The organism is Mesorhizobium sp. Cs1321R2N1, from assembly GCF_037179725.1.
In the GTDB taxonomy this organism is placed as follows: domain Bacteria; phylum Pseudomonadota; class Alphaproteobacteria; order Rhizobiales; family Rhizobiaceae; genus Mesorhizobium; species Mesorhizobium salmacidum.
In genome coordinates this window covers 1-56,296 of record NZ_JAPYKP010000015.1, presented here as the reverse complement: position 1 = coordinate 56,296, position 56,296 = coordinate 1, and the positions used below count along the sequence as shown (strand labels likewise).

The window sequence follows — 56,296 nt, the reverse complement described above, 5'->3', positions numbered from 1 at the left end:
GGCAATCTGCATCTCGGCAACTATCTCGGCGCCATCAAGAAATTCGTCGCCCTGCAGGATACGTCCGACTGCATCTACTGCGTCGTTGACCTGCATTCGCTGACCGCCCAGCTCGTCTATGACGATCTTGCCGACCAGACGCGGTCGATCACCGCGGCGTTCCTCGCCTCCGGCATCGATCCGAAGAAGCACATCGTCTTCAACCAGTCGCGGGTGATGCAGCATGCGGAACTTGCCTGGATCCTCAATTGCGTCGCGCGCATCGGCTGGATGAACAAGATGACGCAGTTCAAGGACAAGGCCGGCAAGGACCGCGAGAATGCCTCGCTGGGTCTGCTCGCCTATCCCTCGCTGATGGCGGCCGACATCCTGCTCTACCGCGCCACCCACGTGCCGGTGGGCGAGGACCAGAAACAGCACCTGGAACTGACCCGCGACATCGCCCAGAAATTCAACAACGATTTCTCCGACCGCATTGCTGGTCTTGGCGTCGGCGTCGAGATGCAGGTCGGCGAGGAGACGGTGAACGGCTTCTTCCCGATCACCGAACCGGTCATCGGCGGGCCGGCGGCGCGCATCATGAGCCTGCGCGACGGGTCGAAGAAAATGTCGAAGTCGGACCCATCGGACCTGTCGCGCATCAACCTGACCGACGACGCCGACACCATCTCGAAAAAAATCCGCAAGGCCAAGACCGACCCGGAGGCCTTGCCGAGCGAGATCGACGGGCTGGAAAGCCGGCCCGAGGCGGAGAACCTGGTCGGCATCTATGCGGGCCTCGCCGAGATGTCGAAGGCCGACGTGCTGAAAGAGTTCGGCGGCCAGCAGTTTTCCGTGTTCAAGCCGGCGCTGGCCGATCTCGCGGTGGAGAAGCTGGCGCCGATCGCCGGCGAGATGCGCCGCATCCAGGGCGACCGCGCCTATGTCGACGCCGTGCTCCGGGACGGCGGCGAACGCGCCGGGGTGCTTGCCGAGACGACAATGAAGACGGTGCGCGACATTGTCGGGCTGCTGCAGGGCTGAGCCCGATCGTCAACGCGCCGCCTCATATCGGCCAAGACATACTGGCCTGTGGCCGGCGGCTTGCCGCCGGCCTGCCGCGGTGGCAGATTGCGGCCCAAAGATACCGAGTAGGTAGACATGGTCTCCAAACGTCTCAGCCGCGAAGCCGGTCATCGCAGGAAATTCCTGACCATCATCGATGACACGCCGGAATGCGAACGCGCCGTCGCCTACGCCTCGAAGCGGGCGCAGAGCACCAGCGGCACGCTGGTGCTGCTCTATGTCATCGTACCGGACGATTTCCAGCACTGGCTAGGCGTCGAGAAGATCATGCGCGAGGAGGCGAACGCCACGGCGCGCGCGGCGCTCGACGGCTACGCCAACAAGGTGCGCCAGAAGCTCGGCATCGAACCGGAGATGGTCGTGCGCGAAGGCAAGCCTACCGAAGAGATCCATAAACTGATCGAGGAAGACCAGGATATCGCAATCCTGGTGCTGGCGGCCGGCGCCGGCAAGGAAGGTCCCGGACCGCTGGTCGGTGCCGTGGCCGGCAAGGGCGCGGCCTTTCCGATCCCGGTGACCGTGGTGCCGCAGAACCTGTCGGATGAGGAGATCGACAGCCTCGCCTGAGGCCCGCCCGGGATCCAGTTCCCCAGCCAGCAAAAACATTCCGCCAGCCAGCCGTTCCGGCGACGCGTTTCGCTTGAATGTCCAGCCGATAGAGCCTATTTAGAACTATTCCAAACTAGTTGCCCAAAACGGGCATGGAGACGGCCATGTTCATCCAGACCGAGTCGACGCCCAATCCGGCGACGCTGAAATTCCTGCCCGGCAAGGAAGTGCTGCTCGAAGGCACCGCCGATTTCCGCGATGCCGACAGTGCGGCGACGGCCTCGCCGCTGGCTGGCCGGCTGTTCGAAATCCCCGGCGTCACCGGCGTGTTCTTCGGCTATGATTTCATCACCGTGTCCAAGGACGGCCCGGACTGGCAGCACCTGAAGCCGGCAATCCTCGGCGCCATCATGGAGCACTTCATGTCCGGCGCGCCTGTCATGGCCAAGGCCGGCCCCGCCGCCGAGACCAGCCAGACGGGCGAATTCTACGACAAGGCCGACGAGGAGCTCGTCATCACCATCAAGGAGTTGCTCGACACGCGCGTGCGCCCGGCAGTGGCCCAGGACGGCGGCGACATCACCTTCCGCGGCTTCGAGAACGGCACCGTGTTCCTGCACATGAAAGGCGCCTGCGCCGGTTGCCCGTCGTCGACGGCGACGCTGAAGCACGGCATCCAGAACCTGCTTCGCCATTTCGTGCCGGAAGTGCAGCAGGTCGAACAGGTCTCCTAACCGCCAGTTCCCTGCCGACAGACAACAAAAAACCGGGCCGAATTGCCCGGTTTTCTGTTTGGGACGTCCGTTGTTGCCTAGACGGTCCGCGTATGAAAGGCGACTTCCAGTTTAACCACGATGTGCCGAAAAAGCGGGGCTTTCCGGTATTATGGCCTAAAGAACGATGACCTTGGCGCCGACCTCGGCGCGATCGTAGAGGTCGATGACATCCTGGTTCATCAGCCGGATGCAGCCCGACGACATGGCCTTGCCGATCGAGTTCCATTCGGGGCTGCCGTGCAGGCGGTAGCCCATGTCACCGCCCTTGTTGAACAGGTACATGGCGCGCGCGCCGAGCGGGTTCTTCAGGCCCGGATCCATGCCGCCGGCGAACTTGGCGAGTTCGGGCTGGCGCTTGATCATCTGCGAGGGCGGTGTCCAGGTCGGCCATTCGCGCTTGATGGCGATATGGGCGGTGCCGTGCCATTCAAAGCCTTCGCGGCCGACGCCGATACCGTAGCGGATGGCCCGGCCGCCGCCCTCGACGAAGTACAGGAACTTGTTCTGCGTATCGACGATGATGGTGCCCGGCTTTTCCTTGGTGTCGTAGTTGACTTCCTGGCGATGGTACTTCGAAGGCACTTTCTCGATCGGGATCCGCGGCAGCTGGTAACCTGCATCGGTCACCGCGCCATAGTCGTTGGAGAAGATCTGCCCGCCGATGGTGCTGCAACCGGCAATAGCGGTGGACAGCGCCAGTGCGGCGATTATTGCAAGCGACTTCATGCGCATGTGGTGATCCGGTGCCCCGCCTAAACCAGAGCGGCACGAGTCGGCCGCTTTCTCATCATCATTCATGCTGGCATTTGCTTTGCTTGCCAAGCACACGATGCCTATATGCGGGGACTTACATGCTGGTATGCGTGTCACTATGGCATTTCGGCAACATACCTCGCCGGATTGTCAAGGAAATTCAATGGGCCTGAATCGCAGGCCCGCAAAATCGAGGACTCGCCATGAATGTCGGCGACGCCGCCAACCGCTCAGGCCTGCCGGCCAAGACCATCCGCTACTACGAGGAAATCGGCCTGATCGCGCCCGCTCGCGCCGCCAATGGCTACCGCGACTATTCGGGCGACGACATCCACCGGCTGGCCTTCCTGCGCCGCGCGCGCAACCTAGGCTTTTCCATAGACGATTGCCGCCAGCTGATGGCGCTCTACAGGGATCGTGGCCGCGCCAGCCAGGACGTGCGCGCGATCGCCGCCGCCCATGTCATGGCCATCGAGGAGAAGGTGCGCGAGCTGCAATCGATGCGCTCGACGCTGCAGAAGCTGGTTCACGCCTGCCATGGCGACGAGCGGCCGGACTGCCCGATCCTGAATGATATGGCGGGGGCGGCGTGAGCCAGCGACAATGAACCTGTCCGCGCGTTGTGCTCGGCTCTGGACAGAAGAAGGTCGAGGTTCACGGCCCCTTTCCCGAAATCGCGGACGAGTTGGTCTCGGTGCACCGTGGCTTCTGGCAGCGGTAGTGGTTCTTCGCGGCGCCAATCCCCGCTTTCCCCACGGCCCGCCTTGTGGAGGGGCGGGCCGGCCTGGCTAGGAGTTACAACCTTAGCCCGCTTGAATATGTCGCTGGTTGCGCGATTGTCGTTCGCCCCCGTTGACATAGGTGAACGATGGACCGCAGGGAAAAGTCCCCGCCTTTCGTGCCGACCGAAATCCACGTCTGCACAGTCAACGACGACCAAGGCGCCCTCGGCATCCTGTCGATACAGACGACCGAGGGTACCTTGGATATCGCGCTGGATAGAGAATCCGCCGAGGCCATCGTAAGCGCCATCGGATCCATACGGTCTAGGCTGGAAACCGTAGAGACCTAAAAAGAAAGCCCGGGTTGAGACCGGGCTGAATGATGGAGCCGGATGGGATATTCGGCATCACTAATGTAACGCCTCATCATGGCATTTGGATGAACCCTGGTTCCGCTGTGGATCTGTCAAATATACAATCACCGTCTGAAAGGCGATTATCTGGTTAACAAACAAACCCAAAGTGAAATAGGAATATGGTCCTCGACAGGCCGGCGCTCACGAACGATTAAGACCTTCCACGTATCTCAAGACGCCTAAAGAGGGGCGCGCGTGGCCGAAAAGAGTAAAATTGCAGAAGCGGTCATCAAGTATCTTTTGATCGCACAGATGCTTGGTGCGGGCGCTTTCATTGGCTTTTGGCTATGGAACGGGAAGGCCACCATCCCAAAGCACGGCGGCGGCTGGCATGTCCTTGATCAGGTTCAAGACCCGTACCTCTATTGGTTTCTACTGATCGCAATTTCATGGGCCGGCGTCGTGCTCCCGCTCTGGTATGTCTACCAAGGCCCGCCGAAGCGCTAGGCGCTACCCAGCCGTAGGGGAATGGCTCCGCTGTGGAAGCTCTGATACAAATCAGCCATGGTCGCGCCCTTTAGTAGTTTTGTTGGAAGCATGATCCTTATTGTGATCGGCATTCTCGCGTACCGGTGGTTTGGCCTCATCGCGGTCGTCATTGTCGGCGGCATTGGTTATCCCGCGTTGCTGGCCTTGACCTTATACTGGGGCGATTTGAAAGCCCGGAAGGTCTTTAATCCGACTGATAAGGACCTCTAGCCGTTCGACAGGCCGGCAACCTATTTGGTGGTTCGACGCAACGACTGGATAAAGAGTACAAGGGCGCCAAGAGCAAAACCACCCTGGGGAATAACCGTCCTTTGCAAGAATTCCGTCTCCAGCGGGTCTGTTGGACCAAGCGGGCCGCCCTCAATATGTGCCCCCTCAGGCCGACGTTGCCGCGCAGCCTTAAGCTCGGCAACTCGCGCACCCAATTGGCCTAGCTGCGCTCGCAACTCATTTTCAGTCAAATCTGTTCGCATCGAAGAGATTATCGCACCAGCTAGGATCGCGCGCTAGGCGCTATCCACCCGTGGGCCCGCAAGGAAAAGCCCCGGCGCTTGGGTCTGCACCGGGGCTTTCGACACGTACGAGCTACATCAGCATGTCCGCTTATGAGCATGTGCTGATATGGTGAAGGAATGGTGAATAGCCGTCTAATCTTCGGCTTGACCCCGCTTCCGACGCACCAGTTCCTTTATCTGTTCCTGAATCAGCTTCGGAGCGCCTAAAGGGCGATTATCCGGTTGACAAACCCAACCTGATTACGTCGGAAGGCTTTTCACCCTTCCTTCACCATATCAGCACATGCATAAGCGACATGCTGATGTAGCTCGTAGGTGTCGAAAGCCCCGGCGCAGGCCCAAGCGCCGGGGCTTTTTCAGATAGCTCCCGATGGCTCCGGGAAAAGCGTCCTTCAGAAGATTCCCATGACAACTAGGATGATCCCAATCGCCGCAAGGGCCATGACGAGGATCATGGCCATCTCGAAGGCGTGACCGAAATTGTCAGTCATCAGGCACCGCGCACAAAGGACAACAGCCCGGCCTGCTCATCGTGTGACACAGGATCCCGCAGGCCGGGCCGTACGCCGGCTTTTGAGGGCACGAGCCGGTGAGGGTTGAGCATGTTCCTAAGCGGACCTGTTCGCAATGGCATGTCCGAATGCGTACAAAATTCCGGTCTTATCTAGCAACGGACCAAACAGCCTTCTGCTACTTTTTCGCCAGCAAGAGAGCTTCGCGCACCAGCGATGGCAAACTGCCAACGCCAAGCAAATCGATAAGCTCGCGTGCTTGGCTGAGGGTGATACCGGTTTTGTCCACAAGCCAGTTGGCGTGCTTTTCCTTGGCGGTTTGGATCAGCATTTTCGTTTCATCGAGTTCGTGCATGGCAAATGCTCCATGGCGAACCCGAAACGTATCCCTAGTGAAAGTAGCTCGCAAGCCGCGTAGGTGAAATCGTACAAATCAGACAAATCGGCCTTGCGGCCCCGCGCGCTTAAACAAGGATGGGTTTGTCAACCAGATAATCGTCACCTAAAAACAGGTTCAAACCGTGAACAAAATCTGGCATGGTGGCTGCCATGCCAATCATCTCCCCGATTCCCCTGAACCCTCTGATCGATGGCCGCCAGTCCGAGCGCGCCATGCTGGTGCGGCGGGGCGTGCAGCGGCTGCTGATGCAAATGGGCGCGCATGTGCTGCCTGAACTGTCGCTGGCCACCGGCCGCCGCGCCGATCTCGTGGCGCTGACACGGCAGGGCGATATCTGGATCATCGAGATCAAATCCTCGATCGAGGATTTTCGCGTTGACCGCAAGTGGCCGGACTATCGCCTGCATTCCGACCGTTTTTTCTTTGCCACTCATCCCGGTGTGCCGGCGGAGATTTTTCCGGAAGAGTGTGGCTTCATCCTCTCCGACGGCTATGGCGCCGAAATCCTGCGCGATGCGCCGGAGCACCGCATGGTGGCGGCAACGCGCAAGGCGCTGATGCTGAGGATCGCAAGGGCGGGTGCAGCACGGCTGCTCGCGGCGGAGCTCGCGGGGGTGGCGGTACCGGCGCTGGAGGGGGAGAGCGAGTAATCGCGGCCCTGAAATTGACGCCGGGATGGCGTCCGCAATCTTCCGATGTTGGTGGCGCGGCGTTGCTAGCAGATGCTCCAACCCCGGAACTGCTACTCCTCAGTCCCTTCCACTCCACTCGCAGCCGGCGCCATCAGCAGCACCGCGGCACCAAGCAGCGCGGCGATGAAGGAACCCGCGAGAATGCCGACCTTGACCGCGTCCTGCAGCGCCACGTCGCTGGCGAAGGCGAGCAGGCCGATGAACAGGCTCATGGTGAAGCCGATGCCGCACAGCAGCGAAATGCCGATCATGTGCGACCAGCCGGCATGGGCCGGCAGGTCGGCGAGGCCGAAGCGGATGGCGAGCGCGGAGGAGCCGAACACGCCGACCAGCTTGCCGACGACGAGACCGGCCGCGACGCCCAGCGTCAGCGGCTCGATCAAGGCGCCGAAACTCAGGCCGGCAAGCGAAACGCCGGCATTGCCGAAGCCGAAGATCGGGACGACGATGAACGCCACCAGTTTGTGCAGGCCGTGCTCGAGCCGGTGCAGCGGCGAATGGTCGAGATCGTGGCCGATCCCGGCGGAGCGTTTGAGCGGAATGGTGAGCGCAAGTGCTACGCCGGCCAGCGTGGCATGGACGCCGGACTTCAGCACCAGCACCCACAGGATGGCGCCAAGCACGAGGTAAGGCACCAGGGTCATCACCCGCATGCGGTTGAGCACGATGAGCACGGCAATGACGGCGAAGGCCGCGCCGAGATAGGCCAGCGACAGACCGCTGGTGTAGAAGATGGCGATGATGATGACGGCGCCGAGATCGTCGATGATGGCAAGCGCGGTCAGGAAGACCTTCAGCGAGGCCGGCACGCGGCTTCCGAGCAGCGACAGCACGCCAAGCGCGAAGGCGATGTCGGTGGCGGTCGGAATCGCCCAGCCGGACAGTGCGGCCGGATTGCTGCTGTTGATGGCGACATAGACCAGGGCCGGCACCACCATGCCGCCGGCCGCGGCGATGCCGGGCAGCACCCTGCGCGGCCAGGTCGAGAGCTGGCCATCCAGCATCTCGCGCTTGATCTCCAGCCCGACGAGCAGGAAGAACACCGCCATCAGCCCGTCATTGACCCAGTGCGAGACACTGAGCGGGCCGAGATAGGCGTGGAGAATGGCAAAATAGGTTTCGGCAAGCGGCGAATTGGCGACGACCAGGGCAAGGGCCGCCGCCACCATCAGGATAATGCCGCCAGCCGCCTCGCTGTCCAGGAACTCGCGGAAGACGGAAAACGGCCGTTGCTTCAAATCCTGCATTTTGCCTCCGTCATGTCGCCTGCTCCGCGGGCTTCATTGTCCAAGCGCCGGCGCCGCCCCTCACCTGCCTGCCGGCATCCTCTCCCCGTATAGTGACGGGGAGAGGGGCGCTGTCGCAACCGGTTTCGCCAATCGTCGACGTGGCAAGAAGAGCGTCGCCATTGCCGCCAGCCCCTTCTCCCCGTCACTATACGGGGAGAACTGCCCGGCAGGGCGATGAGGGGCAGCGCTGACTTCGGCGATTGGGTCGTCTCCACCGCAGGCTGTAACATTTCATCGATCCCAGCCGGCGGCCAGCGATCCTAACGCGGCGCGCGCTTGGCGAGGATCCGCTGCAGCGTGCGGCGATGCATGTTGAGCCGGCGCGCGGTCTCGGAGACATTGCGCTCGCACATCTCGTAGACGCGCTGGATATGCTCCCAGCGCACGCGGTCGGCCGACATCGGGTTTTCCGGCGGGGCGGCGCGCTCGCCGGTGGTGCGGGTCAGTGCCGCGAAGACATCGTCGGCATCGGCTGGCTTCGACAGATAGTCGACGGCGCCGAGCTTTACGGCGGTCACCGCGGTGGCGATGTTGCCGTAGCCGGTCAGGATGATGGTGCGGGAATCCTCGCGCTTCTCGCGGATGGCGGCGACCACGTCGAGGCCATTGCCGTCGCCCAACCGCATGTCGACCACGGCATAAGCGGGCGGATTGGCGCGGGCCTTGCCCACGGCCTCCTCGACGCTCTCCGCCGTCTCGACCACGAAACCCCTGGTTTCCATGGCACGGGCCAGACGGGTCAGGAACGGCTTGTCGTCGTCGACGATCAGAAGCGAGGTGTCCTCGCCTTCAACCATAGGCCCACTGTTTTCATCGCCTGTCATCGTCTCGAAAATTCCTGCTGCCTTATTTTTACGCAGATATAGTTTTGCGGAGCTATTGTCCAACTACGCAGTGTCAAACATCGTCGCCGGGGCCGTTTCCGGGGTTCAGGAAGACGCTTCTCGGCCAGGAAATCCGCACCACGGCCCCTTCGCCGAGGCCGCTCGAATTGCGAAAATCAAGCGTGGCGCCAGACCGTTCGAGCAATGTCTTGGCGATGAACAGGCCGAGCCCGAGGCCGCCTCCGGCTTCATTGCCCTGGCGTGTCGACATATAGGGCTCGCCAATGCGGTCAATGATCTCAGGCGGAAAACCCGGGCCGTCATCGGTGATCGAGAAGGAGACCATCGCCTCGTCCCAGCTCCAGCGTATGGTGACGCTCTTGCGGGCGAAATCGACGGCGTTCTCGACCAGGTTGCCGAGGCCGTAGATGACACCCGGATTGCGCCGCCCGACCGGCTCCGGTCCGCTTCGCTCGCCCGGACGAAGCTTGATCGAGATGCCGAAGTCGCGATGTGGCGCGGTGACCTCCTCGACCAGCGAGGTCAGCGGCAGGCGGGACAGATGCGCCTCGCCCTCTGACGACAGGCTGGTCAGGCGCTTCAGGATTTCGCGGCAGCGCTCGCTCTGCGAGCGCAGCAGCTTCACGTCTTCCCCGTATTTCGGATCGGTGCCGAGCGCCTTCTCCATTTCCTTGACGACCAGCGTGATGGTGGCGAGGGGCGTGCCGAGTTCGTGCGCGGCGGCGGCGGCCAGGCCATCGAGCGCGGAAAGGTGCTGCTCGCGCTGCAGCACCAGTTCGGTGGCGGCGAGCGCGTTGGCCAGAAGCCGGGCTTCGGCGGCCACCCGGAAAGCGTACATGGCGGTGAAGGCGATGGACGACAGCACCGCCATCCACATGCCGGCGACATACACGAAGGGCATCGCCAGCGGCGCGTCCTCAGGCCAGGGCAGCGGCAGATGGCGGAAGACCAGCAAGGTCGCCGCTATCATCACCAGCCCGCCAAGGATGGCGGTGAGGCGAAGGGGCAGCGACGTTGCCGAAATGACGACGGGCACGGTCATCAGCAGCGAGAACGGATTGGTCAGGCCGCCGGTCATATAGAGCAGCCCGGCTAGCTGCAGGCTGTCGAAGATCAGGATGCCGAAGGCTGCGAACGGAGTGAGCCGGTGCGCGGCCGGAAACCGGAAGGCCAGAAACAGGTTCATCCAGGCCGAACAGGCGATCAGGGCAAAACACAGGCTGACCGGCAGCGGGAACTTCAGGCCGTAAGCGACGACGAGCACCGTCACGCTCTGTCCGACAATGGCCAGCCAGCGCAGCCGGATCAGCGTGTTGAGGCGCAGTCGCTGGCTCTGCTGAAAATCGGGCGTGTTCAGGATGTTGATCATGGCAATGGATTACAGCCGCAAAGCGCCCAAGGCTAGGTCCGCTCCAATCCGACGGGATCGGGTTTGATCTCTACTTCCTGTTTGAGCATGACCTGTTCCAAAAACCGGTTCCCACTTTTTGGGGTCATGATCGCGGTTTGGCGCGGGCGGTGGCGGCGGCGAGCAGCGGGTTTTCCGGCCAGACATGTTTGGGATAGCGGCCGCGCATGTCGGCACGCACATCGGCCCAGGAGCCGCGCCAGAAGCCGGGCAGGTCGCGCGTCGTCTGGATGGGCCGATGCGCCGGCGACAACAATTCGAGCGTCAAGGGCACGGTGCCGTTGGCGATCGAAGGCTGGCGGTCGAGGCCGAACAGTTCCTGGACGCGGACCGCCAGCACCGGCCATTCGCCATCATAGCGGATCGGCACATGGCTGCCCGACGGGGCATCGAAATGGGTCGGCGCCAGCGCATCGACCTTGCGCTGGAGGTCGTGCGGCACGAGCGATGCCAGCCCAGCCGGGACAGTGCCGGGGTCGATAGCGGCCAGGGATGCCGCACCGGACAGAAACGGCAGCAGCCAGTCGTCGAGGCGTCCGATGAGTGCTTCATCCGACATGTCCGGCCAGGGCGCGCCTAAGCCTTTGTGCAGCCAGGACAGCCGCTGGCGCAGCGTCCGAGCCTCCTTGCTCCAGGTCAAAAGGGAAAGCCCATGCTCGCGCAAGGCCTCGATGATGGCGCGGTCGGCATCGGCGCCGGCCGGCGCCGGCAGCATGCGTTCGGCGAGCGTGATGGCGCCGAGGCGCACGGTTTCGCGCACCCGCACGGCGCGGCGCTCGCGGTCGAAACTCGTCTGCCTGCGCGTTTCGATCTTGCCACCAAGCGCTGACCGGATGTCCTCCTCGCTGATCGCCGCCGCTGCCGTGATGCGGGCATTCTGCGCCTTGCCCTGCAGGTCGGCGACGACCAGAAAGGGTTCACTCGCCAGCGGATCGGCGGCGTCGAGCATGGCGCCCGAGCCATTGGCCAGCACGAAACGGCCGCGCTCGCCGCGCGCCTTGGCGACGCGGTCCGGCCAGGCATGGATGAGTAGGGTTCCGGCTGGAACAGCTCCGCTGGTCGTCGCGCCGCCTGCCTGCCTGGCCAGGCGCTCGGCAAGCTGGCGCGCCGACGTCGCACGCGGCGATTTCTCGCCGCGAAAGCGCATCAGCCGCCGTTCGAGGTCGGCACCGTCGCCGCCGAGGCCACGCTCGGTGAGCAGCACGGCAAGCATGGCTGCTTCCTGCGCCTGTCCGGCCTTCGCCGCCTCGGCGAGCATATGCGCCAGCCGTACCGGCAGAGCGAGCTTGCGCATCGAAGCGCCCGCGTCCGTCAACCGGCCTGCCTCGTCGATGGCATCGAGTGCGCGCAACAGCGCCCTTGCTTCATTGAGCGCGGGAGCCGGCGGCGGATCGAGGAAAGCAAGCGTCCCGGGATCGGCGACACCGAAGGCGGCGCAGTCGAGCAGGAGGCCGGATAGGTCCGCCTCGAGGATTTCCGGCGACGTGAAGGCGGGAAGTGCCGCCGTCTGCTCAGCCCGCCACAGCCGGATGGCGACGCCGGCCTGCGTACGGCCGGCGCGGCCGGCGCGCTGCTCGGCGGAACCCTTGCTGACGCGCACTGTCTCCAGCCGTGTCAGGCCGCTGGCCGGCTCATAGCGCGGCAGCCGCGACAGACCGGAGTCGATGACGACGCGCACGCCGTCGATGGTGATGGAGGTTTCGGCGATCGAGGTCGCCAGCACCACCTTGCGGCGGCCCGCCGGCGCCGGCTTGATCGCCGCGTCCTGCGCCTTGCCGTCGAGCTGGCCATAGAGCGGGACGATATCGGTGTCGGCTCCGACCTTGCCGGCCAACCGCTCGGCGGTGCGCTCGATCTCGCGCTGGCCAGGCAGGAAGGCAAGCACGCTGCCGCTCTCGTCGGCAAGCGCGGAGCGGATTGCCTTGGCCATGGCGTCCTCGATCGGCATCCCGGCCGGCCGTTCGTCATACCTGACATCGACAGGGAAGGCGCGGCCCTCGCTTTCGATCACCCGCGCGCCCGACAGGAGTTTTGCGACCCGTGCGCCGTCGAGCGTTGCCGACATCACCAGCAAACGCAGATCCGGCCGCAGCGCGCCTTGAACATCGATGGCGAGAGCGAGACCGAAATCGCCGTCGAGCGAGCGCTCGTGGAATTCGTCGAAAATGACGGCCGAAACGCCGGGGAGTTCAGGGTCGTCAAGGACCATGCGCGCAAGCACGCCCTCGGTGACGACCAGGATTTTCGTCCGCGCCGAGGTGCGGTTTTCCATACGCATGGCATAGCCCACCGTGGCGCCGGGCTCTTCCCCCAGCAGTTCGGCCATGCGGCGCGCCGCGGCGCGGGCGGCCAGCCGGCGTGGTTCGAGCAACACGATCTTGCCCGTGCCCAGCCAGGGCGCATCGAGCAGCGCCAGCGGCACCAGCGTGGTCTTGCCGGCACCGGGCGGTGCCACCAGCACGGCGCTGTTGCCGGAGCCGAGCGTCTCGCTCAGCGCCGGCAGCACGGCGGATACCGGAAGCTCCGGCAAGGGTCTGGTCGTCATTGCGATCGCATATCAGCGGTCGCGGGCGCCGTGCAACTCGTGAAAGTCGCGCCGGTTCAAAGCCGGGTGCGCGAAAACGGATTCCAGCGCACCTTACCCACCTCGCGCACCAAGCAGCCGGCGAACAGGGTCGAGAAGAGACCGATCTCGAACATCGTGAATTGGCCGCCCAGGCTCTTGATAACGGCATCGCTGCCCGAATAGCTTGCATAGGCGATCAGGGCGAGCAGGATTCCGTCCGGCACGTTTTTTCATTTTCGGGGAGAGAAAGTTGAAAATACTGGCGCTCGGTGCGCATGCGGACGACATCGAGATCTTCATGTTCGGTACAATGGCCGCCTATGCCGCGCAAGGCGCGGAACTCAGTTTTGCCGTGGCCACCGATGGCGCCAGGGGCGGCAAGAGCGATCCCGCTGTTCTTGCTCGTGTCCGCCGTGAGGAAGCGATGGCCGCGGCCGCGCTGCTCGGGGCGGCGGCGCGCTTCCTCGATTTTCCCGACGGCGGGCTGGTGGCCGACGCCGCACTGATCGATGCGCTGAAAACACTGATCGGCGACATCGGGCCGGATCTTGTGATCACGCACGCGCCCAACGACTATCACGCCGACCATCGCGCGCTGTCGGACGGCGTGCGCATCGCTGCGTCGTTCGGCGTCCCCGTGCTGCATGCCGACACGATGGGCGGCACCGGGTTCTCGCCGACCCACTATGTCGATATTTCCGCCCATGCCGATATCAAGGCCCGGGCGATCCGCATGCATCAGTCGCAGGACCCGGATCGCTTCGTCGATATCGCGCTGACGCAGAACCTTTTTCGCTCGGGCCAATGCAATGGCGCGCAAGGCTCGCTGGCCGAAGCCTTCCGCTTCGAGCCGACGTTTCCATTCGGCGACATCCGCGCGCTGCTGCCGCCACCGCCGCCGATCCGGACGGTGATGGTGAGCACCAAGCGGGTCGACTGAACCTCCGCGTCCACAATCCGCGCTCGTCCGACCGGGGCCTTCGGCGCTTTTCCCAACGTTTTCAGAGACCGGCTTCAGCATGTTGCGGCGCAGCAACGAATTCGCTTGCCTTGTTTAGTAAAAATTGCATCACTAAACAAATTACTAAACATCCGCGGCGCAACGATGCCGCCATGTTTGGGCCTCTGAGGAGAGAGGTTGAGGTTCTTGAGACCGCCATCCGGGCGTGTTTCACAAATGGGAGGAAGCCATGAAATCGAGCTTGAAACTGGCGTTGGGACTGACCTCGGCGATCGCAGCGTCGACAGCCGTCTCGAACGCCGCGCACGCTGAAGACCTGACGCTGTGCTGGGCCGCCTGGGACCCCGCCAACGCGCTTGTCGAACTGTCCAAGGATTTCACCAAGGAAACCGGCATCGGCATGAAATTCGAATTCGTGCCGTGGACCAACTATGCCGACCGTTTCCTCAATGAGCTGAACTCCCACGGCAAGCTCTGCGACCTGATCATCGGCGACAGCCAGTGGATCGGCGGCGCGGCCGAGAACGGCCACTACGTCAAGCTGAACGACTTCTTCGACAAGGAGAAGATCAGCATGGACGACTTCGTGCCGGCGACTGTCGTCGGCTATTCGGAATGGCCGAAGAACACGCCGAACTACTGGGCGCTGCCGGCCATGGGCGACGTCGTCGGCTGGACCTACCGCAAGGACTGGTTCTCCAAGCCCGAGCTGCAGAAGGAATTCAAGGAGAAGTATGGCTGGGACCTCGGCCCGCCTACCACCTTCGACCAGTTGAAGCAGATCGCCGAATTCTTCCAGAAGCGGCAGGTCGACGGCAAGACGGTCTACGGCGCCTCGATCTACACCGAGCGCGGTTCCGAAGGCATCACCATGGGCGCCATGGACGTGCTCTACAGCTATGGCTTCCAGTACGAAAACCCGAAGAAGCCCTACGAGATGGAAGGTTTCGTCAATTCCGAGAAATCGGTGAAGGGGCTGGAATTCTACAAGGCGCTCTACGACTGCTGCACCCCTCCGGGCGCCTCGAACAGCTACATGGGTGAAGGCGTCGATGCCTTCAAATCCGGCCAGGTGGCGATGCACATGAACTTCGCTTTCACATGGCCGGGCCTGCAGAAGGACGAGAATGTCGGCGGCGACAAGATCGGCTATTTCGTCAATCCCAAGGGGCCGGACGGCGACCAGTTCGCCCAGCTCGGCGGCCAGGGCATTTCGGTGGTGTCCTATTCCGACAAGCAGGAACCGGCGCTGAAATACATCAAGTGGTTCGCCAACAAGGACGTGCAGTCCAAGTGGTGGTCGCTCGGCGGCTATTCCTGCCTGAACGCGGTGGTCAAGGATCCGAAATTCCCGGCCAGCCAGCCCTATGCTCAAACCTTCCTCGACTCGATGGCCATTGTGAAGGACTTCTGGGCCGAGCCGAGCTACGCACCGCTGCTGCAGGCGTCGCAGAAGCGCTTCCACGACTATGTCGTCGCCGGCCAGGGTTCGGCCAAGGATGCGCTCGACGGGCTGGTCAAGGATTGGACGCAGGTCTTCCAGGACGATGGCAAGATGTAGCCGCGAGGCAATATCCAGGCTCCTCCCGAGCTGTGACCGCCGCGTCCCGTGCCGACCTTGGCACGGGACGCGGTTCAGATAAATTCCATCACAGAGACGCCCAAGTGACCGAAGCAGGACTTACCATGCTCAATCGGACCGCGGAGAACGTTGCCCGGGCAACCCCGGAACCGTTGGCGCGCAAGGTCCGGGGCATCAGCGACAAGGGCCTCGCCTGGCTGTTCATCTCGCCGACGATCCTGTTGCTGCTCGCCATCAATATCTTCCCGCTGTTCTGGGCGATCTATCTGTCGTTCACCAATTTCCGCGCCAACCGCCCCAACGAAGTGGTAAAGAACCTCGGTTTCGCCAACTACCAGCGCATCCTCGGCGACCAGGACATCTGGATCGCCATGCAGACGACGGCGCATTTCGTGTTCTGGACCATCCTCTTGCAGACGCTGATCGGCTTCACACTGGCTTGGCTGATCGACAGGAAGTTCCGCGGCCACGCCTTCTGGACGACGCTGATCCTGGTGCCGATGATGCTGTCGCCGGCGGTGGTCGGCAATTTCTGGCGCTTCCTCTACGAGCCTCAGATCGGGCTGTTCTCTTATGTGATCTCGTTCGTGTCGGGCATTCCGCCGACAAGCATCCAGATGCTCTCCAACGTCTCGTTGGCACCGTGGTCGATCATCATCGTCGACACCTGGATGTGGACGCCATACGTGATGCTGATCTGCCTCGCGGGCCTGCGTTCCATCCCTGAATACATCTATGAGGCGGCCGAGGTCGACCGTGCCTCCAACTGGCGACAGTTCTGGTCGATCACCCTGCCGATGGCGCTGCCCTTCATCATGCTGGCGGTGCTGTTTCGCGGCATCGAGAACTTCAAGATGTTCGACATGGTCAATCTGCTGACCGGCGGCGGACCGGGCTCCACCACCGAGGTAGCCTCGATCACGCTGAAGCGGCAGGCCTTCGAAAGCTGGCGCACCGGCTATTCGTCAGCCTTCGCCATCATCCTGTTCGTCGCGGTGTTCGGTCTCGCCAACATTTACGTCAAGGCGCTCAACAAGGTGAAGCAGAGATGAGCCTGACCACTGCCCATTCGGTCGTCGCCCCCTCGGCAGGTTCGAAGCGCATCGCCGGCGCCATCATCATCGCCTACGCGCTGATCTCGATCGTGCCGCTGTTGTGGATCTTCGCCACCAGCTTCAAGACGCCGCCGGACTCGATCGCCTATCCGCCGAAGATCGTGTTCCAGCCCAGCATCGAGGGCTACTGCAATTTGTTCACGACGCGGACCAGGCAGACGCCGGAATACATCAACTCGCTCGGACCGGCGACCGGCTTCTGCGACGAGACGGTGCGCAAGCGCAACATGGTGATCGCCGGCCCATCCAACTTCCTGCCGCGCTTCATCAATTCGCTGGTCATCGCCTTCGGCTCGACCTTCTGCGCCGTCTTCCTCGGCACGCTGTCGGCCTATGGCTTCTCGCGCTTCAAGGTGCCGCTCGCGGACGACCTTCTGTTCTTCATCCTGTCGACACGCTTCATGCCGCCGATCGCGGTCGCCATCCCCATCTACCTGATGTACCGCGAACTCGGCCTGTCGGACACCGCGCTCGGCATGATCCTGCTCTACACGGCGGTCAACGTATCGCTGGCGGTCTGGCTGCTCAAAGGCTTCATCGACGAGATTCCGCGCGAATACGAGGAAGCCGCCATGATCGACGGCTACACGCGGCTGCAGGCCTTCTGGCGCACCGTGCTACCGCAGGCGACCACCGGCATTGCCGCGACCGCCATCTTCTGTTTGATCTTTGCCTGGAACGAATACGCCTTCGCCGCTCTTCTGACCTCGGGCACGGCGCAGACGGCGCCGCCCTTCATCCCGACCATCATCGGCGAAGGCGGGCAGGACTGGCCGGCGGTGGCGGCCGGCACGACGATCTTCCTGGTTCCGATCCTTGTCTTCACCATCCTGCTCCGCAAACAATTGCTGCGCGGCATCACCTTCGGCGCGGTGCGCAAATGAGCATCACCACTCCTCAAAAACGCAAATCGCGCTGGCCGCGCTGGGCAAGGCGCGGGCTGATGGAAAACATCGCGACCGCACTGATCGCTATCGGTTTCCTGATGCTGTTCCAGCCCTTCGCGCTATCGCTCTACACCTATTCCTTCATCACCATGCTTGCCGGCACGGTGATGTTCATCATCGTCTCGAAATTCCCGGAATAATCATGGCCGAGATCCGCGTCCAACATCTGAGAAAAGCCTTCGGCGATTTCGTCGCGGTGCAGGACTCCAACTTTGTCGTCGAGGACGGCGAGTTCTTCGTCATGCTCGGACCGTCTGGCTGCGGCAAGACCACCACCTTGCGTATGATCGCCGGGCTCGAGCTGCCGACGGGCGGCCAAATCCTGCTCGGCGGCGACGACGTCACCATGCTCCGGGCCCGCGAGCGCGACATCGCCTTTGTCTTCCAGCTGTTCGCGCTCTATCCGCACATGAATGTGCGCAAGAACATCGGTTTCCCGCTTTTGGCGCAAGGCATGCCGTCGGCCGAGATCCGCACCCGCGTCGAGGAGACCGCGAAGCTTCTGCGCATCGACCATCTGCTCAACAAATCGGTCTCGGGACTGGCGGGCGGTGACCGCCAGCGCGTCGCGCTCGGTCGCGCCATCGTGCGGCGGCCGAAATGCTTCCTGATGGACGAACCGCTGGGGACCCTCGACACCGAATTCCGCGATTTGATGGTCCATGAGTTGCGCGAGCTGCACAACCGTATCCATGCGACGACTGTGTACGTCACACATGACCAAATGGAAGCGATGTCGATGGCCGACAAGATCGCCGTCATGAACCGCGGCGTTATCGAGCAGTTCGGCACACCGCGCGAGATCTACGACCGCCCCGCTACCATGTTTGTCGCCGACTTCATCGGCTCGCCGCCGATGAATTTTCTGGGCTTCGGCGGCGGGCTCGCCAAGGGTGTAAAGGAGATCGTCGTCCAGGGTGCCAGGGTCGCGGTGCCGGAGGTGCGCGAGGACATCGCGCCGGCCGACATGGCGCTCGGCATCCGGCCCGAGCACATCCGCTTCGACGATGCCTCCAAGCTGCGCGGCGCAATCTACGGCACCGAATATCTCGGCACCACGCAGATCGTGGCGGTGGAGACGGCGGACGGCATCATCAAGGCGCGCGTGCCGGCCGAAATTCGGCTCAACACCGGCGACCATGTCGGCCTGACGCTGAACAGCGCGCGGCTGTCGCTGTTCGACAAGGGCTCCGGGCGCGCGGTGAGGACGGCGATCCACGATACTGCCTCGGAGCGGAGAGTGCAGCATGGCTGATGTGCGCATCAAGGGCGTGACCAAGAATTTTGGCGAGCAGACCGCCGTCAACGGTCTCGACCTGCATATATCGGACGGCGAATTCGTCGTGCTGCTCGGACCGACCGGCGCCGGGAAGACGACGACGCTGCGGCTGATCGCCGGGCTGGAGCGGCCGGATGCCGGAACGATCGAGATCGGCGGCCACAATGCCACGAACCTGTCGCCGGCCGAGCGCGACACCGCTTTCGTCTTCCAGCAATATTCGCTCTATCCGCATTTGTCGGTGTTCGACAACCTCGCCTTCCCCCTGCGCTCGCCGGCGCGGAAAATACCGGAAGACCAGATCCGGCGCCGGGTCGAGGAGGTGGCGAAGATGGTGCGCATTCATCACAAGCTTGCCAACCGGTCGACGAAATTGTCGGGCGGCGAAATGCAGCGCGTCGCCATCGGCCGCGCGCTGGTGCGCAAGCCGTCCATCTACCTGATGGACGAGCCGCTGTCGTCTCTAGACGCCAAGCTACGCGCGGATCTCAGGCTCGAATTGAAACGCATCCAGTCCGAACTCGGCGCCACCATGCTCTACGTCACGCACGACCAGATCGAGGCCATGACCATGGCCGACCGGATCGGCATCCTCGCCGATGGCGTGCTGGTGCAGATCGGCTCACCGCGGACGATCTATTCGGAGCCGGCAAACCTGCATGTCGCGGCACGGCTTGGCCAGCCCGCGATCAATCTCCTGCCGACGGGGTTGCTGCCTGACAGCGGCGCGCCGGCCGGCACCAGGACGATCGGCGCACGCACCGAGCATCTGGCGATCGAGAAAGCCATGAATGGCCATGCCGACGGCGTCGTCGACTGGGTCGAACATCTCGGCGACCAGAACCATCTGCATGTGACGGTGGGGCCGAAGAAACTGGTGACGCTGACCGATCCCGACACGGATCTGGCGCAGGGCGATAAAGTGATGGTCCGCTACCGGTCGCCGCTCTATTTCGGCGCCGACGGACAACGACTGATGTGAATGGCTTTCGGCATCCCCGCCAAAGGTGATGCCGGCTTCTGATTGACGATTGCGAAATACGGGACGAATTCGATGAAGCACTTTTTCAACCGCAGGGAAACGATCGTCGCCGAGGCGCTGGACGGATTGTTGCGCACCATTGGCTCAGGCGGCCTCGCGCGCCTCGACGGCTATCCCGAGATCAAGGTCGTGCTGCGCGCCGATTGGGACAAGTCCAAGGTTGCCGTCGTCTCCGGCGGCGGCGCCGGGCACGAGCCGTCGCATGCCGGCTTCGTCGGCAAGGGCATGCTGACGGCTGCCGTCTCGGGCGAGATCTTTGCCTCGCCAAGCGTCGAAGCGGTGCTGGCGGCCATCCGCGCGGTCACCGGACCGGCGGGTTGCCTGCTGATCGTCAAGAACTACACCGGCGACCGGCTCAATTTCGGCCTGGCGGCCGAGAAGGCGCGCGCCGAAGGCTTTCGTATCGAAATGGTGATCGTCGCCGACGACATCGCGCTGCCCGATATCGCCCAGCCGCGCGGTGTTGCCGGCACATTGTTCGTGCACAAGATATCGGGCCATCTGTCGGAAGCCGGCCACGATCTGGCCGAGATCGTGTCAGCTGCACGTGCGGCTGCGAAGGATACCGTCTCGCTCGGCATGTCGCTGTCGTCCTGTTCAATCCCGGGCCAGCCGCATGAAGACAGGTTCGGCGACGACGACGGCGAGCTCGGCCTCGGCATTCACGGCGAGCCCGGCGTTGAGCGCATCGCGGTGCAAAGCGCCGACCGGCTGGTGGCCGTTATGGCGGAGCGGCTCGTGGTGCGGCTCGACCCGACGGCCACCTATGCCTTGCTGATCAACAATCTGGGCTCGGTGCCTCCGCTCGAAATGTCGCTGGTTGCCAATGCGGTGCTTGCCTCGCCGCTCGCCAAGACCGTCAAGCTGACGATAGGCCCCGGGCCGCTGATGACGGCGCTCAACATGAACGGTTTCTCGCTGTCGCTGATCAAGCTCGATGCGGCGCGCGAGGCTGCCTTGCTAGCACCGGTTGGCCCGCATGCCTGGATGCCGGCAAAGCCGGTCGTTGCGCCTGCTGTCGTACCTATGACCAAGGCAGCCGGACGAGACGCGGCGCGCAAGGCCAGCCAGGATGCAGGCACCAGGCGCTTGATCGCCACTGTCTGCGAAAGGCTGATTTCGCTCGAAGCGACATTGAACGGGCTGGACGCCAGGGCGGGCGACGGCGACACCGGCTCGACCGTGGCGACCGGCGCGCGCAGCATCCTCGAACGGCTCGATACGCTGCCGCTTGCCGGGCCGGCCGCGACCCTTGGCGCGATGGGCGATATCCTGAGCGCCTCGATGGGTGGCTCCAGCGGCGTGCTGCTGTCGATCTTCTTCACGGCGGCGGCGCAGGCAATGGACAGCGGTGCGAAGCTATCCAAGGGGCTGCTCGCCGGCCTTGAACGAATGACCTTCTACGGCGGAGCCAAACCGGGCGATCGCACCATGGTCGACGCGCTGGAGCCGGCCTTGAAGGCGCTCGACGGCAAGGGTCTGGAGGAAGCCGCGATAGCGGCCCGGCGAGGCGCCGAGGCAACCGCCGCGATGGAGAAGGCCAAGGCCGGCCGGTCCGCCTATATCGGCGCCAAATTACACGGCGTGGTCGACCCCGGCGCCCATGCCGTGGCCGAAGTGTTCGCGGCCGCCGCCACGCTGCTTGTCACGGCCTGACGCATGCACCAGTTGTCGAACGACCGTTCTTTCGCTACTGCGGGCAAGGTGGAAACCGGGAATTCGGGCGACATGACGGCGCTGGACCTTTCGAGGCTGATCACGGCGGCCGCGGACACGATTGCCGCTCACGCCGAGGAATTGACGGCGCTCGACCAGGCGATCGGCGACGGCGACCATGGGCTGAACATGAAGCGCGGCTTCGAAGCCGTGCGCGCCGAGGCCGATGCGTTCGCGGCAAAGCAGCTGCCCGACGCCCTGAAGGCGATCGGCACCAAGCTGGTGATGACGGTGGGCGGTGCCTCCGGCCCACTCTTCGGCACGCTGTTCATGGCGCTCGGCAAGGAGATTTCGGCGGAGCCCGACCATGCCAATTTGACGGCTGCCTTCGGCAAGGCGATCGAAGCGGTGGCCGCGCGCGGCAAGTCGCAGGTCGGCCAGAAAACCATGCTCGATGTGCTGCAGCCCGTGCGTGACGCGTTGGCCGGGGGAAAGACGGCGGCTGAAATAGCCGACATCGCGGAGGCCGCCGCCGAAGCGACCGTGCCGATGAAGGCGCTGCGCGGCCGAGCCTCGTTCCTCGGCGACCGCTCCATCGGCCATATGGATGCCGGCGCGCGCGCGACCGCGCTGCTGGTGCGCACGGTGGCGCAAATCATCGGGGACAAAGCATGAGCAATGTCGGGATCGTGATCGTGTCGCATTCGCCGCTGGTCGCGGAGGGCACGGCCGACATGGTACGCCAGATGGTGGGCGACGAAGTGCCGCTTGCGTGGTGCGGTGGAAACGGCCATGGCGGGCTCGGCACCAATGTCGAGGCGATCATGGGGGCCATCGACAGGGCCTGGTCGGAAGCTGGCGTTGCCGTCCTTGTCGATCTCGGCGGCGCCGAGACCAACAGTGAAATGGCGGTCGAGATGATCGGCGAGCCGCGTGCGCACAAAATCATCGTCTGCAACGCGCCGATCGTCGAGGGCGCGGTGATGGCGGCGACCGAGGCATCCGGCGGCGCCTCGCTGCGGGAAGTGGTCGCGACGGCGCACGAATTGTCGCCGTCGTGAGTGAACGGGATTTTTGAAGACATGTCGGAAACCGCTGAAGCGACCGTCCTGATCACCCATGATGTGGGCCTGCATGCGCGTCCTTCGGTGAAGTTCACCAAGCTGGCCAAGAGCTTTGCCGCCGACGTGGAAATTGCACTTGCCGCCAACGGCCCATGGTTCGATGCCAAGAGCATCGTCAAGGTGATGGCGGCCAAGGCGCCGAAGGGCACGGTGCTGCACATCAGGGCCAATGGCGATGGTGCCGATGATGCTGTCCGCGCGCTGATCGAACTGGTGCAGCGCGATTTCGACGAGGATGCCGGCCATGTCCGCTCGGCTTGAGGCCGATGCATGCCTTGGCCGGCCCGCTGGGAATGCGGGCCATGCGCATTGAGGGTGTTTCGGCCTCGGCCGGCTATGCCGAGGGGCCTCTGTTCGACCTCGGCCAGCCTGCAAGCATCTACGCGAGCAAGGCAAGCGCCGCGGAAGAGAAGATGTCGCTGGAGGCAGCGATCGGCACGGCGGTGAACCGGCTCGTGGCCATGATCGAAACCGCCGACAGCGATGCCGCCGGCATACTCGAATTCCACCTCGCCATGCTGGAAGACGACGCGCTGAGCGGACCGGCCTTCGCGTCGATCGCTTCCGGAGAACCCGCCGACGCGGCTTGGCGGCAGGCACTCGATGCCGAGATCGCCGGCTACGACGCCTCGCACCAGGATTATTTCCGCGCCCGTGCCACGGACCTGCGCGACATCAGGGACCAGGTGCTGCGCGCCCTGACCGAGGACGGTGGCAGCACGGCACCGGCCGGCGCCATCCTCCACGGCGAGGACATCGCGCCGACGCGGTTTCTCGAAACCGACTGGAACCATGGCGGCGGCATCGCGCTGAAAGCAGGCAGCACCGCCAGCCACGTCGCCATGCTGGCGCGCTCGCGTGGCGTGCCGATGGTCGTAGGTCTGCGCGAGCCGCTCACCGCTGTTGCCGGGATCGCGTTGCTCGACGCGGAGCACGGCAATATCGTTCTGGCGCCCTCGCCCGCGGAGATCGGCTCATTCCGGCAGGCATCCTCCGCCTTCACCGCCCGCCAAGGCGACGCGCGGACCTTTCTGGCGCGGCCGGCGGCGACGAAGTACGGTACCGCGGTGCGGGTGCAGGTCAACATCGCCGACCCCAGCGATGTCGATGGCATCGACATCGTGACTTGCGACGGTGTCGGCCTGATGCGCACGGAATTCCTGTTCGGCAAGAAGCTGCCCGATGAAGAGACCCAATATCGCGCCTATCGCAAAGTGCTGGAATGGGCCGGCGAAAAACCAGTGACGATCCGTACCGTCGATGCCGGAGGCGACAAGCCGGTGCCGGGCTTCACCGTCGAGGAAGGCAATCCGTTCCTTGGCCTGCGCGGCATCAGGCTGTCGCTGGCCAGGCTCGACATATTCCGTGTTCAAATCAGGGCATTGCTGCGCGCCGCGCCACACGGCAATCTCAAAGTCATGTTTCCGATGATCGCCACATCAGAAGAGTATGAACGCGCCGCCGCCCTGTTCGCCGAGGAAAGGGCGGCCCTTGCCGCGCGCGGCATCGCGCAAGAGATGCCGCCGCTCGGCATCATGGTCGAAGTGCCTTCGGTGGCCATCGCGCCGGAGGCGTTCGCCGGCGTCGCCTTTCTGTCGATCGGTTCCAACGATCTAACGCAATATGTGATGGCGGCCGCGCGCGACAATGCCGCTGTGGCCCACCTGAATTCTGTTCGTCATCCCGCGGTGCTGAGGCTAATCGGTTCGGTCTCGGCCTTCGGACGGGAAACCGGGATTCCCGTCAGCCTGTGCGGGGATGCCGGCGGCGACCCCGCCTCGATCCCGTCGCTGCTAGAGGCCGGCCTGCGCGATCTCTCGGTCGCGCCGGCGCAACTCGCCATGGCCAAGGCGGCCATCGCGGACGTCCCGGTCTAGGCGGCAGGCATGATCGATATCAAACTCGAACCCGGTTCCGAAGAGGCGATCCGCGCCTACAAGACGATCCTGTCACAGGTCATCGACCAGCGCCCGTCCGGCATGCGCCAGCGCCTTGCCGACGCGCTTGGCAAGCACCGCAGTTTCGTCACGCAGATTTCGAGCCCCACCTATTCGATCCCGATTCCGTCGAAGCATCTGCCCGCCATCTTTTCCGTCTGCCATTTCAGCCAGGCCGAGCGGGACCAGTTTCTCGCCGCCTATCATCAGGCCCATCCAGGGAAGATCTCGATCGCCGCGGGCGCGCGCAAGACAAGGCACGTTTCGCTCATCGTGCCGGATTTCGGCGACGACAAACAGAATGCGGCGCTCGACCGCGCGATCAACGAATTCATCCAGAAGGTCACCAGCATCACCGGCAAGAGTGGCTGATTGACCCCTTGATGTCAGGCTATTTCGGGAGGAGACGGCCGTGAAGAAATTCATGAACTCGGTGGACACGGTGCTGACCGAGAGCCTCGACGGTTTCGTGGCCGCTCATGCCGACATCCTGGTGCTTGGCAAGGAACACAAATTCATCCGCCGCAAGAGCCTCAAGCCGGGCAAGGTGGCGCTGATCTCCGGCGGCGGCTCCGGCCACGAGCCGCTGCATGGCGGCTTTGTCGGCCATGGCATGCTGGACGCCGCCTGCCCCGGTCAGGTGTTCACCTCACCGACGCCGGACCAGATGCTGGCCGCCGCGCAAGCTGTCGACACCGGCACCGGCTGTCTGTTCATCGTCAAGAACTACGAGGGCGACGTGATGAACTTCGACATGGCAGCGGAGATGTCCGATGGCGTGCTTCAGGTGGTGACCAATGACGACGTCGCTGTCGAGAATTCGTCCTACACGACCGGACGGCGCGGCGTCGCCGGCACGCTGGTGGTTGAGAAGATCGTCGGCGCGGCTGCCGAGCACGGGCTGGCGTTGGCGGCGTTGAAGGCGCTGGGCGAGCGCGTCAACGACGCGACGCGCTCGATGGGCGTGGCGCTGACCAGTGGCACCGTGCCGGCGGCCGGCAAACCAACCTTCGATATCGGCGATAGCGAGATGGAATTCGGCGTCGGTATCCATGGCGAGCCCGGCCGCCGCCGCGACAGCTTGAAGAGCGCCGATGCGATCGCGCAGGAGATCTGTGCCACGATCCTTGGGGATCTGGATGGCAAGGCGAAAGGCCCGGCGCTGCTGTTCGTCAACGGTTTCGGCGGCACGCCGCTGATGGAGCTCTACTTGATGTACAACAGCGCTCGCCGGATTTTCGAGAAGCATGGGGTGACGGTAACCCGCTCGCTGGTCGGCACCTATGTCACCTCGCTCGACATGGCCGGCTGCTCGATCACGTTGACCCTGCTCGACGACGAACTGACGGACTGGTGGGACGCACCTGTCCACACGGCCGCGCTGCGCTGGGGCCTATAAGGCTGGCTTCGGCCGCGCTTTTCTGCAACCATTCTGGACAATCCACTTAGCCATGGATTTGCCCGGGTTGATGCTGCCATCCCTCACTTCCGCCGAAGAAAGACTTCTGCTGCGCTTGGCCGATCCGGAGGCCGCGGCGGTCGAGGACAATTTGTCGGCGAAGGCACTGTCGGCGCTGCTCGACAATGCCGAATTCCACGGTGTCCTGCCGATTATGCTGCGCAAGCTCAGGGAGCGCGGCGACGCGCGCCTGCCTGAAGATCCAGGCCTGCAATCCAAGCTGGACGATCTGCGCCAGAAGGCGACGATCGCCACCGGCCAATCGATGCTGCTGCAGTATCATGGCGACCGCATCATGAAGGGGATGGCGGCGGAAGGCATTCCGGCGCGGATCGTCAAGGGACCGGTCTTCGCGCGAAAACTCTACCGTAACATTTCCGACCGGCCGTTCACCGACATCGACATCCTCGTCGAGCTCGCCAACCTTGCGCGGGCAAACGAGGTGATCGCGGCGTCAGGCTTCGAGCTTGGCAGCAACGAAGCCGAATCCTACCAGCTGCAGGAGTTCAAATGGCTGGAAAAGGAGAACGCCAGCCTGCTGGTCGAGCTGCATGGCGACCTTGTGCACGATACCGGCATGCGGCGGCGCCTGTCCCTGGGCTTTCGCGAGCTGGCCATCATTGACGGCGAGGCGACGGACACGCCGGCAGCCCTTTTGACGACCGCCATCGTGCATGCTGCAGGGGGGCATAAATTCCACCGGCTGCAGCTTTGTGTCGACGTGCTGCAAGGCGTACGGGCGCTACAGTCGCCGAAAGCAGAGCAACGCCTGCTCGACGCCGCCCGCATGACCGGCATCGAACTCGAACTGGCGATCGTGCTCAACGTGACCGGCCAGTTGTTCGACGAACCACATGCGCTCGAACTGGCCGGGCGGATCAAGCCCGACCTGTCGATACGGCTGGCCAAAAAGCTGATCACGACGAACACGCTGCTCAGGGTCAATTCCCGGGAGAAGATCGGCTCACGCCTGCGTCGCGATGCGTTCCGCTGGATCCAGCGGCTGGCCAAGGCCAGGCCATACGCGGCTTGAAGTGGCCGTCAGTCCCGTGACGTCAATGTGGCGCTTATCAGCGCCGCCGCATCGGCCGGACGCGCGCCCACTTCCAGGGTGAAGGTCGGCACCGAGGAGACCAGCTTGCCGATCGTCGCCAGCCGGCGCTTCTGCAGCGGCAGCAGGCCGGTCATGCCGGTGCGGACATTGTCCATCGCCAGCGCCACCATCGCGTCGGTCCGGGCCATGGGCGTGAGCCGGGTTTCTTCGTCGGCCGATCGCGCAAGGTGCAGGAGTGCTGCTACCGGACGGGCGGTCGGGTTCTCGATTTTTATGATCCCACCCAGCTTTTCCAGCGAAACAGCCTGTTCGCCGTTACGGTCCCAGGACGGCCCGAGACATGGCGCCACAAGCGGGATCATCCGCGCTGTCTTCTCATGGATCTTGACGTGGCGGGGCAAACCCCAGGCAACAGGCGTGGCGGAAGCGACATTCAGGATCATGGCATCGTCGGAGCACAGGCCGAATCCTTGCGTTGCCAAGGCCAGCGATGTGGTGGTCTTGCCGGTACCGCTCGGGGCATGGACCAGCACGACGGCGTCGCTGCCCGGCAGCGTCAGGCCCGCGGTGTGCAGCACATGTTGGCCGCCGGCATCGAATGCTGCGTCCAGTATCAGCATCGAAGTCGTCCAGGCGGCCTTGCTGTCGGGCACGATGCGGAGTCGAGCCCAGCCCTTCTCGTTGATCTCGACGGTCTGGCGTCCTGGCAGGACCAGATGGACGCTGGCGCCGTCCGTGATCATCCGGCAGTAGCCGTCGTCCGGGATCTCGCCGTCAAAGACCAGGGATCCGGCGGGTATCTCGTCCAATGTTTCCGCCTCGACGATGTCGAGATGAAAATCCGCTTCGGTCGAACCTTCGACGCGCAGGCTGGCGAGCATCCTGTCGAAGTCCCGCCATAGCTCGGCACGGTCGGCCGAAATGCCGAGGACATGGCCGTTGAGATCATAGAAGGCGCAAGGTCTGGTCAAGCGGCGCGCACTTTCGAGGCGCGGTCATGGTGGCGATAGATCTCGACCATGCCGGGAAGGCTGTCGCTGACCACCGGCCTGCCGTCGAGGCAGACCCAGCAATGCGCCGACAGCCGCGACGCTTGCAGCGACTTCGGATCGACGCCGAAGCGCAACTCCGGATCGAAGCCGGCGAGGCGCAGGAAACGATGGCCGAGCAGTCCTTCCCGCAGGCATCTGCGGTCGCGCATCAGCCAGGGACGGCGCACGGCACGGTTGACACGGGCGATAATGTAGGGGGCTGGCAAGCCGCGATAGGGCGCCGGCGAGGCGAGCGGCGCCCATTTCAGCACCTCCTCGAAGCTGCGGTTGGCAATGAGGACCGGCATCAGCCGCGCGCTTGCCCAGAGATGGCAGCGGAACAAGGCGCGCAGGAGGGGACTGTCCGCCATCAAGCAGCCCTTCAGCTATCAAGCCCTGGAGCGGCGAGGATGCCTTCCGAAACAAGATCGGTGGCCAGCGCCGCCATGTCCTCGTCAAGCGTGCCCTTGTCGACCTCGAACTCCTCGCAAAGCAGGCCCACGATCTGGCCGAGGCTGCGCGCGCCATCCACCTTGTCGAGAAAAGCTTCGGTCGTGCCGTTGCAGGTATAGAGTTGACCGCTGCGCGCCAAAAGCACGACCGCGCCGTCGCCGACATGCTGAACCGAGGCATCGTCCGCCAGCCGCAGAACCGTTCCTGAGGTAATTTCCATCACGAACCCCAAAAGCGATGCAAAACCCCGAAATGAGATAGCGCGGTGGTGGGGCGCTGTCTATCGGACGGCTGGGGTATGGCCCGCAGGCCTCTATGCTTGCGACAGGCTCTCGTCAGGCCGCAAACGTCCATCCACGGCCGAAATCGTCCCAGTAACAGTCGTCGGAATGACGCGGCAGGCGAGTGCGTTGACCGGCAAGACCGTTGCTTTTCTTCCCTTGGGTAAGGTAAGAACTCCCCGGGACCTGGGGAGATAAGCGTATGCGTTACAATTGGGAGCGGGCTCCAACGACTTTCGAACGTCATCGAAAAGCTCTTGCGACAGCCATTTTGATCTTCGGCGGTGTCGGCCTCATGCTGGTGGCCTTGCCGATCTAATGCAATCCACATTTGTCCAGCGAATCCGGTTCGTTAGACGGCTATCGATGGATCGCTCAGCGGAGCTGTCCGGTCACGGCGATGAAGCGGCGATCACGCCCTTCAAAGCCCTGGCTGAAGCGCTGCACCAGCACGACGATCACCGCCGGCTTGCCAGCCGGTGTGTATTCATAGGATTCCGACAGGCTGTAGGAGCTCGGGCAGTTCCTCGAGCCAGGCACGGCCTTGTCCTCATGCAAGGTCCTGAAAGGCTTGCCGTCCTGGCAGCCGGAAACCGAGCGCCTTGCCCGACGTGCCGCCTTGCTGGGTGTCATCGAAGCTCGCCGAACAATCGGCCGTGCTGCCGGCCAGAATCTGTTCCAGCCGGATCGTCGAAACCCCGGTTTCGTCATAGAGCGGCGAAAGCCATTTCTGTGACACCTGCTCAAGGCGGGGAATGTCGTTGTAGGGGACCATCTCACCGGGAAAGGTGAACTTGTCGGAAGCCGTCTGCTTGCCGCGCGATGCGATGGCATATTTGGCAAGGGTGGGTCCTGCCTTGGCGGTCGCTTGCGCCCTTGCCTGATCGAGGCTCAGCGTCGACTCCTCGGATTCGTCGACGATCAGGATCGGCTTGCCGCCGACGAACTCGTCGGTTCTGATATCGATGATATCGATCTCGGAATAGCCGGAGGCCGAGGCATCGGCGTCGAGCGTTCCGTATTGTTCGAAGGCGAAATAGACGCCATCGGGCGAGAAGCCGATGATACGCCGTGCCGCGGCATCTCCGGCATGAGCGGTCCCGGCTGAAACCGCCAGTGCCACGCCAATTGCCAGCCCAATCGCCGGCCTTGCCGCGATAGACCACCGATGGTGCATTCGTTCACCCCCCTCGATAGCCGCCACTTCACGACACCGCGCGTGTCAGGTCAAGACGCGGCCGACTGAGACGAAAATGCAGGGAGACATCGCCCGAAGAAACAACATAGGCTATTGCCGAGGACCGCAAATCGTTCCTGGGGAGGTTACGGATGGCTTCACGCTATCACGAGGTCTATGACGGCTGGAAACGCGACCCGGAAAAATTCTGGGCGGAGGCGGCCGAGGCCATCGACTGGTATTCGCCCTGGGACAAGGTGTTCGATGCCGCCGCCGGCGTCTATGGCCGCTGGTTCACCGGCGCGACCTGCAACACCTGCTACAACGCCCTTGACCGGCATGTCGCCGGCGGGCGGGCCGACCAGATCGCACTGATCCATGACAGCGCCATCACCGGAACGGTGAAGAAGTTCACCTATGCCGAGTTGAAACGCGAAGTGGTGGCGCTGACCTCGGTGCTCAAGAACCGCGGCGTCGGCAAGGGCGACCGCGTCATCATCTACATGCCGATGGTGGCCGAAGCGGCCATCGCCATGCTCGCCTGCGCCCGCATCGGCGCCGTGCATTCGGTCGTGTTCGGCGGCTTTGCCTCGCATGAGCTTGCCACCCGCATCGACGACGCAAAACCGAAACTGATCATCTCGGCCTCCTGCGGCCTGGAGCCGGGCCGGGTGGTCGCCTACAAGCCGCTGCTCGACAAGGCGATCGAGATGTCCCGCCACAAGCCGGACGCCTGCCTGATCCTGCAGCGCGACCAGTTGCGCTGCGATTTGAAGGACCATTTCGACATCGACTATGCCGACGCCGTCGCCCGCGAACGGGCGGCCGGCGCCAATGTCGACTGCGTGCCGGTGCTGGCGACCGACCCGCTCTACATCATCTACACGTCGGGCACGACCGGCCAGCCCAAGGGCATCGTGCGCGACAATGGCGGCCACATGGTCGCGCTGAAATGGACGATGGACAACGAGTTCGGCGTCAAGCCGGGAGAAGTGTTCTGGGCGGCGTCCGACGTCGGCTGGGTGGTCGGCCATTCCTACATCGTCTACGGACCGCTGCTGCATGGCTGTACCAGCGTGCTGTTCGAAGGCAAGCCGATCGGAACGCCCGATGCCGGCACCTACTGGCGGGTGATCTCGGAGCATGGCGTGGTCGCGTTGTTCACCGCGCCGACCGCCTTCCGCGCCATCAAGGGGCAGGACCCCAAGGGCGAGTTCGTGCCGAAATACGATTTGTCCAAATTCCGCACGCTGTTCCTCGCCGGCGAGCGCGCCGACCCCGAAACCATCAAATGGGCGGAGCAGAAGCTCAACGTGCCGGTGATCGACCATTGGTGGCAGACCGAGACCGGCTCGCCGATGACAATCAACCCCGCCGGGCTCGGCCTATTGCCGGTGAAATACGGCTCGCCCGGTGTGCCGATGCCGGGCTACGACATCCGCGTGCTCGACGATGCCGGCCACGAGGTGCCGCGCGGCACACTGGGCAATGTCGTGATCAAGCTGCCGCTTCCGGCGGGCTGCCTGCCGACGCTGTGGAATGCCGATGCCCGCTTCCGCCAGGCCTATCTCGATGAGTTCCCCGGCTTCTACAAGACGGCCGATGCCGGCATGATCGACGAGGACGGCTATCTCTACGTGATGGCCCGCACCGACGACATCATCAACGTCGCCGGGCATCGGCTGTCGACCGGCGCGATGGAAGAAGTGCTGGCCGCCCATCCCGACGTCGCCGAATGCGCCGTCGTCGGCATCGCCGATGCGATGAAGGGCCAAATTCCGCTGGGCTTCGTGGTGCTGAACGCCGGTGTCGCGCGCGAAGGCGGCGCCATCGAGAAGGAGGTCGTCGCGCTGGTGCGCGAGCGCATCGGCCCGGTCGCCGCCTTCAAGACCGTGGTGACCATCAAGCGGCTGCCGAAGACGCGGTCCGGCAAGATCCTGCGCGGCACCATGCAGAAGATCGCCGACAAGGAAGCGTGGACGATGCCGGCGACCATCGACGACCCCGCCATCCTCGAGGAAATCACGGCGGCGCTGAAGGCGCGTGGCATCGGCGTGTAGGGAGCACTGCCGGCTTCTGGGTGGCGCTACCGTTCCGCGATGTTGCGGCGCTGCGAACTTTGTGATGGCCGCAGGGCGGGACGGCCGAAACTTTGCGCAATCTCGAAATGAGAGCGGCGGCCTATCTCAGGCCGCCGTCTTCGACCGCACTTCCGACTTGTCGAGATAGTAGGTCGAGTACTTGTCGAAGAATTTCTCCGACGCGCCGAACGATCCGTATTTGGCCAGCTTCTTCAGATCGACCTTGTTCAGCACCGCGCCGACGATCTTGTTGGCGACATAGGGTTCGGATTCCAGCATGGAGCGCACCATGGCGCGCGGCGTGCGGCCCCATTCGGCGACCAGAACGAAGCCGTCGACGAGCGGCGCGAAGGCCTTGGCATCGACCACCGGCCCCAGCGGCGGCAGATCGACGACGATGTATTCGAACGTCTCCTTGGCGTTCTCGATGAAGCGCCGCATGCCGGCCGAGGAGAGAAGCTCGCTGGTATGCGAGAAATGCCCGCGCGACACCGCCGGAATGATCGCCAGCTTGGTCTGCCTGTCGATCTTGCCGACGGACTGCCAGGTTTGACCGCTCACCACGGCTTCCATCAACCCTTGCTCGGCTTCCATGCCGAGGCTGCGGCTGAGGCCCGGATTGCGCAGGTCGCCGTCGATGAGCAGCGTCCTGGCGCCGTTGGCGGCGAGCAGACCGGCGAGATTGGCCGCGACCGTCGACTTGCCTTCGCCGGGCAGGACCGAGACCACGCCGATGACTCGGCTGGCTTGCCCTTCCATGACGACATCGAAAGCGATCTTGGCGCTGCGCAGCGTTTCGGAGAACATCGACGCCGGAGCGTCGATGCTTACCCGCATTCGCGCGCGCCTTTCAATGGCAGCCGGCGATCTGGCGACCTTGAGATCGGGCTCGTCCGGTTTGTCTTCCTTCGGTTTGCTGCCGATGATGGGCAGGTAACCGAGGAATTTGAGGCCAACGCGGTCGCGCACCTCGTCGCCGGTCCTGAAGAACCGCTCGTTGAACTCGTTGAGCCCGCCGAAGCCGGCGCCCATCAGAACGCCGAGCACCAGCGAAAGGCCGAGCACGATGACGGTGCGCGGGCTCGAGGCGGCAAGCGGCGTCGACGCATCCGAGATGATGCGGATCTTGCCGACCGGGAAGGATTGCTGCTGCGCGGCTTCCTCGTAGCGGCCGAGGAACGTCTGGTAGAGTGTGGTCAGCGCCGTCGCCTTCTGGTCGAGCTCGCGCAGCTTCACCTGCGACTGGTTGTCGATGGAGCTCTTGCCTTGCGCGGCGGCGACATTGGCCCTGAGCGCGGTCTCGCGCGCCAGCGCCACCTCATACTCGTTGCGATAGTTTTGGGTCAGCTGCTTCAGTTCGCCGAAGATCTGCGCCGATATGTCGGCCTTCTCCTTGGCGAGCGCCACCGCCTGCGGATGCTGGGGGCCGAAATTCGCCTCCACATCCTGCTGCCGCTTGGCGACGGTGAGGTAGCGCGTCTTCAGCGCCGCGATGACTGCGCTGCTTGGCTGGTCGCTGGATATGGCGGCGTCCTTGAAAGCGTTGTCCGAACCGCTGTCGACGATCGACTTGTATTGCTGATAGCGGGCGCTGGCACGTGCCGTGTCGGCCTGCGCCACGATGAGCTGGGCGTTCAGGTCGGCGAGCTGCTTGTCGCTCATCAGCTGGCCGTCGCTGTTGGCGGACAGGCCATGTTCGGCCCTGAATTTCTCGACCGCCAGCGATGCCTGCTGCGAGCTCTCGCGCAGTTCGGTCAGCCGGCCCTGCAGCCAGACCGCCGCGCGCTCGGTGGCGTCGAAGCTGGCATCGAGCTGATCGGCGAGATAGGCGTCGGCATAGGCCTTGGTGATGGCTTTCGCCAAACCCGGATCCGTCGCCTGATAGCCGAGCGCGATGACGTAGCTTCGCCCGACGCGATCGGCCCGGATCTCGTTCTGCAGCTTGAGGATGGCATAGTCGCGTCGCGACGTGGCGATCAGCGCATCGCGCGCGGCGGGGTCGAGCTTGGAGATATCGCCGACGCCCGGCGTGGCCTGGCCCGGATGGACATACTGGATCAGACCGCGGATCATGCCGACGCCCTGGGCAAGCGCCGACTGGGGCGGGTTCATGAACGCGTCGTTCTGGTCGAGCTTGAGCTTGTCGACGACCACGGCGGCGAGCCGGGTCGAGGTCAGGATCTCGATCTGGCTCAGGATGGCCGAATCGGTCTGCATGGTTGTCGATGTCGCCGAGATGTCGTCGACGATCTTGTTCAGCCCCTCATCGATCAGCACGCTGGAGACCGACACAAATTTTGGCGGCGTCGTCTGCAGATAGAGCAAGCCCAGGAAAAGACCGATGATGGCGCACACGCCAACCACCTTGGCCTGCCGTGCGGCCATGCCAAGCAGCCGCTCGATATCGATGAAGTCGTCGCCGTCTCCTGCGTCCGAATTCGGCAATGGCATCCTCTTGTCGAGAGGAAAATTGGCATAATTCATCTTCGGTCCAATTCTGGCTTGTCTCGCTCGCGGGCCCCAGAAAGATCGGGAGCATTGGCGGACGCGACACACGCTTGGTGCCGGACAGCGAGGAGCCGACCGGCCCCTCCGCCGTCAGCCATCCGACAATGCTCCCGAAAGATGGGCATTATGCGGCTTCTTCCTGGCGTTCATGCGTCCGGACGAACTCCCGGAGCATCTCGAAAACCGGGCCCTTCATGTCGTCGCGCGCCAGCGCGAAGGCGATATTGGCCTGGATGAACCCTTCCTTGGAACCGCAGTCGAACATGCGGCCCTTGAAAGGCTGGGCAAAGAATGGCTGCTCCTGCGACAGGCGGACCATGGCGTCGGTCAGCTGGATCTCATTGCCGGCGCCGCGTTGCTGGTTGCCCAGAAGCTGGAAGATCTCGGGCTGCAGGATGTAGCGGCCGTTGATGTAGAAGTTCGACGGCGCGTTGGCTGGCGCCGGCTTTTCGACCATGGCCGTCACCTCGAAGCCGCCGCCAATATCGGCGCCACGGCCGACGATGCCATATTTGTTGGTTTCGGTCGGATCGCAGCGCTCGACGGCGATGACGTTGCCGCCGGTCTCGGCATAGAGATCGGTGATCTCGGCCAGGCATCCGCGCCCTCCGAAGGAGACCATGTCAGGCAAAAGCAGGGCGAAGGGCTCGTTGCCGATGACCTCGCGCGCGCACCAGACGGCATGGCCGAGGCCTTGCGGCGATTGCTGGCGGATGAAGGAGGTGGCGCCGGCCACCGGAAGCAGGCTTTCCAGCGACTGCAATTGCGCCTTCTTGCCGGTCTGCTCCAGGATCCCGATCAATTCCGGATGGAGGTCGAAATAGTCCTCGATGACCGCCTTGTTGCGGCCCGTCACGAACACGATGTGCTCGATGCCGGCCTCGAAGGCCTCGTCCACCGCATATTGCACGACGGGCCTGTCGACTACGGGAAGCATTTCCTTCGGCATCGACTTGGTCGCCGGCAGGAACCTTGTTCCAAGCCCCGCCACCGGTATCACGGCCTTCCTGATTTTCTTCATCGCAAATTCCTTCTGAGGAGATCGACTTCAGTCCATTCACAGGCCACGAAAAATCCCTCCATGTGCCTGCATCTTCACCTCCCCACCCCAACGGCAAACTGTGCCGCTACTCTTCGCAACCGCACGGCGATCGGCATGCCCATATGCCCGACCGCCGCCGGGTCGCTGAGCGCAGTCCGTATCGCCTTGAGCGGGGACCGCGCCTTGATGTGCTGAACCATCGCCAGGAACGAGGCCGCCTTGCGCAGGCTACGGCCGCGCCGGGCGAACGCTGCCTGCGCAGCCTCATCCATCTGGTGGGTTTGAGCGAATACCGCATCCGCTTTGCGCATCGCTTCGACGTGATGAAGCTCGAGCACACGGGAGATGGAGCCGCTGCGAATATGATAGGCATAGCCGACAGTAGGCTCGACCACGCATCTGCCGCCCTTGGCCAGGGCGTCGGCAAACAGGATGTAGTCCTCGCCGATCCTCAGTTTCTCGTCATAGCGCAGCCGGTTCTCGTCGAGGAAACTGCGCAGGAAGATCGGCTTGAGGTAGCCGAAATTGAATTTCGATTCGAAGACCACGTTGCCGGCGATGTAGGTGGCGAGCGTTATCTCGCGCAGACCTTCCAGATACTGGCGCGGGAACATCGCGTCCTCGACCACACCGTCCTCACGGACGACCTGGAGATTGTCGACGGCGATCTCGGCGTCCGCCTTTTCGGCGCGGCCTATCATGGCGGCGATGCGGCCGGGAAAGACGGCGTCGTCGGAATCGAGAACCGCGATCCACCTGCCGCGCGCGGCGTCGAGCCCGGCATTCCTGGCCCCACCGGGGCCCTTGTTCTTTTCGAGCGCCACGACGCGTACGATGTGCTCGGGATAGGCTCGCGCCACATCGAGTGTGCCGTCACGCGATTTGTCGTCGACGACGATGATTTCGAGGCTGACACCCTTCTGGGCGATGGCGCTGGCGATCGCCCGATCAAGGGTTGCCTCGGCGTTGTAGGCCGCAATCACAAAAGAAACATCGGGTACAAAGGCACCATCAGGCTGCATGCTTGCCCCCTTCCCCTGGTGAAGGCTGGCCGTAGAGGCGCAGTTCGCGGACACCGACAAGGCCGCTGACGACGCCGACATGCATGATGCCGCGCAGTACGCTGCGGTTCCTGCGCATCGGGCTGGCGGCAACCGGAAGTGCGGCGGCGAAGCAATAAGCGGCCTTTGCCGCGGCAAGGCCGGCCTGCTTCACCCGCGCGATGCCGCTGGCATTGTGGCCCAGGAGATGACCGTGCGTCTGGCCGACCCGGAAACGGCGGCGGCTGAGCCAGTCGAACGCGGCTCTGGCCCTCGGCACCGCCTCGTCCACCCATGCTTCCGGCGCAAAGGCGATCCGGCCGCCTGCCTTGTGCATCTGGTCGAAGAATTCGGTGTCCTCACCGCCGGTCTGGCCGCGCGCCAGGCTGAAGCGGCGGTCGCGCAGGCTGTCCGATCCCATGCGCAGCAGGACGTTGCAGGTGTAGCCGGTGCGGATTTCGCCACGCACGCGAACCGGCAAGGTGGAATGGAAATCGCCGCGGCGCATCCAGTCCGGCGCATCCGGGCGATAGAGCGCGCGCACCGGGCCGAGAACCGCGGCGGCGCCGCTCTTTTCAGCCATCGCCACCAGTTCGGCGAGCCAGTGGGCGGTGGCGGTCTCATCGTCGTCGATGAAGGCCAGGAAATCCGCCTTACTGGCGTCGAGACAAGCGTTGCGGGCAATCGAGATGTTACGCGCCGGGCAATGCCGGTAGCGGACCGGCAGCTTCAATTCCTGCGACAGCGCCGTCACCAACGCCCTGGCGCTTGGCGTGTCGTCATTGTCGGCGACGATGACGCCGACCTCGAAGCCGTCAGGCATGGCAAGCGCGGCGAGCGAGCGCAGCGTGTCGGCCAGTTCCGGCCGCCGGAACGTGCACACGCCGATGTCAATGCTGCGGTTCCTGGCCCCAGCCACCATCACGCCGCCCTCCGCCACGCGCCGAGGCCGAGAAGCTGCAGCCAGAAGCCGACGGACCAGCCGAAATGCATGACCATCGCCGAGACGCCGGCAAGCGCGATATCGGCATTGCGCTGACTGATGGCCGTCACCAGGCCGTAGCCCAGGCACACCGCCACCCACAGCAACAGCGGCAGCGCCGCAATCCAGTGCACGAAGGAGAAGGCCGCCAACAGAACCACCGGGAAGACCGCCAACGGCACCATCTGCCGAACCTTCGGGATCACCCGGTGTTTCAGCACATTCTTGGCCCGGCCACGGCCGTAGCCGAGGTACTGGAAATAGAGGCCGCGCAGCGAAGTACGCGGATAGTAGACCATCTGCGTCCTGCCGCTCATCCAGATCCTGTAGCCGGCCTGCCTCAGCCGATAGTCGAGTTCCGCATCCTCGTTGTGGCTGAACGTCTCGTCATAGCCGCCGACGGCCTGGAAGGCCGATATCCGCATCAGCGCGTGATGGCCGTGGTCGACCCACTCGCCGGCGGAGAGGTGGCGATGCTTGGAGCCGCCGGTGCCGAGCTTGGAGTTCTGCGCCGCCGCCGCCGCCTTCTGCACGGTGCCGCTGCCGCTGGTCAGCATCGAAACCACCACCGAATCGGCGCCGGTGGCCTGCGCCTCCTCGATCAGCCGGTCGCAATAGTCGTCGGGATAACCGCCATGGGCATCGATGCGGATCAGATATTGCGCGCCCTCGCCGAATTTGGACACCGCCAGGTTGATCGCGGCACTCTGGATGCGCCTTTCATTGTGAAGCAGGATGATGCGCGGATCGTTCTTCTGGCGCTCGCCGACAATTGCCAGCGTACCGTCGGTGCTGCCGCCATCGGCAACGAGGATCCGCGCGCCAAGCCGTTCCGCCGCGGGGCAGAGCTGGTCGAGCAGCGCACCGATATGAGTTGCCTCGTTGAGGCACGGGATCACGATCAGGCTGGCGGCAGGCGCTTGCGTCATCGGGCGATGTTTCTCCTAGGCCAAAACTTCGGTTGTGAAAGGCTCGCGCGCGATGGTCAGTCGGCGAAGTTTCTCGACCAGGGCGCTGCAGTCGCCGCGATCGTAGCTCCACATCCTCGGATTGTGGGCCAGCACGCGCGCCTTGAGCCTGCCGAAGCGGTGTTGTTCCATCCTGCCAAGTGCTGTTTCCAGCGCCTCGGACGTGGCCTGCGGCAACAAAACGCCGATTTCGCGCTGCCGCAGGAACCGTCCGGTCTCGGTGTTGTCCATCGAGATCGGCACCGCGCCGAAGCGGCAGCCTTCATAAAGGCGGTTGGGCAGCAGCCATTCGGAGTTCTGTCCCTCCTCGAAGAAATCGATCGCCCAGGAGAAATGGACGTCCTGATAGATCGCCGCCATGTCCTCCGGGTTGCGATACGGCCCGCGAAACGACAGGTAAGGTTCGGCATCGACGAAGGCATGGAAATCCGGAAATTCGGAAAGTGCCGGGCGGCCGCGCAGTACGATCTCGAACCGGCCCTCCATACGGCGCGTGAAGCCGGCCAGCAGTTCGAGCGAGCGGCGGCACCGAAGCGCCCCGAACCAGCCGATACGCCATGGCGGGGCGCCAGGTCCTTCCACCGCCTCGCGTTCGCCAGGCAGAACAGCCGCTGCCTCGAAATACTTGTTCTCGACCAGTTCCACCGGTGCCGCGACCTGGCGGAAGGGTTTGAAATAATTGACGATGAAGGCGGGCGAACTGGTCACCAGCAGCTTCACGTCCCGCGCCAGATGGCGCTCGGTGGCGCGCAGCGCCTTGCCCAGGACATCGTCGCGGAGCACCAGGCGATGAATGTCGAGGCATTCATAGACGATCGGGACCGCGGCGCCGAAAGCCGACCTTGTCCGGCGCGCCAACGCCAGCATTTCCAGGTTGCGCGCGATGATGATGTCGGGCTTCGGCATGCCCTTGAGCTTCGAACCTATCGAAACTGCTGTTTTCGCCACGGCCGCCAGACGCTGCGCGAATCGGCCGTCACGCGTCGCGCCAAGGTCGACCGGCCGCAATCCTTCGATATCGGCAACCGGGGTGGCGGTACGGCGGAAGCCAGCCAGGGTGACCTGGGCGCCACCTGTCCGGAGCATCGTGATCCGCCGGCGAACCGCCGGATCGGAAACATCGTGTACAAGGTACAAGACATGCAGCATGAAAACTCGACCGCTGTTTGACCCACCCGAGGGGAGCCTAGTACAGCTCTTGCTGCATCGCAACATTTTTGCTGCGGCGTAGCAAAAATCGACCCGGCGCGTTGATCAAGGTGAATGCCAAACAGTCAGGAGAACCACACGCTCTGCATGGATTTATCACGTCGTTTCAAAGGCTTGCCAGCTCTGGACGTTTCCCTTGGGGAGTCAGGCCGCGGAAGACCATCGACTGGCGATAAATTTGTGCATAGTGCATATTGCGCTGCAGCATAAAATGCGTGGATCGAGACGAAGCAGGATGGCGCCCTACGGATTGGCTGAGCCCCGAGCCAAATTCGGTTTCTTGAATAGGTACTTAAGCCACATTTTGATAATGTCTCGATACCTGATGTTCTCTTTTCGCATGACCTCCCCGGCGAATCCCGACCGGAGCAGGTGCTTCCAATAAAGCCACGCAAACGGGTGCCACTCTCCAGCCTTCCACGGCTTAACGCTCTCCGTAAAGTGGATGATTTTCGGCACGGTATGCCTATCTCTCGACATCACGCGCCATGCGGCTAGATCATCGTACATAAACTCTCTCTGGAAATTCCAAGTCGCATCCACCTGCTTCCACTTACCCCACAACACGACATTCAGGGCGTCCTGATCGGCATATTCAAACTTGGATGGATGCTCCAGCAACAGATTCAATGCACCTCTCAGAATTCCATCAATACGAGCGCGCCGCATGTCAAATACCATCATCCCCGCGTTAAAATATTGACCGGATGGGTTCAAATTATACTTCTGCGCGAACGCTTCGATATTTATACCAGGATCAGGAACAGCCGCACAAACACAGTCGCCCAAATCACATTGCCAAAGCTCTTTCAGACTGCCCGTCACAACCATATCGATATCCAGGTATATGAGACGAGATATCGATTCATCCAGAACCTCGTCCATGATAAGACGCAAATATGTAGCGCGGCTTATTTGCAGAAGAGGAGGCAACGTCAGAGCGTCGTGGCCGACAATTGAATACCAGCGAACCTCCATCCCTCTCAATTCGGCCGATATTAATTTTTGCAAATCTTCACTTATAGCGTCGTGTATAATATGCACCGTGAAGGTGTCATCATGACCAGAATTTGATTGGACTGATTTCAATAGTGTAACTAGATGCGGTACATAGTTTGTATCGGACACGCATACTACGTTGATATTCTCATCAACAGAATTTCTCATCACCGCTCCTTAAACTCAAAAAAAAGCCGTTCTGATCTTCGAACGCCAAAAATGTCAGCCGCCACGCCCCGGGAGATGCTCCACGGCTCAAAAATATCGCGACTTTGCACTTGGTTGCTTGAAATTTGCTTTAGTCATGGCCCAGGCAAAGCCGAAATGCACTCGAGCTTTTTCTGGTCGGCGGCGCAAAGTGGCGAGAATACCTCGCAGAAGCCGAGCGATGATCCTGTCCGGCAAAAGTAGCCGCCGATTGACGAAGTATCCAATTGCCAATTCCTCCCGCAGAAGCTTGGTCTCGCTCCATGTCTCGGCGTTGTGGTTGGGATTGCTGTAGCTGACATCCCTGGTGTCGATGCGCAACATCGCGTGACGGCGGGATGCCAAATAGTACTTGGTCCATTCCTGGTCCTCGGCCGAAAAGACCTCCTCTCGGAAGGGACGCTCTCGCAGCAGTCGAGTAGGGATCATGGCCATGGTATTGGACAGGCCATTTCTGCCGTTGAAGTTGTGATTGGTCATAACGGTATGGCACTCGTGTGGGGCATCCTGTGCTGGTGGATGCCTCCAGTAGACAATCTCCATGCCCCCACTAAGACCAGCGTCCCATCCTTTCGCTATCAGGTCAGGCGCCCGAATGAGCATGTGGCTGCTGATGATGAGCGTGAGAGGCTGGTCGTTGACTGCGACACCGAGATTGATCGCTTTCGAGAAATTGAACTCCTCGGAAGGATATGTCACGATATCCGCACCAAGCTCTTCAAACGCGCTGGATACGGCCGGATCGCGCGACGAATCCACGATGATCAACCGTTTCGGAGGCACGCTTTGTCTTCGCAGCGCTTCTATCACTTCGATCAGGAGCGGCGTGCATTGATATGCGCGGATCACCGCCGCGTAATGCGGCGAAGAGCTGCAATCCGGCATTCCAATGATCTGGCTCATTTCGGCGGCATCACGGCTTGGACAGCATGGACCATGTCGGAGGGACCATCAGCTAGCCGGCAGATGGGCGCCGCATGTGTCCAGGTGTCGTAAAAAGCAGCAGCTTTGGCATCGAAGGATCTGAAAACGACGTTCGGGATTCCGAGAAGCGTGCTCAGAATATGAGCATGCAACCGATCGGTGACCACAATACGCCCGCGACTCAACAGATCGATACCGACCCTCAGCCGGGTCTCCGCGTAGCGTCGGCGTGCGATAAGCGCCAAGGGCGCCAGCAGCGGATAGGCGGCAGGAAACTTACGCGTGAATTTGGAGAACAATATGTCCCCCAATCGAGCCGCGGTTCTGGGATCATCCAACCAGTCTCTCGCCTCCGCGGAAAGCCCCATCTGGTTCAGCTGCCTCTTGATTTCTTCATGCGGCGCCACCGCTTCCTTGTCAGTGCGCAACAGGCAGAACGCGTCCACATTTGCCGGCTTGCGGACGATCCGGTCCATGGCGAATGCCATGTCCGGACAGAGCACCACCTGGCAATCGAAATTCGCCCGGGCAAAGGCTTCACTTTTTGTATCACGAGCCAGCAATGTGAAATCGGAATGCGCGGCGATGGCGTCACGCGTCTCCTGCAACACCGCCGGTGAGTCGAAATGGATGCTTTGAGACAGCTGGATGGTCGGTCGATTGGGAAAGCGCCGAAGGATTTTCAAACGAAACTCGTGGTGGTGAGGATATATATCCCCGAAATTGCCCCCGCCATGCATCAAGAGAACGGATGCGCGCTCGATGTGTCGGTCAGATGAAGGGCTGTAGGTACTCCAGTCGTGGAATGCCACTTGGCTGCCGGGAAGCTCGCGTTTGAAAAAATCCGATTCTCCCAACAAGATCGCGCAGTCGCCGACGTTGGGATGCTCCGGTGGATCAATAAGGTGGATGCGCTCGCCGCGTCCGGCTATCAGCGGGAGCAAGACTTCTCTGATACGATGCCGCAAGGCAATTTGAAGATCTTCGGTCGTTCGGCTCCGTTGCGGAGGGTCTTCCAGCCATTTCTGGTGCGTCATCAGAAGTCGATCCTTTTGTGTGTCGCTCTTTTCCATCTTGCCCCACCGACTGCGGTGCACAATAGCCACATCCGTTTTAATGCTGCACTGCGGCATAAATGCTTGCGCCCTGACCCGACGGGGAATAAAAACGGTCGCATCGGACATTGATCGAATATCGATCGCGGGCGGGGATGTGTCGGTTCTGAGTGTACTGGAGGCGCCGGCGCGTGGATGGAATCAAGGGAAGACTGGCCAAGGGCGCGGCATGGATCACCGCGGCTCGGCTCATCACCAATCTCCTGGGCTTGGTAAGCACGCTTGTCCTAGCGCGGCTGCTCACTCCCGGCGATTTCGGAATTGTCGCCCTCGGCTGGACAGTGCTCGCGATCTTGAACTCAGTCACCGAAATTTCGATCGGCGCTGTGCTCATCCATCATCCAAATCCCACCAAGGAACATCTTGATACCGCCTGGACGCTAAGCGCGGTGCGTGCCGCGGCGGTCGCCGCGATGCTTATGGTCGTCGCGATGCCGGCCGAATCGGCGTTCGCGGAACCGCGCTTGCCGCCGGTGCTGGCGGCGTTGGCAATTTCGACACTGATTGGAGGGCTTGGCAGTCCGCGTCGAATCCTCCTCACACGCGACCTGGTGTTCTGGCAGCAATTCCTGGTCGAAGTTTCCCAGAAGCTTGTCGGGCTCATCGTGTCGGCCGTGTTCGCGTTCATCTTCAAAAGTTACTGGGCGCTTGTTGCGGGAACGTTGGCATCGGATTTCACTGGCCTCGTCATTTCCTATGTAGTCGCGCCCTTCAAGCCAAAGCCCGGCTTGCGGCACTGGCGCGAGATGTTCGGCTATTCCATCTGGTTGACTCTTGCACAGGCTATCAACACACTGAACTGGCGGTTCGACCACCTGCTGATCGGGGCCTTCCTCGGCAAGACCCCGCTTGGATATTATTCGGTGGGCGACAATCTCGCCGCCATGCCGACGCGCGAGGCGATCGCTCCTTTGACCTCGGTGCTGTTTCCTGCATTCGCCCATGTGAAGAACCGTGACGACGGCGGCCTGGAGAAGGTCTACCAGTCGTCGCAAGCGCTCGTCACGATGATCGCATTGCCCGTCGGTGTCGGAATGGCGCTGATCGCCGAACCATTGGTCCGGCTGACGATGACGGACAAGTGGCTTCCCGCCGTAATCGTGATCCAGGCGTTGTCTGCCGTGTTTGCCATTCAAACCCTGGGAAGCCTGGCGCAACCGCTGGCGATGGCAACGGGCGACACGCGATTGCTGTTCAAGCGTGACGTTCAGGCATTCGTCCTGCGCGTCCCCTCGGTCGTCGTGGGACTTTGGCTTGGTGGACTTGCCGGCGTGGCAATCGCGCGAGCGGTGGCGGGGGTCATCGGCATCTTTTTCAATCTTCAGGTCGTGCGGCAACTCACCGGCATTGGCTACCTGGCACAGGTGCGCCCCAATCTGCGAAGCCTGGCAAGTGCCGGAGTCATGATCGCGGCCGTGCTCGTCTCTCGGTCGGCGCTTCCATCCGGCGTCGAAACGTCCGAGATGATTTTGAACCTCGCGTCACAGATCGCCATTGGAGCGATCGCTTTTGCCGGAGCGCAATTGCTGCAGTGGAATTTGATGCGACGACCTGTAGGACCCGAAACTGAACTGATTGCCCTGGGCAAGCGGCTTTTGATGGGCAGGGGCGCAAGCCTGCTTGGACGGTGGGCATGACAGGGAAAAAGCACGACACCGCGGTCGTCTTCGTGACCGACAACGGATATCTCGGTCCATCACTCCTGGCGGCACTTCAGTTGACGGCGCAAGGCATCGACGCGTTGGCCGACATCATGATCTACACGGTCGGTGTCGATCCAGCACTGATCGACACACTTCAGAACCGTGCAGGTCGGGCGATATCCTTCATCGCGCTGCCCGACACGTCCTATGTGCCACCGGATGGCGTGGCGTTTGCCAAGAACCACGTGCCAGTCACCGCTTTGGCGCGGCTCGTGATAGCCGACTATTTGCCTTCGCAGTATCGCAACATCGTTTATCTTGATGGCGATATCCAAATCGTTGGAGACATTGCGCCGCTCGTTCGGCATCGGGTCCGGGACGGTTGGATCGCGGCCGGCAGGGGTAGCGCCTGGCTCGATCCCGACGATAGATTGGGGCTTAATCCTGAAGGCTATTTCGATGTGTTGGCGGGAGCCACGCGTCAGAGCTACTTCAACTCCGGAGTGCTGGCCTGCAACCGGGACACTTGGGCCATTTATGGTCCCAAAGCGCTAAACGCATTCTTCAGCAACGGCGACACATTCATTCGGCACGACCAGAGTGCGCTCAATGCCGTCTTTGAGCAAAATGTCGAACCGCTCTCGCCAGCCTATAATTTCCACAATGTCTACGCCAAGCTCAAGTGCCACGGAATTCTCGCGCCAAAGATCATCCATTTCACCGGCCCCGCCAAACCTTGGAAGGCTGCCGTCCCGCCATGGGGATGGCGTTTCCACAAGCCTTATACCGATCTCATGGAGCGCTTTCCGGAGCTTGCGTCGGTCTTCAAAGTCGAACCTTACGCGCCGCAGCCGACACCCGGCCTGCGTGCGAGGATTTCAACCCTTCGGGGCGCTCGCACTCGAATATCCCAGCGCCGGGCATTTCGTGCCTATGTCAAGCGGGACTTCTTCGCAGTTAGATAACCGCCGCCACGTCGATTAATTCAGGGCGCGAATATTGACTCAAGACCGTTTCAATTCCCTGCATGCAATTCGTGGAATTGCAGCTATCGTCGTACTAACGAGCCACTTGGTGTTAGCCATTCCGGGCATCGATTTGCTTGTGTGGGCAGACCCAAACGCGACACGCCATTTCACCTGGCGCTGGGAAAACGTAATTACCTATTCTCCGCTCCACATCTTCTGGAGTGGGCACGAAGCAGTACTGGTGTTTTTCATATTAAGCGGCTTTGTCTTGACGTTGGCTATTCTCAAGGCACGGGATTCTTTTGCCAATTATGCCGCAAAGAGAATAGTGCGAATTTGGATGCCCTTTGCCGTCGCATTGTTGCTGGCAATAATTGCATCAAAGGCTCTTTTCGTTCAACCCATCGGAGATGGATACAGCGAATGGCTCCAGCACATGCCACCTGGTGCGATTTCAATCAAGTCCGTCGTGGGTCATTTGTTAATGACAGGACTGACCCAACATATGACGCTATCGCCCATAATGTGGTCTCTCGTACACGAGATAAGAATATCCATCGCGATGCCATTCATAGTCTGGGGCGTTCTGAAATTTCCAAAGGCCATGGTAACTTTGTCGTTGGTCCTCTTGGTGCCCGGGGCGATCTGGCCCGAAGCATTTAGCCTTACCGCCAGCAGCGTAACGCAGTCTCTTCTGCAGACCTCCATTTATATCCCGATCTTTGTCGGCGGAGCTTTCCTGGCCGTCTATCGAGACACACTGAAAACAGCTGTCGCCAAATATCCAACCGTTGTCGTTGCGTTGATGTGGGCCATGGGAATTCTTCTTTTGGAGGCTCGTTGGATCATCTATGACGGGTTACTTTTCAGCCACATCTCCTCCGGAGTTGGTGCTGGCCTCATAATTCTTATGGCGTTCGCTTCGCCCGGGAGCAGCCGTTTCCTCGATAAGCCGCCGCTGATATGGCTGGGGGATATATCTTACCCATTGTACCTCACTCATTTCACTGTGCTCATCGCTGTCGCGAAAATAGGGACGTTGATTGGTGCTCCTGTGTGGATCGTCCTGCCCATGGTTCTTGCAGTGTCGCTTTTGGTGGCCGACATTTTCCGAAGAATGGTCGATAGCCCTGTGCAAAATCTCAACAAGATGTTTTCGGCCAAGCCCCGAACCGCCTAAAGCGCGTCGCATTGAGTGGCATAGTGGCCAGCCAGCCCGTGAGCGTCGAGCGATCGCATGATCGCCTCAATTCACACACCACGATGACGCGCTGCTCAGCTGGAGTGATGGCGCGTTGGTGACGTTGCACGGGGTTACATGAATTCAAAGCCGGCTATCCAATTCAAGCTGGCCTATTTTCCGTCGACCTGATGCATGTCGCGCAAACTGCCCGGAGCGCGGAGCGCACGACGCCGGGTTAACAGCTGTCGTGATTGCATTCAGCTGCTCACGCCACCAGCCTGCCAATCGAGTGATATTCGATGCCGTGGCGCGCCACGACCTTGGGATCGTAGAGGTTGCGGCCATCGAAGATGACCGGCGTGGTCAGTGCAGCCTTCAGCGCATCGAAGGACGGTGCGCGAAAATTCTTCCATTCGGTGGCGATCAGCAGCGCATCGGCGCCGCGCAATGCCGCTTCCTTGGTGCCGCACAGCATCAGGTCGTCACGCAGCCCATAGATGGCCTGGCATTCCTGCATGGCCTCGGGGTCATAGGCCTGCACGGTCGCGCCGGCGTTCCAGAGCGCTTCCATCAGCACACGCGCCGGCGCCTCACGCATGTCGTCGGTGTTGGGCTTGAAGGCCAAGCCCCACAGCGCGAAGGTCTTGCCCGTGAGATCACCCTTGAAATAGCGGTGCACCTTGTCGAACAGCACGGATTTCTGGTCGTTGTTGCGCTCCTCGACGGCGCGCAGCAGCTTGGCGTCGAATTTGACGCCCTCGGCGGTCTTGATCAGAGCGCGGACGTCCTTGGGAAAACACGAGCCGCCATAGCCGAGGCCCGGATAGATGAAGTGGTAGCCGATGCGCGGATCGCTGCCGATACCCTTGCGCACCTCCTCGATGTCGGCGCCGAGCTGCTCGGCGAGGTTCGCCATCTCGTTCATGAAGCTGATCTTGGTCGCCAGCATGCAGTTGGCGGCGTATTTCGTGAATTCGGCGCTCCGCACGTCCATCACGATCATCTTCTCATGGTTGCGATTGAAGGGCGCGTAGAGCTCGCGCATCACCGCTTCGGTGTCCTCGCTGCTGGTGCCGACGATGATGCGGTCGGGCTTCATGCAGTCGGCGACGGCCGAGCCTTCCTTGAGGAATTCGGGATTGGAGGCGACGTCGAAGCGCAAATCCTCGCGCCCCCTTTTCTTCAGCGTCTCGGCGATCCTGGCCTTCACCTTTTCGCAGGTGCCGACCGGCACGGTCGACTTGCCGACGACGATCTTGGCGGTATCCATCTCGCGGCCGATGGTCTCGGCGACCGTCAGCACGTATTTGAGGTCGGCCGAACCGTCCTCGCCGGGCGGCGTGCCGACCGCTATCATCTGGATTTCGCCATGCCTGACGGCGGCCGCCGCATCGGTGGTGAACTTGATGCGGCCGGCGGCGTGATTCTCCCTGACGATGCTTTCAAGGCCTGGCTCGAAGATCGGGACGAGGCCCTGGTTGAGCCGCTCCACCTTGCTTGCGTCGATGTCGACGCAAACGACCTGGTGTCCAACCTCGGCAAGCACCGCCGCCTGCACGAGGCCGACATAGCCAATTCCAAACACCGTCAAGTTCATGCGGTTTGATTCCCATCAGGCAGCGGGCCACTTCTCGGCCCTGCCGGTTCAATTCGTCTTTCCCAACTCCTTTATACTGCACACCAGCGATTCCGGAAATTGGCAGGGCTGGCCGAGCGCGGTGAAGGCGACACGTTCGACCTGCAGCGAAAGCTTGCGGCCCGGATCGGCGAACGCTCCCATCCAGCCCTTCATCGTATCGCTGCCCCAAAAGCTGAAGAAAATCCTCTGCGCATGGCTGGGCAGCTTCGCAGGATCGGTGATGGTGTTCACAAGCTGGCCGTTGAGGTACCAGCGCAGACTATCCTTCTCCCAGACGAAGGCGTAGTCGTTGAAGGCACTGTCGGTGCCACCGGGTACGTCGACCAGCTTCTCGTTCTTGCCCTTGCCGGCGATATAGGCGTTGACCTGCACCTTGGACGTGTCCTTGGTGAGGACCTCGAAATCGATCTCGTCCCAGGGCTGCTTGTCGGACGGGCCGATATAGGAAAAGAAGGCCGCATTGAGGCCGGCGCCTGTATCGGTTTTCATTCGCGCCTCATAGGTACCATAGCCGAAGCGCTGCTTGGTCTGTATCTCACCGCAGGCGAACTCACGATCCTTGGTCTTCTGCTTCGCGAAACCGAGCGAAAGAACGCCGTCGGAAAGCTGGACCAGGCCTTTCGACCAGGTGCAATTCTGATGGCTGCCGTTTGTCCAGCCATCTGAAACGTACCAGCGCTCGCGGTCGAAACTCTTGAAGTCGTCGACGAAAGAGGGCGCGGACTGGACATCCTGCGCATGAGACGGGGTTGCCGGCAGGCTGCCAAGAGCGGCGAGCAGCAAAGCGACTGCCAGGCCGGACCGCCAGCCGAAATGCAGGGCGGTGTCGATTGCTGTCGTGGACATGATTTTGGGATCCGAATTCATGACAAACTCACCTTTGCGCTGTGCGTCCCCAACCCAACGTCGACGCTAGAACCGCTTCCAAACGGGCCAACCTTGACCTCTTCAATCACCCTCCCGACTTCCTCCAGTCTTGCATCACCTCCGTCGTAACGGTCCCGCGCCGCCGCTTTCACCCCCGGCCGGCTCCTGCCCGCCAGGCCGATGCGACCGTGGCCGGCGAATCGGTGGCCGCATTCTCGTCGAAGACCGCATCCAGCGAATGACGGAGCTCGCGCATCATGCCGCCCTGGCGCGACAGTGCCGCGATGCGGCGCTCGCCGTTCAAGATCGACTGCGTCAACGCGCTGACCTCGGACGAACGGCGGTCGGAGGCGGAACCGTTTTCCACGGCTTCGACTGGGAAGGCCGCGTTGGTCGACTCCTTGCGGTAGCGGCTCTCCAGGCTGGTTTTCTCGGCATTGATTTCAGCCGCGACCTGCTCGAACAGCTTCGCCAGCCGGTCGAGACGCGCAACGTCTGTCTGCCTGTCGCGGATAGGATCCCTTGATCTGAAGCCGAATATCGAGGCCATGAGCTTAAATTCCCGTCATCGCCGGCTTTCTAGGCCGGCTTCCGGCCGGGCCACTGGCCGATCCCCGCAACCGGGGCTGAAAAACTCGTACCGCGTCCACTTCGCCGAAGAAGAGAGACTTCGGACCAGTCCGACCGGGGCCAATTCGACTGGCCGTTCAATTTGCTGCACCGCAACATAGACTGCCATCCCCGGAGCCGCGAGGCAACCACCCAATTCGTAAACTCATAAATCCGATCGAAATGGTTTGCGTAGCGCGCTTCCGGGCGGCAGGCAGCACCGGACGGTCCCGCGCCTTACCGTCCCTTGCCCGTGCTGGTTCCGTCCATCAGGAACCGCAGCGTCGGCACGCGCTTGTTCCTGGACACGAGGCCAACACTGCGAAACAGCGCCTCGAGCTTGTCGGATGCCACCCCCTGAACGATGGGAATGAGGTTGGACTGGCTTGCGAAGGCGTAGGCCGCGGCCGAAGCCAGGCCTCGCTCGGCCTTCACGTCGAGGAAATTGCGCAGCCGGTATTTGTCGCGCACATGCCGCTCGTGCCGCCGCAGTACCGCCTTGGACCCTTCCGGCAGGCTGTCGATGGCCAGCAGCGCCAGATCGGCATCGGCCAGCCGCTTCAGGTCCTGCGTCTTGTGGCGGCCACTGAGCGAATCGGCGCGCACGATGGCGCCGTAACCGCAGGAGCGGATGACCTTGAACCGTGCCCCGTGGGCGACCGCCCGCGCGTAAAGCACATAGTCCTCGCCCAGTCGCAGGCTTTCGTCGTAGCGCAATCCGTGGCGGTCGAGGAAGGCACGGCTGATCACGGGCTTCAAGAAGCCGAGCTCGCCTCTTTGCACGCGGCGTCTGGAGATGTTGCCTTCCACGAAGCTTTCGAAATCCAGGAATTCCGGATCGGCGGCAAAATCCGGGGCGACGATTTTGGTCGCGTCACCGGTCGCGTCATCTCTGATAAGCATGATGTTGTCGGCGGCGAAATCCCAGTCGGCGCCGGCAAACAGGTTGCGAAACCGGCCCTCGAGGAAGAAATCGTCGGCGTCCAGAATGCTGACGAACGGCGCTCGTGAGCGGGCGATCGCGGCATTGCGGGCAAAGGACGGGCCGCGGTTGACGTCGAGGCGCATGACGGCAAGCCGACCGCTGCCATCATCGGCGGAGCGGGCGACCTCGGCCGTAGTGTCGGTAGAGCCGTCGTCGACGACGACGACCTCCGCCACTTCCGGTTCGCGCAGCGCGGATCCGATGGCGACCGCGATGGTGCGCGCCGCGTTCTTGGCCGCGATGATCACGCAGACCTGGGATTTCGTCATCGACATGGAATTGCCTCTTGCACAGGTTCCGTTCTGCCCTCGCCCTGTACCCGTTCGATACCCACTGCCATCATGGACTGGCCGGCCGTTCGAAGATGCGGCGGCTGATGTCCGCCGACGCGGCCCAGCCAACCTCGGCCAGATAGCGGACGGGAGCCCGCCCGCACAATTCCCACAACACCGTCCGCCGCTGCGGCCAGCGCAGCGACAACAGCCATGGCGCAATGACCATGTTGAGCAGATCCTCATTGCCGATGCGCGACAGGATCGGCTTGGCCCGCTCCGACAGAAGCGTGCCGGTGCCGCCCAGCAGCACATCGGCGGCGCGCAGGCCGAGCAGCAAGGTGTCTTCCAGTCCCTGGGTCACCGCGGCATCGAGCACACGCTGCTGATCAGCCTCGTCGAGTCGGCTGGCGCTGGCCCTGATATCGCAGACATAGCCGGCGCAGGGCTCGCGGTTGAACAGGGCCTTGGCGACGCTTATGCAGGACAGCATCAAAGTGTCGGCGGCTGACGTGAAGGGGACTTCGGCGCCGGTGATCTCGACCAGCCGTTTTCGCCGCAGGAACCCGTCGGCATCGCGGGGGCTGGGCGAGCCGGGCTGCTGAAGCCGGTAATGAAGATCGACCGTGGATGATTTCGGCCCATTGCCGCGAACCATGTGCTGTTCGCCGAGGAAGCGGACCCACCAGACCGAACGTGACTTGCCTGACACCTCGTAGCCGATCGAGCGCAACACTTCGCGTGCCTTCGAGAACCCGGCCGGCGAGACCAGGATGTCGACATCGCCCGCGGGCTTCATGAAGTGATCGTCGTAAAGCAGATGCTGCTGGAACGGCCCTTTCAGGAAGACGAAATCAATCCGCCTGTCGAGCAGCGCCTCGTTGATGGCCATCGAATCCATCAGGCAGGCGGCGTTCATCGAAACCGTCCTTCTACGATAGGTTTCAAGCCACTGGAAGAGCTCGGCCGGCCTCTCATTCGCCGGCGCACGCGACAGCGCCTTCAGAACGAAGGTACCGACCTTGTTGAGCCTGGCGATATCGGTGACGACAGCGACGGAAAGGCCCGGCGGCGACACCTCGCCCGCCGAAGCGGCCGTTCCTGCGAAATACAATCGTAAGCAGGCCTGCACATAGGCGATCTCATTGGCGCAGTCCGTGGCGCGCAATCTTTCATAAGAGCTTTCCGGCAAGGCCATTGAGCGCACAGTCTCCAAAAAACGGTTTGCGCGTCGCGCTATGCTGCAACTGCGAAGCAAAGCATCCTTAAAAACCGCGGCGCCGTAAAGCCTTTCCTTTCGCAGTGCAAAATTTTGCAACCGCCGGGCTATCGTCGGTGGTCAGTTCAAAGAGGGATATAGTCTAGTGTCATCTAAAATCAATCGCCTGCGTTGTTTTCCGTTAAAACAGTAGAATCAAAGGTTTACAGGGCTTCTAGCAGCAAGCGCCGATTGCATGCGGTTTATCTCAAAAGAGGCGAGTCTCTTATACCGGGTGACGTTCGCAACCCATAATTGATTAACGCAAGGTAAATGAGGCTTGACTCATAAATGTTGCCGTGCAGCTATTGCAATGCAGCATTAAAGTGCTGACGGCAATCGACAGGCCGTTTCAAGTCCTAATGGAGAGTAAAATGGAACAGAATGTTGAAAAGCATGAGTATGAAACGCCAAACCTGACGGTACATGGTTCAATTGAAACCATCACGCAGGGCGGCGGTGGCAGCACGGCACTCGACGCCTCGTTTCCCGCGCACACCCCGATCGGCGACCTGACTTTCTCCTGAGACCAGCCTGATGCTGGAGGAGTGACGTTGGGCCTCCAGGATCCAAGACCAAAATGGAGCCGGGGATGAAAATCCCCGACTTTCCGCCTTGAACCGACGACGTGTAGGCCGTGTGTTGCAAACGAGGTTTTAGGATGAACTGGAACCCCTCCGAGCACGATTGCGTAAGGGCCACCAAGGACGCCGTTGCTTGCGAATTCGGCAATGGCCTCGCGCTTCTCAACCTGAAATCCAATATTTATTACAGCCTCAACGGTGTCGGGGCCTTCATCTGGGAACTGATCCAGGAATCCAAATCGATCGCCGATATCCGCAGCGCGGTTCTCGCTCGCTACAATGTCGACGCCGAACGCTGCAAGGCCGACGTCGACGCATTGCTGAAAGGCTTGATGGAAAACGGGCTTGCGAGGCTTGAGCATGAGGCCCTCGTCTAGGCAGATGTCACAAAAGGCCGTGGTTCCGCAGCAGAGACCTGTGACACAGGGACATCCCCGGCCGATGAAGCAGCGGCCTAGCGGGGGGAGCCTGGCCAGGGTTTTGTCCTTGAGCGGCTCGGAAGCGTTTTTCCTGTGCCGCTGCCTGCTGGTGGTCGCAGCCGTCCGGCTGGGGCTGACATTGTTCTCCTACAACCGCGTCCGCGGGGTGGTGACACGGCTCAACGCGCGCCAATGTGCCAGCATGGGCGAGTTGCGGCTTGTCGCCTGGGGGGTTGCAGCGGCCGCACGGTTCGTGCCGGGCGCCACATGCCTGACCCAGGCGCTTTCGGGCCAATACCTCCTGGCGCGCCAAGGCAATGCCTCGAATGTCCGCATCGGCATCGAGCGCGGCACGGGCGAGCAATTGAAGGCGCATGCCTGGCTGGTCAGCGACAACCACATCGTGCTTGGCGGATCCGTCGATGGTTTCGCCCATCTGGTCGACCACGGCAGCCGATGAGCGGCGTGGCCGGAATCCTGCTGCGACAGGGCCCCGCGCCGGCTGAAGCGGCGAGCGGCATCCAGCAGATGCTGGCGCGCATGCGCCATCGTGGCCCAGACGGAAGCTCATGGTGGCTGGACAGCGGCATCGCGCTTGGCCACGCCTGGCTGAACACGACCGACGAAGCGGGCCCCGGCCCACTGACCATGGCCGGCGGCAAGCTGGCCATCACCGCCGACTGCCGGCTCGACAACCGCGACGAGTTGCTCGCCAGGCTCGGTATCAGGGACAGCTCAGTCGCCGACGCGGTATTGCTGATGCGGGCCTATCTGCGCTGGGGTGAAGCCTGCCCCGTGCATCTGCAAGGCGATTTCGCCTTTGCCGTCTGGGATGCCGAGCGGCAACTTTTGTTCTGCGCGAGGGACCATTTCGGGGTCAAGCCATTCTACTACCACGCCGCGGAGCGGCGCTTTGCCTTTGCCTCCGAGATCGGGCCAATGCTCGACCTCGACGGGGTCGATGCGCGCCTCAGCGAGCACCGGATTTCTGGATTCCTGGCCGGGCTTGCCGATGACCCGCAATCCACGCCCTACAGCTACATCTTCGCCCTGCCGGCGCGTCACAGCCTCACCGTCAGCGCGCAACGTCTGGTGCTGCGCCGGTATTGGCAGATCGAACCATCGCAGCGAGTGCCGCGGTCTGATGTCGCGGAAGAATTCGCTCATCTGTTCTCGCAAGCGGTCCGAAATCGCATGCGGGGAAGTCCGTCGGTCGGTGCGATGCTGAGCGGCGGCCTCGATTCCTCCTCGATCGCCTGCGTGGCCGGGCTGCAAAATGCGGCCGGGCGCAAGCCGAAGCTGCCGACCTTCTCACTGGTTTTCGACAGGGGTTCGTCGATGGACGAGCGCTCCTTCATCGATGCGGTGCTGGATCAGCAGAAGGCCGATCCGACGCTGATCCCTGTCGGCAATTATGCGCCTTTCGCTGAGTTCGAACGGGTACTGGAGGAGCAGGAAGGCACCTTCCTGGCGCCGGGCCTGACGCTGACCCGCGGCATCTACCGGACGGCGGGCGCCAAGGGCATCAAGGTGCTGCTCGACGGCCATGGCGGCGATGAAGTCGTTTCGCAGGGACATGGCCATCTGCACGAGCTTGCCAATGGCGGCAGATGGCTGGACCTCTGGCGCGAGGTCCGCAGCGCCTCCAACACCTATGGCGGCAGCACGCTCGGCCTCTATTTCCAGTTTCTCACCATTTACGGACCGGCCTGGCGCATCGCCAGGCTGAGGCAGCTGGGGAACCGAGCCCTGAACAGGATACGCAGGCCTGCCAAATCGCAGCGTGGCCGAAGCTGGCGCGACCTGATCAATCCGGACCTTGCCCGGCGAACGGAGCTCATCGACCGGTTCCACCGAGCCGGCTATATGCCGCCCAGCATCCAGGCCAGCGACGCGCTCAGCCACCGCTGGATGCTGTCCAACGGATATGTCCCGCATTCTTTCGAGGTTCTGGACAAGGCCGCCGCCAATTTCGGCGTCGAGCCGCGTTATCCGTTCTGGGACAAGCCGCTGGTCGAATTCTGCCTGGGGCTGCCGGGCGAGCAGAAGCTCAGTCACGGCTTTGGCCGCTACGTGTTGCGCCAGGCCATGGAGGGCATCCTGCCGGCGGCGGTCCAGTGGCGGCGCGACAAGATCGATTTCACCGCCAATCTCGTCAACGGCATGGTGCGCAATCATCGCGACCTGCTGGAGCAGTTGCTGGTAGGCGATGCGGGTCGCATCGCGCCCTATGTCAACCTGCCGGAAGTAAACGCCGCCTATGCGCGGCTGCTGCGCCAGCCGGACCAGGCGGCACCGCTCGATGTCCAGTATGTCTGGCGCTCGGCGTCACTGTCGCTGTGGCTGCGGCAGGTCCAGCATGGCGGGAGCCCCGCATGATGTCTCGCCATGAGCCGTTCGGCGGCGATCTCGACCATCTTGCCCAGCGCGGCGGGATCGCGGGAGAACGACGTTACTACCGCGCCTACGGCCTGATCATCGCATCCGACGTGTCACTGCCCGAACTGGAGCCAGCGGAACCGGCGGCGGCCGACATCGAGATCGCCATCGGCCCGATCGACATGCCCAAGCCCTCGGCGGAGGCCGCGACCGTCTTCCGCTTCGAGCCCGGCCGGCAGTATCTGGCCTGGGAGGCCGTCGGCGCATTCTTGATCAGCGACGCGCGCCGCATCGATGTCCAGCCGGCGCCCGGCGTCGAC

General features: G+C 62.5%; 55 protein-coding genes and 2 pseudogenes (1 of these 57 cut by a window edge). 31 read left to right on the top strand and 26 right to left on the bottom strand.

All coding sequences use genetic code 11. The features are described 5' to 3' along the window. From trpS to O7A61_RS06660, 3 genes are all read left to right on the top strand, one after another. Positions 1-1,023, top strand: partial view of a tryptophan--tRNA ligase gene (trpS, locus tag O7A61_RS06670; protein ID WP_337129069.1) — the 3' portion only. Its footprint begins 45 nt before the window's first position; only the last 1,023 of its 1,068 coding nucleotides appear in the window; its start codon lies off the left edge, out of view; the stop codon is at positions 1,021-1,023. 117 nt (positions 1,024-1,140) lie between these two features. Next, entirely contained in the window at positions 1,141-1,632 is a 492-nt protein-coding gene (locus O7A61_RS06665) for a universal stress protein (RefSeq protein ID WP_010913128.1), read from the top strand. 146 nt (positions 1,633-1,778) lie between these two features. Beyond that, on the top strand, positions 1,779-2,348 hold the full coding sequence (locus tag O7A61_RS06660) for a NifU family protein (RefSeq protein ID WP_027142904.1): 570 nt from the start codon (positions 1,779-1,781) through the stop codon (positions 2,346-2,348). Between the two features lie 156 nt (positions 2,349-2,504). On the opposite strand, the gene O7A61_RS06655 is transcribed toward O7A61_RS06660, so the two are convergent. Continuing rightward, entirely contained in the window at positions 2,505-3,122 is a 618-nt protein-coding gene (locus O7A61_RS06655) for a L,D-transpeptidase (RefSeq protein ID WP_027142903.1), read from the bottom strand. Positions 3,123-3,346: 224 nt separating this feature from the next. Between O7A61_RS06655 and cueR the strand changes: the two genes are divergently transcribed. From cueR to O7A61_RS06640, 3 genes are all read left to right on the top strand, one after another. Continuing rightward, positions 3,347-3,736: a Cu(I)-responsive transcriptional regulator gene (cueR, locus tag O7A61_RS06650; protein WP_337129068.1), complete on the top strand. Its 390-nt coding sequence runs from the start codon at positions 3,347-3,349 to the stop codon at positions 3,734-3,736. A 740-nt stretch (positions 3,737-4,476) separates the two neighbouring features. Next, positions 4,477-4,728 (top strand): hypothetical protein, encoded by a 252-nt coding sequence (locus O7A61_RS06645; protein WP_337129067.1) that lies wholly within the window; start codon positions 4,477-4,479, stop codon positions 4,726-4,728. Positions 4,729-4,785: 57 nt separating this feature from the next. Further along, positions 4,786-4,980 (top strand): hypothetical protein, encoded by a 195-nt coding sequence (locus O7A61_RS06640; protein WP_337109427.1) that lies wholly within the window; start codon positions 4,786-4,788, stop codon positions 4,978-4,980. Positions 4,981-5,975: 995 nt separating this feature from the next. On the opposite strand, the gene O7A61_RS06635 is transcribed toward O7A61_RS06640, so the two are convergent. Beyond that, positions 5,976-6,152, bottom strand: coding sequence for a hypothetical protein (locus O7A61_RS06635; protein WP_198028738.1), 177 nt, complete (start codon positions 6,150-6,152; stop codon positions 5,976-5,978). A 194-nt stretch (positions 6,153-6,346) separates the two neighbouring features. Here O7A61_RS06635 and O7A61_RS06630 point away from each other — a divergent pair, with 194 nt between their 5' ends. Then, positions 6,347-6,847 carry an MmcB family DNA repair protein gene (locus O7A61_RS06630; RefSeq protein ID WP_337129066.1) on the top strand — a complete coding sequence of 167 codons (501 nt, stop codon included), beginning with the start codon at positions 6,347-6,349 and terminating at the stop codon, positions 6,845-6,847. Positions 6,848-6,939: 92 nt separating this feature from the next. Here O7A61_RS06630 and nhaA read toward each other — a convergent pair whose 3' ends face one another. The 5 genes and pseudogenes from nhaA to O7A61_RS06605 form a co-directional block, all read right to left on the bottom strand. Then, positions 6,940-8,136: a Na+/H+ antiporter NhaA gene (nhaA, locus tag O7A61_RS06625; RefSeq protein WP_337129065.1), complete on the bottom strand. Its 1,197-nt coding sequence runs from the start codon at positions 8,134-8,136 to the stop codon at positions 6,940-6,942. 302 nt (positions 8,137-8,438) lie between these two features. Continuing rightward, on the bottom strand, positions 8,439-9,002 hold the full coding sequence (locus O7A61_RS06620) for an ActR/PrrA/RegA family redox response regulator transcription factor (RefSeq protein WP_015314185.1): 564 nt from the start codon (positions 9,000-9,002) through the stop codon (positions 8,439-8,441). 63 nt (positions 9,003-9,065) lie between these two features. Next, positions 9,066-10,392: pseudogene (locus O7A61_RS06615) on the bottom strand (ActS/PrrB/RegB family redox-sensitive histidine kinase). A 124-nt stretch (positions 10,393-10,516) separates the two neighbouring features. Further along, on the bottom strand, positions 10,517-12,976 hold the full coding sequence (gene hrpB / locus O7A61_RS06610; protein ID WP_337129064.1) for an ATP-dependent helicase HrpB: 2,460 nt from the start codon (positions 12,974-12,976) through the stop codon (positions 10,517-10,519). A 56-nt stretch (positions 12,977-13,032) separates the two neighbouring features. Next, a complete protein-coding gene (locus O7A61_RS06605) occupies positions 13,033-13,221 on the bottom strand; it encodes a hypothetical protein (protein ID WP_442921051.1) in 189 nt (62 codons plus the stop codon). A 26-nt stretch (positions 13,222-13,247) separates the two neighbouring features. On the opposite strand from O7A61_RS06605, the gene O7A61_RS06600 reads away from it, so the two are divergent. The 15 genes from O7A61_RS06600 to O7A61_RS06530 all read left to right on the top strand — a co-directional run bounded on the left by O7A61_RS06600 (position 13,248) and on the right by O7A61_RS06530 (position 27,132). Continuing rightward, positions 13,248-13,937 carry a PIG-L deacetylase family protein gene (locus O7A61_RS06600; protein ID WP_337129063.1) on the top strand — a complete coding sequence of 230 codons (690 nt, stop codon included), beginning with the start codon at positions 13,248-13,250 and terminating at the stop codon, positions 13,935-13,937. A gap of 250 nt (positions 13,938-14,187) precedes the next feature. After that, positions 14,188-15,519, top strand: coding sequence for an ABC transporter substrate-binding protein (locus tag O7A61_RS06595; protein ID WP_337129062.1), 1,332 nt, complete (start codon positions 14,188-14,190; stop codon positions 15,517-15,519). Between the two features lie 125 nt (positions 15,520-15,644). After that, the gene (locus tag O7A61_RS06590) at positions 15,645-16,592 is read left to right on the top strand and encodes a carbohydrate ABC transporter permease (RefSeq protein ID WP_095771946.1); all 948 of its coding nucleotides are present in this window, start codon (positions 15,645-15,647) and stop codon (positions 16,590-16,592) included. Beyond that, positions 16,589-17,539 (top strand): carbohydrate ABC transporter permease, encoded by a 951-nt coding sequence (locus O7A61_RS06585; RefSeq protein ID WP_027142892.1) that lies wholly within the window; start codon positions 16,589-16,591, stop codon positions 17,537-17,539. Before O7A61_RS06590 ends, O7A61_RS06585 begins: the two co-directional genes overlap by 4 nt. Then, positions 17,536-17,742 carry a hypothetical protein gene (locus tag O7A61_RS06580; RefSeq protein ID WP_337129061.1) on the top strand — a complete coding sequence of 69 codons (207 nt, stop codon included), beginning with the start codon at positions 17,536-17,538 and terminating at the stop codon, positions 17,740-17,742. Before O7A61_RS06585 ends, O7A61_RS06580 begins: the two co-directional genes overlap by 4 nt. Positions 17,743-17,744: 2 nt before the next feature. After that, a complete protein-coding gene (locus O7A61_RS06575) occupies positions 17,745-18,857 on the top strand; it encodes an ABC transporter ATP-binding protein (protein WP_337129060.1) in 1,113 nt (370 codons plus the stop codon). Next, positions 18,850-19,863, top strand: coding sequence for an ABC transporter ATP-binding protein (locus tag O7A61_RS06570; protein WP_337129059.1), 1,014 nt, complete (start codon positions 18,850-18,852; stop codon positions 19,861-19,863). The genes O7A61_RS06575 and O7A61_RS06570 overlap by 8 nt, the downstream gene beginning before the upstream one ends. A 72-nt stretch (positions 19,864-19,935) precedes the next feature. Further along, positions 19,936-21,579 carry a dihydroxyacetone kinase subunit DhaK gene (locus O7A61_RS06565; RefSeq protein WP_337129058.1) on the top strand — a complete coding sequence of 548 codons (1,644 nt, stop codon included), beginning with the start codon at positions 19,936-19,938 and terminating at the stop codon, positions 21,577-21,579. 72 nt (positions 21,580-21,651) lie between these two features. Beyond that, positions 21,652-22,254: a dihydroxyacetone kinase subunit DhaL gene (dhaL, locus tag O7A61_RS06560; RefSeq protein WP_337129057.1), complete on the top strand. Its 603-nt coding sequence runs from the start codon at positions 21,652-21,654 to the stop codon at positions 22,252-22,254. After that, the gene (gene dhaM / locus O7A61_RS06555; RefSeq protein ID WP_140506598.1) at positions 22,251-22,640 is read left to right on the top strand and encodes a dihydroxyacetone kinase phosphoryl donor subunit DhaM; all 390 of its coding nucleotides are present in this window, start codon (positions 22,251-22,253) and stop codon (positions 22,638-22,640) included. Before dhaL ends, dhaM begins: the two co-directional genes overlap by 4 nt. A 21-nt stretch (positions 22,641-22,661) precedes the next feature. Next, the gene (locus O7A61_RS06550; protein ID WP_027142885.1) at positions 22,662-22,964 is read left to right on the top strand and encodes an HPr family phosphocarrier protein; all 303 of its coding nucleotides are present in this window, start codon (positions 22,662-22,664) and stop codon (positions 22,962-22,964) included. 41 nt (positions 22,965-23,005) lie between these two features. Further along, the gene (gene ptsP / locus O7A61_RS06545; RefSeq protein ID WP_337129056.1) at positions 23,006-24,580 is read left to right on the top strand and encodes a phosphoenolpyruvate--protein phosphotransferase; all 1,575 of its coding nucleotides are present in this window, start codon (positions 23,006-23,008) and stop codon (positions 24,578-24,580) included. Positions 24,581-24,589: 9 nt separating this feature from the next. Beyond that, entirely contained in the window at positions 24,590-25,012 is a 423-nt protein-coding gene (locus O7A61_RS06540) for a hypothetical protein (protein ID WP_337104474.1), read from the top strand. Between the two features lie 40 nt (positions 25,013-25,052). Continuing rightward, positions 25,053-26,039: a dihydroxyacetone kinase subunit DhaK gene (gene dhaK / locus O7A61_RS06535; protein WP_337129055.1), complete on the top strand. Its 987-nt coding sequence runs from the start codon at positions 25,053-25,055 to the stop codon at positions 26,037-26,039. A gap of 70 nt (positions 26,040-26,109) precedes the next feature. Then, complete coding sequence (locus O7A61_RS06530; protein ID WP_337129054.1) at positions 26,110-27,132, top strand: nucleotidyltransferase family protein; 1,023 nt, start codon at positions 26,110-26,112, stop codon at positions 27,130-27,132. An 8-nt stretch (positions 27,133-27,140) separates the two neighbouring features. On the opposite strand, the gene O7A61_RS06525 is transcribed toward O7A61_RS06530, so the two are convergent. The 5 genes from O7A61_RS06525 to O7A61_RS06505 form a co-directional block, all read right to left on the bottom strand. Then, on the bottom strand, positions 27,141-28,124 hold the full coding sequence (locus O7A61_RS06525) for a serine kinase (protein ID WP_337129053.1): 984 nt from the start codon (positions 28,122-28,124) through the stop codon (positions 27,141-27,143). Then, entirely contained in the window at positions 28,121-28,555 is a 435-nt protein-coding gene (locus tag O7A61_RS06520) for a lasso peptide biosynthesis B2 protein (RefSeq protein WP_337129052.1), read from the bottom strand. Before O7A61_RS06520 ends, O7A61_RS06525 begins: the two co-directional genes overlap by 4 nt. An 11-nt stretch (positions 28,556-28,566) precedes the next feature. Further along, positions 28,567-28,857, bottom strand: coding sequence for a PqqD family protein (locus O7A61_RS06515; protein WP_337129051.1), 291 nt, complete (start codon positions 28,855-28,857; stop codon positions 28,567-28,569). 436 nt (positions 28,858-29,293) lie between these two features. Further along, complete coding sequence (locus tag O7A61_RS06510) at positions 29,294-29,458, bottom strand: DUF2259 domain-containing protein (protein ID WP_337129050.1); 165 nt, start codon at positions 29,456-29,458, stop codon at positions 29,294-29,296. A 10-nt stretch (positions 29,459-29,468) separates the two neighbouring features. Then, positions 29,469-30,095 (bottom strand): DUF2259 domain-containing protein, encoded by a 627-nt coding sequence (locus O7A61_RS06505; protein ID WP_337129049.1) that lies wholly within the window; start codon positions 30,093-30,095, stop codon positions 29,469-29,471. A gap of 152 nt (positions 30,096-30,247) precedes the next feature. On the opposite strand from O7A61_RS06505, the gene O7A61_RS06500 reads away from it, so the two are divergent. After that, positions 30,248-32,155, top strand: coding sequence for a propionyl-CoA synthetase (locus tag O7A61_RS06500; RefSeq protein WP_337129048.1), 1,908 nt, complete (start codon positions 30,248-30,250; stop codon positions 32,153-32,155). Between the two features lie 126 nt (positions 32,156-32,281). Here O7A61_RS06500 and O7A61_RS06495 read toward each other — a convergent pair whose 3' ends face one another. From O7A61_RS06495 to O7A61_RS06455, 9 genes are all read right to left on the bottom strand, one after another. Further along, positions 32,282-34,660 (bottom strand): polysaccharide biosynthesis tyrosine autokinase, encoded by a 2,379-nt coding sequence (locus O7A61_RS06495; protein WP_337129047.1) that lies wholly within the window; start codon positions 34,658-34,660, stop codon positions 32,282-32,284. 148 nt (positions 34,661-34,808) lie between these two features. Then, complete coding sequence (locus O7A61_RS06490; RefSeq protein ID WP_337129046.1) at positions 34,809-35,705, bottom strand: UTP--glucose-1-phosphate uridylyltransferase; 897 nt, start codon at positions 35,703-35,705, stop codon at positions 34,809-34,811. 74 nt (positions 35,706-35,779) lie between these two features. Next, entirely contained in the window at positions 35,780-36,748 is a 969-nt protein-coding gene (locus tag O7A61_RS06485) for a glycosyltransferase family 2 protein (RefSeq protein WP_337129045.1), read from the bottom strand. After that, the gene (locus O7A61_RS06480) at positions 36,738-37,688 is read right to left on the bottom strand and encodes a glycosyltransferase (RefSeq protein WP_337129075.1); all 951 of its coding nucleotides are present in this window, start codon (positions 37,686-37,688) and stop codon (positions 36,738-36,740) included. Before O7A61_RS06480 ends, O7A61_RS06485 begins: the two co-directional genes overlap by 11 nt. Continuing rightward, positions 37,688-38,677 (bottom strand): glycosyltransferase family 2 protein, encoded by a 990-nt coding sequence (locus O7A61_RS06475; protein WP_027142871.1) that lies wholly within the window; start codon positions 38,675-38,677, stop codon positions 37,688-37,690. The genes O7A61_RS06480 and O7A61_RS06475 overlap by 1 nt, the downstream gene beginning before the upstream one ends. A 15-nt stretch (positions 38,678-38,692) precedes the next feature. Next, positions 38,693-39,865, bottom strand: coding sequence for a glycosyl transferase family 1 (locus O7A61_RS06470; protein WP_337129044.1), 1,173 nt, complete (start codon positions 39,863-39,865; stop codon positions 38,693-38,695). A 303-nt stretch (positions 39,866-40,168) separates the two neighbouring features. Next, a complete protein-coding gene (locus O7A61_RS06465) occupies positions 40,169-41,092 on the bottom strand; it encodes a glycosyltransferase family 8 protein (protein WP_337129043.1) in 924 nt (307 codons plus the stop codon). Positions 41,093-41,179: 87 nt separating this feature from the next. Beyond that, positions 41,180-42,034 carry a glycosyltransferase family 2 protein gene (locus O7A61_RS06460; RefSeq protein ID WP_337129042.1) on the bottom strand — a complete coding sequence of 285 codons (855 nt, stop codon included), beginning with the start codon at positions 42,032-42,034 and terminating at the stop codon, positions 41,180-41,182. Next, positions 42,031-43,239 carry a polysaccharide pyruvyl transferase family protein gene (locus tag O7A61_RS06455; RefSeq protein WP_337129041.1) on the bottom strand — a complete coding sequence of 403 codons (1,209 nt, stop codon included), beginning with the start codon at positions 43,237-43,239 and terminating at the stop codon, positions 42,031-42,033. Before O7A61_RS06455 ends, O7A61_RS06460 begins: the two co-directional genes overlap by 4 nt. Positions 43,240-43,301: 62 nt before the next feature. Between O7A61_RS06455 and O7A61_RS06450 the strand changes: the two genes are divergently transcribed. Genes O7A61_RS06450 through O7A61_RS06440 form a run of 3 tightly spaced genes read left to right on the top strand, consistent with a single transcriptional unit; the run spans position 43,302 to position 46,961 of the window. Next, the gene (locus O7A61_RS06450; RefSeq protein WP_337129040.1) at positions 43,302-44,807 is read left to right on the top strand and encodes a lipopolysaccharide biosynthesis protein; all 1,506 of its coding nucleotides are present in this window, start codon (positions 43,302-43,304) and stop codon (positions 44,805-44,807) included. After that, the gene (locus tag O7A61_RS06445) at positions 44,804-45,778 is read left to right on the top strand and encodes a glycosyltransferase family 8 protein (RefSeq protein ID WP_337129039.1); all 975 of its coding nucleotides are present in this window, start codon (positions 44,804-44,806) and stop codon (positions 45,776-45,778) included. The genes O7A61_RS06450 and O7A61_RS06445 overlap by 4 nt, the downstream gene beginning before the upstream one ends. Before the next feature lie 34 nt (positions 45,779-45,812). After that, a complete protein-coding gene (locus tag O7A61_RS06440) occupies positions 45,813-46,961 on the top strand; it encodes an acyltransferase family protein (protein ID WP_337129038.1) in 1,149 nt (382 codons plus the stop codon). Positions 46,962-47,229: 268 nt separating this feature from the next. Here O7A61_RS06440 and O7A61_RS06435 read toward each other — a convergent pair whose 3' ends face one another. From O7A61_RS06435 to O7A61_RS06415, 5 genes are all read right to left on the bottom strand, one after another. Next, complete coding sequence (locus tag O7A61_RS06435; RefSeq protein WP_027142864.1) at positions 47,230-48,561, bottom strand: UDP-glucose dehydrogenase family protein; 1,332 nt, start codon at positions 48,559-48,561, stop codon at positions 47,230-47,232. Between the two features lie 48 nt (positions 48,562-48,609). Continuing rightward, a complete protein-coding gene (locus tag O7A61_RS06430; RefSeq protein ID WP_337129037.1) occupies positions 48,610-49,470 on the bottom strand; it encodes a family 16 glycosylhydrolase in 861 nt (286 codons plus the stop codon). A gap of 148 nt (positions 49,471-49,618) precedes the next feature. Continuing rightward, on the bottom strand, positions 49,619-50,020 hold the full coding sequence (locus O7A61_RS06425) for a hypothetical protein (RefSeq protein ID WP_337129036.1): 402 nt from the start codon (positions 50,018-50,020) through the stop codon (positions 49,619-49,621). A gap of 296 nt (positions 50,021-50,316) precedes the next feature. Next, the gene (locus O7A61_RS06420) at positions 50,317-51,339 is read right to left on the bottom strand and encodes a glycosyltransferase family 2 protein (protein ID WP_337129035.1); all 1,023 of its coding nucleotides are present in this window, start codon (positions 51,337-51,339) and stop codon (positions 50,317-50,319) included. A 64-nt stretch (positions 51,340-51,403) separates the two neighbouring features. Then, positions 51,404-52,534 (bottom strand): nucleotidyltransferase family protein, encoded by a 1,131-nt coding sequence (locus O7A61_RS06415; RefSeq protein WP_337129034.1) that lies wholly within the window; start codon positions 52,532-52,534, stop codon positions 51,404-51,406. Positions 52,535-52,968: 434 nt separating this feature from the next. Here O7A61_RS06415 and O7A61_RS06410 point away from each other — a divergent pair, with 434 nt between their 5' ends. From O7A61_RS06410 to O7A61_RS06390, 5 genes and pseudogenes are all read left to right on the top strand, one after another. Then, entirely contained in the window at positions 52,969-53,121 is a 153-nt protein-coding gene (locus O7A61_RS06410) for a lasso peptide (protein WP_084636520.1), read from the top strand. Positions 53,122-53,255: 134 nt separating this feature from the next. Next, a complete protein-coding gene (locus O7A61_RS06405; protein WP_337104494.1) occupies positions 53,256-53,555 on the top strand; it encodes a PqqD family protein in 300 nt (99 codons plus the stop codon). A 109-nt stretch (positions 53,556-53,664) separates the two neighbouring features. Continuing rightward, entirely contained in the window at positions 53,665-54,057 is a 393-nt protein-coding gene (locus O7A61_RS06400; protein WP_337129033.1) for a lasso peptide biosynthesis B2 protein, read from the top strand. Further along, positions 54,054-55,976: a lasso peptide isopeptide bond-forming cyclase gene (locus O7A61_RS06395; protein WP_337129032.1), complete on the top strand. Its 1,923-nt coding sequence runs from the start codon at positions 54,054-54,056 to the stop codon at positions 55,974-55,976. Before O7A61_RS06400 ends, O7A61_RS06395 begins: the two co-directional genes overlap by 4 nt. Further along, positions 55,973-56,296 (top strand): annotated as a pseudogene (locus O7A61_RS06390) (serine kinase); the annotation flags it as partial. The gene O7A61_RS06395 and the pseudogene O7A61_RS06390, both read left to right, overlap by 4 nt.

Excerpts from the sequence above, each read along its gene's own strand:
- O7A61_RS06465 (WP_337129043.1), bottom strand. The coding sequence starts at position 41,092 with ATGAGAAATTCTGTTGATGAGAATATCAACGTAGTATGCGTGTCCGAT.
- O7A61_RS06415 (WP_337129034.1), bottom strand. The coding sequence starts at position 52,534 with ATGGCCTTGCCGGAAAGCTCTTATGAAAGATTGCGCGCCACGGACTGC.
- O7A61_RS06635 (WP_198028738.1), bottom strand. The coding sequence starts at position 6,152 with ATGCACGAACTCGATGAAACGAAAATGCTGATCCAAACCGCCAAGGAA.
- nhaA (WP_337129065.1), bottom strand. The coding sequence starts at position 8,136 with ATGCAGGATTTGAAGCAACGGCCGTTTTCCGTCTTCCGCGAGTTCCTG.
- cueR (WP_337129068.1), top strand. The coding sequence starts at position 3,347 with ATGAATGTCGGCGACGCCGCCAACCGCTCAGGCCTGCCGGCCAAGACC.
- O7A61_RS06405 (WP_337104494.1), top strand. The coding sequence starts at position 53,256 with ATGAACTGGAACCCCTCCGAGCACGATTGCGTAAGGGCCACCAAGGAC.
- O7A61_RS06445 (WP_337129039.1), top strand. The coding sequence starts at position 44,804 with ATGACAGGGAAAAAGCACGACACCGCGGTCGTCTTCGTGACCGACAAC.
- O7A61_RS06585 (WP_027142892.1), top strand. The coding sequence starts at position 16,589 with ATGAGCCTGACCACTGCCCATTCGGTCGTCGCCCCCTCGGCAGGTTCG.
- O7A61_RS06595 (WP_337129062.1), top strand. The coding sequence starts at position 14,188 with ATGAAATCGAGCTTGAAACTGGCGTTGGGACTGACCTCGGCGATCGCA.
- O7A61_RS06475 (WP_027142871.1), bottom strand. The coding sequence starts at position 38,677 with ATGACGCAAGCGCCTGCCGCCAGCCTGATCGTGATCCCGTGCCTCAAC.
- O7A61_RS06490 (WP_337129046.1), bottom strand. The coding sequence starts at position 35,705 with ATGAAGAAAATCAGGAAGGCCGTGATACCGGTGGCGGGGCTTGGAACA.
- O7A61_RS06430 (WP_337129037.1), bottom strand. The coding sequence starts at position 49,470 with ATGAATTCGGATCCCAAAATCATGTCCACGACAGCAATCGACACCGCC.
- O7A61_RS06460 (WP_337129042.1), bottom strand. The coding sequence starts at position 42,034 with ATGAGCCAGATCATTGGAATGCCGGATTGCAGCTCTTCGCCGCATTAC.
- O7A61_RS06660 (WP_027142904.1), top strand. The coding sequence starts at position 1,779 with ATGTTCATCCAGACCGAGTCGACGCCCAATCCGGCGACGCTGAAATTC.
- O7A61_RS06485 (WP_337129045.1), bottom strand. The coding sequence starts at position 36,748 with ATGCAGCCTGATGGTGCCTTTGTACCCGATGTTTCTTTTGTGATTGCG.
- O7A61_RS06620 (WP_015314185.1), bottom strand. The coding sequence starts at position 9,002 with ATGACAGGCGATGAAAACAGTGGGCCTATGGTTGAAGGCGAGGACACC.
- O7A61_RS06530 (WP_337129054.1), top strand. The coding sequence starts at position 26,110 with ATGCTGCCATCCCTCACTTCCGCCGAAGAAAGACTTCTGCTGCGCTTG.
- O7A61_RS06455 (WP_337129041.1), bottom strand. The coding sequence starts at position 43,239 with ATGTCCGATGCGACCGTTTTTATTCCCCGTCGGGTCAGGGCGCAAGCA.
- O7A61_RS06425 (WP_337129036.1), bottom strand. The coding sequence starts at position 50,020 with ATGGCCTCGATATTCGGCTTCAGATCAAGGGATCCTATCCGCGACAGG.
- O7A61_RS06550 (WP_027142885.1), top strand. The coding sequence starts at position 22,662 with ATGTCGGAAACCGCTGAAGCGACCGTCCTGATCACCCATGATGTGGGC.
- dhaL (WP_337129057.1), top strand. The coding sequence starts at position 21,652 with ATGACGGCGCTGGACCTTTCGAGGCTGATCACGGCGGCCGCGGACACG.
- O7A61_RS06410 (WP_084636520.1), top strand. The coding sequence starts at position 52,969 with ATGGAACAGAATGTTGAAAAGCATGAGTATGAAACGCCAAACCTGACG.
- ptsP (WP_337129056.1), top strand. The coding sequence starts at position 23,006 with ATGCGCATTGAGGGTGTTTCGGCCTCGGCCGGCTATGCCGAGGGGCCT.
- O7A61_RS06665 (WP_010913128.1), top strand. The coding sequence starts at position 1,141 with ATGGTCTCCAAACGTCTCAGCCGCGAAGCCGGTCATCGCAGGAAATTC.
- O7A61_RS06480 (WP_337129075.1), bottom strand. The coding sequence starts at position 37,688 with ATGGTGGCTGGGGCCAGGAACCGCAGCATTGACATCGGCGTGTGCACG.
- O7A61_RS06575 (WP_337129060.1), top strand. The coding sequence starts at position 17,745 with ATGGCCGAGATCCGCGTCCAACATCTGAGAAAAGCCTTCGGCGATTTC.
- O7A61_RS06520 (WP_337129052.1), bottom strand. The coding sequence starts at position 28,555 with ATGGCGGACAGTCCCCTCCTGCGCGCCTTGTTCCGCTGCCATCTCTGG.
- O7A61_RS06500 (WP_337129048.1), top strand. The coding sequence starts at position 30,248 with ATGGCTTCACGCTATCACGAGGTCTATGACGGCTGGAAACGCGACCCG.
- O7A61_RS06640 (WP_337109427.1), top strand. The coding sequence starts at position 4,786 with ATGGTCGCGCCCTTTAGTAGTTTTGTTGGAAGCATGATCCTTATTGTG.
- O7A61_RS06420 (WP_337129035.1), bottom strand. The coding sequence starts at position 51,339 with ATGTCGATGACGAAATCCCAGGTCTGCGTGATCATCGCGGCCAAGAAC.
- O7A61_RS06570 (WP_337129059.1), top strand. The coding sequence starts at position 18,850 with ATGGCTGATGTGCGCATCAAGGGCGTGACCAAGAATTTTGGCGAGCAG.
- O7A61_RS06630 (WP_337129066.1), top strand. The coding sequence starts at position 6,347 with ATGCCAATCATCTCCCCGATTCCCCTGAACCCTCTGATCGATGGCCGC.
- O7A61_RS06565 (WP_337129058.1), top strand. The coding sequence starts at position 19,936 with ATGAAGCACTTTTTCAACCGCAGGGAAACGATCGTCGCCGAGGCGCTG.
- O7A61_RS06470 (WP_337129044.1), bottom strand. The coding sequence starts at position 39,865 with ATGCTGCATGTCTTGTACCTTGTACACGATGTTTCCGATCCGGCGGTT.
- O7A61_RS06540 (WP_337104474.1), top strand. The coding sequence starts at position 24,590 with ATGATCGATATCAAACTCGAACCCGGTTCCGAAGAGGCGATCCGCGCC.
- O7A61_RS06580 (WP_337129061.1), top strand. The coding sequence starts at position 17,536 with ATGAGCATCACCACTCCTCAAAAACGCAAATCGCGCTGGCCGCGCTGG.
- O7A61_RS06395 (WP_337129032.1), top strand. The coding sequence starts at position 54,054 with ATGAGCGGCGTGGCCGGAATCCTGCTGCGACAGGGCCCCGCGCCGGCT.
- O7A61_RS06435 (WP_027142864.1), bottom strand. The coding sequence starts at position 48,561 with ATGAACTTGACGGTGTTTGGAATTGGCTATGTCGGCCTCGTGCAGGCG.
- O7A61_RS06505 (WP_337129049.1), bottom strand. The coding sequence starts at position 30,095 with ATGCACCATCGGTGGTCTATCGCGGCAAGGCCGGCGATTGGGCTGGCA.
- hrpB (WP_337129064.1), bottom strand. The coding sequence starts at position 12,976 with ATGACGACCAGACCCTTGCCGGAGCTTCCGGTATCCGCCGTGCTGCCG.
- dhaM (WP_140506598.1), top strand. The coding sequence starts at position 22,251 with ATGAGCAATGTCGGGATCGTGATCGTGTCGCATTCGCCGCTGGTCGCG.
- O7A61_RS06495 (WP_337129047.1), bottom strand. The coding sequence starts at position 34,660 with ATGAATTATGCCAATTTTCCTCTCGACAAGAGGATGCCATTGCCGAAT.
- O7A61_RS06655 (WP_027142903.1), bottom strand. The coding sequence starts at position 3,122 with ATGCGCATGAAGTCGCTTGCAATAATCGCCGCACTGGCGCTGTCCACC.
- O7A61_RS06590 (WP_095771946.1), top strand. The coding sequence starts at position 15,645 with ATGCTCAATCGGACCGCGGAGAACGTTGCCCGGGCAACCCCGGAACCG.
- O7A61_RS06515 (WP_337129051.1), bottom strand. The coding sequence starts at position 28,857 with ATGGAAATTACCTCAGGAACGGTTCTGCGGCTGGCGGACGATGCCTCG.